General features: G+C 66.1%; 52 protein-coding genes (1 of these 52 running past the window's edge). 22 read left to right on the forward strand and 30 right to left on the reverse strand.

Annotated elements, in window-relative coordinates; genetic code table 11:
- The 9 genes from E9232_RS16555 to E9232_RS16595 all read right to left on the reverse strand — a co-directional run.
- Positions 1–646, reverse strand: the 5' portion of a protein-coding gene (locus E9232_RS16555) for an ABC transporter permease (protein ID WP_309795527.1). It extends 242 nt beyond the left edge of the window; the window shows 646 of its 888 coding nt (coding positions 1–646); it begins with the start codon at positions 644–646; the stop codon falls past the left edge of the window.
- Positions 639–1,592, reverse strand: a complete 954-nt coding sequence (locus tag E9232_RS16560; protein ID WP_309795529.1) for an ABC transporter permease — start codon at positions 1,590–1,592, stop codon at positions 639–641. Before E9232_RS16560 ends, E9232_RS16555 begins: the two co-directional genes overlap by 8 nt.
- Positions 1,593–1,623: 31 nt before the next feature.
- A complete protein-coding gene (locus E9232_RS16565; RefSeq protein WP_309795531.1) occupies positions 1,624–3,243 on the reverse strand; it encodes a peptide ABC transporter substrate-binding protein in 1,620 nt (539 codons plus the stop codon).
- Positions 3,244–3,695: 452 nt separating this feature from the next.
- Positions 3,696–5,264 (reverse strand): ABC transporter substrate-binding protein, encoded by a 1,569-nt coding sequence (locus tag E9232_RS16570; protein WP_309795533.1) that lies wholly within the window; start codon positions 5,262–5,264, stop codon positions 3,696–3,698.
- Between the two features lie 42 nt (positions 5,265–5,306).
- Positions 5,307–6,872 (reverse strand): ABC transporter substrate-binding protein, encoded by a 1,566-nt coding sequence (locus E9232_RS16575; protein ID WP_309795535.1) that lies wholly within the window; start codon positions 6,870–6,872, stop codon positions 5,307–5,309.
- Positions 6,873–6,928: 56 nt separating this feature from the next.
- Complete coding sequence (locus tag E9232_RS16580) at positions 6,929–7,774, reverse strand: ABC transporter permease (protein WP_309795537.1); 846 nt, start codon at positions 7,772–7,774, stop codon at positions 6,929–6,931.
- A 98-nt stretch (positions 7,775–7,872) separates the two neighbouring features.
- On the reverse strand, positions 7,873–8,799 hold the full coding sequence (locus E9232_RS16585) for an ABC transporter permease (protein WP_309795541.1): 927 nt from the start codon (positions 8,797–8,799) through the stop codon (positions 7,873–7,875).
- Between the two features lie 48 nt (positions 8,800–8,847).
- Positions 8,848–9,855 carry an ABC transporter ATP-binding protein gene (locus E9232_RS16590; RefSeq protein ID WP_309795543.1) on the reverse strand — a complete coding sequence of 336 codons (1,008 nt, stop codon included), beginning with the start codon at positions 9,853–9,855 and terminating at the stop codon, positions 8,848–8,850.
- On the reverse strand, positions 9,815–10,876 hold the full coding sequence (locus E9232_RS16595) for an ABC transporter ATP-binding protein (protein ID WP_309795544.1): 1,062 nt from the start codon (positions 10,874–10,876) through the stop codon (positions 9,815–9,817). The genes E9232_RS16590 and E9232_RS16595 overlap by 41 nt, the downstream gene beginning before the upstream one ends.
- 321 nt (positions 10,877–11,197) lie before the next feature.
- On the opposite strand from E9232_RS16595, the gene E9232_RS16600 reads away from it, so the two are divergent.
- The 3 genes from E9232_RS16600 (at position 11,198) to E9232_RS16610 (ending at position 14,025) form a co-directional block, all read left to right on the forward strand.
- The gene (locus E9232_RS16600; RefSeq protein ID WP_309795546.1) at positions 11,198–11,917 is read left to right on the forward strand and encodes a GntR family transcriptional regulator; all 720 of its coding nucleotides are present in this window, start codon (positions 11,198–11,200) and stop codon (positions 11,915–11,917) included.
- Positions 11,918–11,992: 75 nt separating this feature from the next.
- The gene (locus E9232_RS16605; RefSeq protein ID WP_309795548.1) at positions 11,993–13,057 is read left to right on the forward strand and encodes a D-2-hydroxyacid dehydrogenase; all 1,065 of its coding nucleotides are present in this window, start codon (positions 11,993–11,995) and stop codon (positions 13,055–13,057) included.
- A 50-nt stretch (positions 13,058–13,107) separates the two neighbouring features.
- The gene (locus E9232_RS16610) at positions 13,108–14,025 is read left to right on the forward strand and encodes a hypothetical protein (RefSeq protein WP_309795549.1); all 918 of its coding nucleotides are present in this window, start codon (positions 13,108–13,110) and stop codon (positions 14,023–14,025) included.
- 71 nt (positions 14,026–14,096) lie between these two features.
- On the opposite strand, the gene E9232_RS16615 is transcribed toward E9232_RS16610, so the two are convergent.
- From E9232_RS16615 to E9232_RS16705, 19 genes are all read right to left on the reverse strand, one after another.
- The gene (locus E9232_RS16615; RefSeq protein ID WP_309795551.1) at positions 14,097–15,095 is read right to left on the reverse strand and encodes a Gfo/Idh/MocA family protein; all 999 of its coding nucleotides are present in this window, start codon (positions 15,093–15,095) and stop codon (positions 14,097–14,099) included.
- Positions 15,092–15,976: a sugar phosphate isomerase/epimerase family protein gene (locus tag E9232_RS16620; RefSeq protein ID WP_309795553.1), complete on the reverse strand. Its 885-nt coding sequence runs from the start codon at positions 15,974–15,976 to the stop codon at positions 15,092–15,094. Before E9232_RS16620 ends, E9232_RS16615 begins: the two co-directional genes overlap by 4 nt.
- 26 nt (positions 15,977–16,002) lie before the next feature.
- Entirely contained in the window at positions 16,003–16,839 is an 837-nt protein-coding gene (locus E9232_RS16625; protein WP_309795555.1) for a carbohydrate ABC transporter permease, read from the reverse strand.
- A complete protein-coding gene (locus E9232_RS16630; RefSeq protein WP_309795557.1) occupies positions 16,839–17,750 on the reverse strand; it encodes a carbohydrate ABC transporter permease in 912 nt (303 codons plus the stop codon). The genes E9232_RS16625 and E9232_RS16630 overlap by 1 nt, the downstream gene beginning before the upstream one ends.
- 22 nt (positions 17,751–17,772) lie before the next feature.
- Entirely contained in the window at positions 17,773–18,987 is a 1,215-nt protein-coding gene (locus E9232_RS16635) for an ABC transporter substrate-binding protein (RefSeq protein ID WP_309795559.1), read from the reverse strand.
- Positions 18,988–19,004: 17 nt separating this feature from the next.
- Complete coding sequence (locus E9232_RS16640; protein ID WP_309795560.1) at positions 19,005–19,967, reverse strand: alpha/beta hydrolase fold domain-containing protein; 963 nt, start codon at positions 19,965–19,967, stop codon at positions 19,005–19,007.
- The gene (locus tag E9232_RS16645; protein WP_309795562.1) at positions 19,964–20,647 is read right to left on the reverse strand and encodes a GntR family transcriptional regulator; all 684 of its coding nucleotides are present in this window, start codon (positions 20,645–20,647) and stop codon (positions 19,964–19,966) included. The genes E9232_RS16640 and E9232_RS16645 overlap by 4 nt, the downstream gene beginning before the upstream one ends.
- Positions 20,648–21,089: 442 nt before the next feature.
- Positions 21,090–22,151, reverse strand: coding sequence for an SDR family oxidoreductase (locus tag E9232_RS16650; protein WP_309795564.1), 1,062 nt, complete (start codon positions 22,149–22,151; stop codon positions 21,090–21,092).
- A 132-nt stretch (positions 22,152–22,283) separates the two neighbouring features.
- A complete protein-coding gene (locus E9232_RS16655; RefSeq protein WP_309795566.1) occupies positions 22,284–23,270 on the reverse strand; it encodes a zinc-dependent alcohol dehydrogenase in 987 nt (328 codons plus the stop codon).
- Positions 23,271–23,301: 31 nt separating this feature from the next.
- Positions 23,302–24,315, reverse strand: coding sequence for a Gfo/Idh/MocA family protein (locus tag E9232_RS16660; protein WP_309795568.1), 1,014 nt, complete (start codon positions 24,313–24,315; stop codon positions 23,302–23,304).
- Positions 24,315–24,599 (reverse strand): YciI family protein, encoded by a 285-nt coding sequence (locus E9232_RS16665; RefSeq protein WP_309795570.1) that lies wholly within the window; start codon positions 24,597–24,599, stop codon positions 24,315–24,317. The genes E9232_RS16660 and E9232_RS16665 overlap by 1 nt, the downstream gene beginning before the upstream one ends.
- 26 nt (positions 24,600–24,625) lie before the next feature.
- A complete protein-coding gene (locus E9232_RS16670; protein ID WP_309795572.1) occupies positions 24,626–25,399 on the reverse strand; it encodes an SDR family NAD(P)-dependent oxidoreductase in 774 nt (257 codons plus the stop codon).
- Complete coding sequence (locus tag E9232_RS16675; protein ID WP_309795574.1) at positions 25,396–26,475, reverse strand: 2,3-butanediol dehydrogenase; 1,080 nt, start codon at positions 26,473–26,475, stop codon at positions 25,396–25,398. Before E9232_RS16675 ends, E9232_RS16670 begins: the two co-directional genes overlap by 4 nt.
- A gap of 33 nt (positions 26,476–26,508) precedes the next feature.
- Positions 26,509–27,276, reverse strand: a complete 768-nt coding sequence (locus tag E9232_RS16680) for an SDR family NAD(P)-dependent oxidoreductase (protein WP_309795576.1) — start codon at positions 27,274–27,276, stop codon at positions 26,509–26,511.
- An 11-nt stretch (positions 27,277–27,287) separates the two neighbouring features.
- A complete protein-coding gene (locus E9232_RS16685) occupies positions 27,288–28,091 on the reverse strand; it encodes a glucose 1-dehydrogenase (protein ID WP_309795577.1) in 804 nt (267 codons plus the stop codon).
- Positions 28,092–28,122: 31 nt separating this feature from the next.
- Positions 28,123–29,121, reverse strand: coding sequence for an ABC transporter permease (locus E9232_RS16690; RefSeq protein ID WP_309795578.1), 999 nt, complete (start codon positions 29,119–29,121; stop codon positions 28,123–28,125).
- Positions 29,118–30,086, reverse strand: a complete 969-nt coding sequence (locus E9232_RS16695; protein WP_309795579.1) for an ABC transporter permease — start codon at positions 30,084–30,086, stop codon at positions 29,118–29,120. The genes E9232_RS16690 and E9232_RS16695 overlap by 4 nt, the downstream gene beginning before the upstream one ends.
- A gap of 14 nt (positions 30,087–30,100) precedes the next feature.
- Positions 30,101–31,579, reverse strand: a complete 1,479-nt coding sequence (locus E9232_RS16700; protein WP_309795580.1) for a sugar ABC transporter ATP-binding protein — start codon at positions 31,577–31,579, stop codon at positions 30,101–30,103.
- A gap of 76 nt (positions 31,580–31,655) precedes the next feature.
- On the reverse strand, positions 31,656–32,792 hold the full coding sequence (locus E9232_RS16705) for an ABC transporter substrate-binding protein (RefSeq protein WP_309795581.1): 1,137 nt from the start codon (positions 32,790–32,792) through the stop codon (positions 31,656–31,658).
- Positions 32,793–33,090: 298 nt separating this feature from the next.
- Between E9232_RS16705 and E9232_RS16710 the strand changes: the two genes are divergently transcribed.
- The gene (locus E9232_RS16710; protein ID WP_309795583.1) at positions 33,091–33,999 is read left to right on the forward strand and encodes an NAD(P)-dependent oxidoreductase; all 909 of its coding nucleotides are present in this window, start codon (positions 33,091–33,093) and stop codon (positions 33,997–33,999) included.
- 91 nt (positions 34,000–34,090) lie between these two features.
- The gene (locus E9232_RS16715) at positions 34,091–35,797 is read left to right on the forward strand and encodes an extracellular solute-binding protein (protein WP_309795585.1); all 1,707 of its coding nucleotides are present in this window, start codon (positions 34,091–34,093) and stop codon (positions 35,795–35,797) included.
- A gap of 118 nt (positions 35,798–35,915) precedes the next feature.
- On the opposite strand, the gene E9232_RS35840 is transcribed toward E9232_RS16715, so the two are convergent.
- Positions 35,916–37,142: a (R)-mandelonitrile lyase gene (locus tag E9232_RS35840; RefSeq protein ID WP_374710626.1), complete on the reverse strand. Its 1,227-nt coding sequence runs from the start codon at positions 37,140–37,142 to the stop codon at positions 35,916–35,918.
- Positions 37,143–38,097: 955 nt separating this feature from the next.
- On the opposite strand from E9232_RS35840, the gene E9232_RS16735 reads away from it, so the two are divergent.
- On the forward strand, positions 38,098–39,468 hold the full coding sequence (locus E9232_RS16735; RefSeq protein WP_309795587.1) for a hypothetical protein: 1,371 nt from the start codon (positions 38,098–38,100) through the stop codon (positions 39,466–39,468).
- A gap of 59 nt (positions 39,469–39,527) precedes the next feature.
- Here E9232_RS16735 and E9232_RS16740 read toward each other — a convergent pair whose 3' ends face one another.
- The gene (locus E9232_RS16740) at positions 39,528–39,743 is read right to left on the reverse strand and encodes a ParB N-terminal domain-containing protein (protein ID WP_309795589.1); all 216 of its coding nucleotides are present in this window, start codon (positions 39,741–39,743) and stop codon (positions 39,528–39,530) included.
- Positions 39,744–40,316: 573 nt separating this feature from the next.
- On the opposite strand from E9232_RS16740, the gene E9232_RS16745 reads away from it, so the two are divergent.
- The 16 genes from E9232_RS16745 (at position 40,317) to E9232_RS35850 (ending at position 57,638) form a co-directional block, all read left to right on the forward strand.
- Entirely contained in the window at positions 40,317–40,535 is a 219-nt protein-coding gene (locus tag E9232_RS16745) for a hypothetical protein (protein WP_309795592.1), read from the forward strand.
- 40 nt (positions 40,536–40,575) lie between these two features.
- Positions 40,576–40,929, forward strand: coding sequence for a DUF6283 family protein (locus tag E9232_RS16750; protein ID WP_309795594.1), 354 nt, complete (start codon positions 40,576–40,578; stop codon positions 40,927–40,929).
- A 199-nt stretch (positions 40,930–41,128) separates the two neighbouring features.
- On the forward strand, positions 41,129–41,425 hold the full coding sequence (locus E9232_RS16755; RefSeq protein WP_309795596.1) for a hypothetical protein: 297 nt from the start codon (positions 41,129–41,131) through the stop codon (positions 41,423–41,425).
- 1 nt (position 41,426) lies between these two features.
- On the forward strand, positions 41,427–41,630 hold the full coding sequence (locus E9232_RS16760; protein WP_309795598.1) for a hypothetical protein: 204 nt from the start codon (positions 41,427–41,429) through the stop codon (positions 41,628–41,630).
- Positions 41,627–41,833 (forward strand): hypothetical protein, encoded by a 207-nt coding sequence (locus tag E9232_RS16765; RefSeq protein WP_309795601.1) that lies wholly within the window; start codon positions 41,627–41,629, stop codon positions 41,831–41,833. Before E9232_RS16760 ends, E9232_RS16765 begins: the two co-directional genes overlap by 4 nt.
- Before the next feature lie 101 nt (positions 41,834–41,934).
- The gene (locus E9232_RS16770; RefSeq protein WP_309795603.1) at positions 41,935–42,948 is read left to right on the forward strand and encodes a tyrosine-type recombinase/integrase; all 1,014 of its coding nucleotides are present in this window, start codon (positions 41,935–41,937) and stop codon (positions 42,946–42,948) included.
- A gap of 69 nt (positions 42,949–43,017) precedes the next feature.
- Positions 43,018–43,449 (forward strand): hypothetical protein, encoded by a 432-nt coding sequence (locus E9232_RS16775; protein ID WP_309795606.1) that lies wholly within the window; start codon positions 43,018–43,020, stop codon positions 43,447–43,449.
- 384 nt (positions 43,450–43,833) lie between these two features.
- The gene (locus E9232_RS16780) at positions 43,834–44,097 is read left to right on the forward strand and encodes a hypothetical protein (protein WP_309795608.1); all 264 of its coding nucleotides are present in this window, start codon (positions 43,834–43,836) and stop codon (positions 44,095–44,097) included.
- A gap of 521 nt (positions 44,098–44,618) precedes the next feature.
- Positions 44,619–44,894, forward strand: coding sequence for a site-specific integrase (locus E9232_RS16785; RefSeq protein ID WP_309795610.1), 276 nt, complete (start codon positions 44,619–44,621; stop codon positions 44,892–44,894).
- Positions 44,895–45,436: 542 nt separating this feature from the next.
- Positions 45,437–48,625 carry a beta strand repeat-containing protein gene (locus E9232_RS16790; protein WP_309795612.1) on the forward strand — a complete coding sequence of 1,063 codons (3,189 nt, stop codon included), beginning with the start codon at positions 45,437–45,439 and terminating at the stop codon, positions 48,623–48,625.
- A 62-nt stretch (positions 48,626–48,687) separates the two neighbouring features.
- Positions 48,688–54,945, forward strand: a complete 6,258-nt coding sequence (locus tag E9232_RS16795) for an FG-GAP-like repeat-containing protein (protein ID WP_309795614.1) — start codon at positions 48,688–48,690, stop codon at positions 54,943–54,945.
- An 87-nt stretch (positions 54,946–55,032) separates the two neighbouring features.
- Positions 55,033–55,584, forward strand: a complete 552-nt coding sequence (locus E9232_RS16800) for a hypothetical protein (RefSeq protein WP_309795616.1) — start codon at positions 55,033–55,035, stop codon at positions 55,582–55,584.
- A gap of 139 nt (positions 55,585–55,723) precedes the next feature.
- Positions 55,724–56,161 carry a prepilin-type N-terminal cleavage/methylation domain-containing protein gene (locus E9232_RS16805; protein ID WP_309795618.1) on the forward strand — a complete coding sequence of 146 codons (438 nt, stop codon included), beginning with the start codon at positions 55,724–55,726 and terminating at the stop codon, positions 56,159–56,161.
- On the forward strand, positions 56,158–56,595 hold the full coding sequence (locus E9232_RS16810; protein ID WP_309795619.1) for a type II secretion system protein: 438 nt from the start codon (positions 56,158–56,160) through the stop codon (positions 56,593–56,595). The genes E9232_RS16805 and E9232_RS16810 overlap by 4 nt, the downstream gene beginning before the upstream one ends.
- Positions 56,589–56,903, forward strand: coding sequence for a hypothetical protein (locus E9232_RS35845; RefSeq protein ID WP_374710627.1), 315 nt, complete (start codon positions 56,589–56,591; stop codon positions 56,901–56,903). The genes E9232_RS16810 and E9232_RS35845 overlap by 7 nt, the downstream gene beginning before the upstream one ends.
- A gap of 600 nt (positions 56,904–57,503) precedes the next feature.
- Positions 57,504–57,638, forward strand: a complete 135-nt coding sequence (locus E9232_RS35850; RefSeq protein ID WP_374710630.1) for a hypothetical protein — start codon at positions 57,504–57,506, stop codon at positions 57,636–57,638.
- Positions 57,639–57,671: the final 33 nt, after the last annotated feature.

A 57,671-nucleotide genomic window follows, 5' to 3' on the forward strand; every position in this document is an offset into this window, starting at 1 on the left:
TCGGGCCGATCGCGTTCGGCAGGATGTGGCGCAGCATCAGCCGCGGTCCCCGCGCGCCCAGGGCACGCGCGGCCTCGACGAACTCCCGCTCGCGCAGCGCCATGAACAGGCTGCGGACCAGCCGGGCCGTGCCCATCCAGATCAGCGCGCCGATGATGGCGACCAACAGCGGCACGGACGGGCGCAACAGGCCGGACAGCAGCAGGACCAAGGGGAGGGGCGGGATCGACAGCATAACGTCGGTGAAGCGCATCAGCAGGCTGTCGACGATGCCGCGGTAGAAGCCGGCCAGCGCGCCGACCAGGGTGCCGAGGCCGGTGGCGATGATCGCGGAAGCGAGGCCGACGGCGAGGGAGACCCGGCCGCCATAGGCCAGCCGGGTCAGCGCGTCGCGGCCGAGTTCGTCGGTGCCCAGCCAGTGCGCGGCGGTCATCTCGCCCGGCGCGCCGATCAGGTCGAAGTCCTGGTCGTCGTAGGCGTAGGGCAGCACCATCGGCCCGACCACCACGGCGGTGGCCAGCAACAGCAGGAACACCAGTCCGGCAACGGCCGGCCTGTGGCGCAGGAAGCGACGCGCCATCTGGCTCCAATAACCGCGATGGCCGGGCTCGGCCATGGTCGCGACCGGCCCCGCCGCGTCAGTCATAGCGGATCCTCGGGTCGAGCGTGGCGTAGGCCAGGTCGGCGGCGATGTTGGCGAGCACGATCGCGAGCGAGCCCAGCATCATCAGCCCCATCAGCACCGGATAGTCGCGGCCGTCCATGCTCTCGATGAACAGCCGGCCGATGCCGGGCCAGGCGAAGACGGTCTCGGTGATCACCGCGCCCGAGATGATCGAGGCGAGGTCGAGCGCGATGATCGTCACCGCGGGAATCAGCGCATTGCGCAGGGCGTGGTGCAGGATCACGCCCGGCTCGCGCAGCCCCTTGGCATAGGCGGTGCGGATGTAGTCCTGGTCCAGCACGTCGACCATGCCGGAGCGGATGTAGCGGCTCCAGCTCGCGATGGTGGCGAGGGAGAGCACGGCGGCCGGCATGGCGATATGGGCCAGCCGGTCGCCGAACGAGCCGCCGCCGATGGTCTGGTACCCGGCCGAGGGCAGCCATCCCAGCGCGATGCTGAACAGCAGCTGCAGCAGCAGCGCCAGCCAGAACACCGGCAGCGAGATACCGGCAAAGGACAGGAAGGTCAGGACGTGGTCCAGCAGTGAATGGCGCCTTGCCGCGCTGATGGTGCCGAGGGGCAGGGCGATGGCGAGCGAGACCAGCATGGCCAGCCCGCCCAGCTCCAGGGTCGGTCCCAGCCGCTCCGTCACCTCCTGCAGCACCGGCCGGCCGGTGCGGATGGAATAGCCCCAGTCGCCGAGGACCATCGACTTCAGCCACAGCACGTATTGCACCGGGATCGGCTGGTCGAGCCCGTAGGCCTTGCGGATCTGCTCGAGCGCGGCCGGGCTGACCGACGGGTTGTCGGCATAGACGTCGAGCGGCCCGCCCGGCGCCAGATGGATGACGGCGAACAGCAGCAGCGAGATCCCGAACAGCAGCGGGATGGCGCCGAGCAGGCGGCGGAGAACGTGTCCGGCGTTCATGCAGGCCGCGGCGCGGTCGACGGGACCCCGGTCACCCTTCGAGATGCCAGTGGCTGGTGTCGACGAAGTTGGTCATGTTGGTCGGGTTGGGCACGAAGTCCTTCAGCTTCGTCGTCTTGGCGATGACGGCCACGTTGGTGGTCAGCGGGATCGAGGGCAGGTCCTCGGCCAGGATCTTCTGCATCTCCGCCGCATGCGCCTTGCGCTCGGCCGGATCGAGTGTGTTCTCCAGCTTGGCGAAGACCTCGTCGAGCTTCGGGTTCGAGTAGCCCTGGCCGTTGTTGGCGCCTTTGGTGCCGTAGAAGACGCTGTAGACCGGGTCGGCCGAGGTGATCCACCGGCCGTAGATCAGGTCGTAGTCGCCCTTGTAGCGTGCCTCGCGATAGGCCACGCCCGTCTTGTTGTCCGGGTTGGCGGCGATGCCGATGGCTTTGAGCTGGGCGATGATCACCTGCTCGGCCAGCTCGTCGTCGGCGCGGCCCGCCTGCACCACGATGCGGTAGGACAGGGTCTCCCCGTCCTTGGCGCGGATGCCGTCGGAGCCCTTGGCGTAGCCGGCGTCGTCCAGCAGCTTGTTGGCCTGCGCGACGTCGAACGCATAGTCCGGTGTGTTCGGGTCATATAGGTCCTTGAACACCGGCACGACCGGCGACTTGACCGGCTCGGGGAAGCCGCCCTGGGCCCGCACCAGCGTCTGCCGGTTCATGGCATGGGCGATCGCCTTGCGCACCGCAAGGTCCTGCAGCGACTTCGGGCCCTTGAAGTTGAAGTCGAGATGCTGCCAGGACAGCAGCGGTCCCTTGATCGTCTCCAGCCCGGCCACGCCCTCGATCTGCTTGGCCTGGTTGTACGGCACCTGGACCACGAGGCCGAGCTCGCCTGACTTCAGCTGGGTCATCAGGGTGTTGGAATCCGGGATGATCTTGAACACCAGCTGGTCCAAATAGGGCAGGGCCTCGCCCTTGTCGTCCTTGCGCCAGTAGTTCGGGTTGCGCTCGGTCAGCACATACTGGCCGCGCTTGAACTCCTTCACCATGAACGGGCCGGTGCCCAGCGGTTTTTCGTTGTAGACGTCGGTGTTGAGATCCTTCCCCTCCAGCGCGTGCTTGGGCAGGATGCCGAAGGTGAACAGGGTCGACGCGAAATCCGACGCCACCGTGTTGTAGTGGCAGATCGCGGTCAGCTCGTCCGGCGTCTCGATCGACTCGATGTCCTCGGTGCCGTCCTTGGACTCGGCGATGAACTTCTCGTCCTTCACCGCCTCCCAGGTGAACTTCACGTCGGCGGAGGTGAAGGGCTGCCCGTCATGCCATTTGACCCCGGGGCGCAGCTTGTAGGTGACGGTCATCTTCTTGCCGCCGTCGGTCAGGACGATGCCGCCGTTCTGCAGCGTCGGCACCTCCGTCGCCAACACCGGCACGTACTCCGCCTGGCCGTTCGGCGCCAGCAGCCCCTCGACCACGGCGGCCTGGACGTCGCCGAGATAGCCGGTCGAATAGACATTCAGCGTGTCGATGTCATAGGTCAGGCCGGCGGTCAGAGTGCCGCCGCGGCCCTGGGCCCAACCCGGCACGGCCCGCAGCGTGGCCAGGGCGGCCGTGCCGATCAATGCGCCCTTGAGGGCCGTCCGGCGTGAGAATTCGGTCGTCATCGGCTCCATCTCCCCGTCTTTGCCTGCCCGTATGCGGATCGTTGGCCGATCCGGTCCCAGCCCCGGTCGTCGCCGGAGCCTTGATGCCCAAGTGCCTATTCGCCGCGTCCCCTGTCCCTGACGGTCGTCTTCGGAAGCGTGGGGTCGGCGTCGCGGAGCCACGCGCCCCGGGTCGCGCGAGACGGAGCCTGTCGAGCGTGGGGTCGGTCCTGAGGCCTCGCTTTCAGGGCCTCACGGCCGGACAGCCCCTCGCACGGCAGCCCGGCCTGCAGCTTCGCGTTGGCGCTCCCGGCGACGAAACACTGTCTCATGAAGCCAGCATGACGCCGCCCGACAAGCCGGGACAATCCTACAAAATCTCGCCTTCGGGCGCCGTTTTTCTCATGGCTCTGCCAAAGGGCTTGCGAAGGACGTCACCGTGGCGACCGGAGCGGGCGGCACCATGTGGCGGGCTAGTCCGTGGCGCCTTTCAGGACGAGATTAAGATAGACCCGGCCATCGGGCCGCGCCTGGTAGGTGAGGCGCTTCGATACGCCGTAGAGGGTCGGCTCGGTGAACAGCCAGATCACAGGGGCTTGCTCGGCGACATAGGCCTGAGCCTCGTTGCACATCTTCTCCCATTTCGATTGGTCGAATTCCTGGTTGAACGCCTTGAACATGGTTTCGAACTTGTCGTCGACCCAGCTCATGCGGTTGGATCCGGAATCCTTCTGCACCAGCAGCAGATCGCCCTGGCACGTATAGTCGGGCCCTGACGAGCTGTTCATCAGGTCCCGGTAGCCCGCGCCTTGCTTGGCGCGCATCTGGGCGTTGACCGAGCTGTCGATGACCCGCAGATCCTTGATCTCGATGCCGACCGCCTTCCAGTAATCGACCAGCACCTGCGCGATCTCCTTGTCCATGAGGTAGGAGCCGCCGGTGGTGTCGAAGTTGAGCGACAGACGCTCGCCGTCCTTGGTCCTGATGCCATCCGGGCCGGGGGCCCAGCCGGCTTGGTCGAGCAGTTGCTTGGCCCGGTCGGGATCGAAATTGTAGGGCTTCAGGTTCGGGTCCTGGTAGGGCGTGTTGATGAGATCGATCGAGCACTTGGCCATTCCGCCGAGGAGAGCGGTGGCGATCTCCTCGCAGTTGACAGCGTAGTTCATGGCCTGGCGGACCCGCACGTCTGCCAGGGCGGGATGGCGGCCCTGCTTGATGGCGATGAACAGGCGGCGGTAGCTCGGCGCCACGACCACATTGGCGCCCGAACTCTCCAGGTCGGCCTTCAGGTCGGCGGGGACGCCCACCATGAGGTCCGCGGTTCCGGCCTTCAGCTCGCTGATGCGTGTCGCGATCTCCGGCACCGCCTTGACGATGACCTCGTCGACCGGCGGCTTGCCGAGCCTGTATCGGTCGAACGCCTTCAGGATGAGGCCTTCGCCGGGCTTGTACGACACGAACTTGTATCCGCCCGCCCCGACCGGTGCGAAGGCCACCTTTTCCGGCGAATTCTCGGAGTAGTATTTCGGTGGCAGGATCGACAGCTCCGGATTGACCATATGCGAGGTGATGATCGGATCCGGCTCCGTCATCACCAGGCGGACGGTCAGGTCGTCGACCTTCTCCATATGGTCGTATTTGAGGGCTCCGAGCGCGAAGGTCAGGTCTCCCTGTCCTGCCGCGAACAGCTTCTTGGCCCGGTCGAACGTGAACACGACCGCATCGGCGTTGATCGGTTCGCCGTTGTGGAAGACCAGGTTCGGCCGGATCTTGATCTCCCAGTCCAGCGGGTCGAGCATCTTGATCGACTCCGCCACGGCGGGGACGATCTTGCCGTCATTGTCGAGGCGGAACAGGGTCTCGTGGATCGACAGGATGACGTTGGCGTCGGACTGCGAGAACATCGGGTCCAAGCTGACCGGTTCGGCATCGCTGAGGAATATGACCGGCTTGCTCTCCGCGAAGGCCGGGGCGCTCGCGACAGCGCTGAACGCCAGCCCGAGGATCAATATCGGGATTCGGATTGCACGTGTCGGCTTCATGGTCTCTGCCTCCTGTTCAGTTTTTTGTATCGGCCGGACGCTCTAATCCTGCTCCCCTTGCAGGACTGAGCCCAGATAGAGCCGGCCGTCGGCGCGGGGGTGAAAGGTCAGGCGCTTGGACACGCCATAGAGCGAGGGCGCGTTGAACAGCCACACCACGGGCGCCTGCTGGGCGACATAGGCTTGTGCGGTGCGGCACATCTCCGGCCATTTCGATGCGTCGAACTCCTGACGGAACGTCTTGAACATCTGCTCGAACGTGTCGTCCACCCAGCTCATGCGGTTCGAGCCGGACTCCTTGTGCACGAGCAGCAGGTCGCCCTGGCAGGTATAGTCGGGGCCTGAGCCGGAGTTCATGAGATCCCGGAAGCCGGCGCCCTGGTTGGCCCGCATCTGCGCGCTGACCGAGCTGTCGATCACTTTGAAATCCTTGATCTCGATGCCCACGGCCTTCCAGTCATCGGCCAGAACCTGGGCGGTCTCCTTGTCCATCAGGTAGAAGCCGCCCGTCGTGTCGAAATTGAGCGAGAGGCGGACGCCATCCTTGGCCCGGACACCGTCGGGTCCCGTCACCCAGCCCGCCTCGTCCAGCAGCGCCTTGGCCTTCTCCGGGTCATAGGGATAGGGCTTCAGGGCGGGATCGTCATTGGGCGGATTGACCAGGTCGATCCGGCATTTCACCAGCCCGCCCAGCAGCTCGGCGGCGATCTCGTCGCAATTGACGGCATAGTTCATCGCTTGCCGAACCCGCACATCGGCCAGCGCGGGATGGCGGCCCTGCTTGATGTTGATGAACTGGCGAAGATAGCTCGCCGCCGTCACGACCGTGACGCCGTCTCCCTCCAGATCCGCCTTCAGGTCGGCCGGCACCCCCGTCATGAGGTCGGCCGACCCGGCCTTCATCTCGCTGACGCGTGTCGCCACCTCGGGGACGGCCTTGACGATGACGTCGTCGACGGGCGGCTTGCCCTGCCAGTACTTGTCGAACGCCTTCAGCACCAGCCCGACGCCGGGTTCGTAGGAGACGAAGCGATAGCCGCCCAGCCCGACGGGCGCGAACGCCACCTTCTCGGGCGGGTTCTCCGAATAGTATTTCGGCGGCAGGATCGAGAATTCCGGGTTGACCAGGTGCGAGGTCACGATCGGATCCGGTTCTCTCATGACAAGCCGGACCGTCAGATCGTCGACCTTGTCCACATGGTCGTATTTCAGGGCACCCATGGCGAAGTTCAGGTCGCCCTGGCCCGCCGCGAACAGCCTCTTCGCCCGATCGAAGGTGAAGACGACCGCGTCGGCATTGGCCGGCTCGTCGTCCTGGAACACCAGCCCCGGGCGAAGCCTGATCTCCCAGGTGAGCGGATCGATCATCCGGATCGACTCCGCGACGGCGGGGATGATCTTGCCGTCATTGTCGAGCTTGAACAGCGTCTCGTTGATCGACAGCGTGATGTCGGCGCTCGATGTCGAGAACATCGGGTCGAGACCGACCGGCTCCGCCGGCAGCAGGACCACGACCGGCCGTTGATCCGCCATGGCGGACGTCGCGGCGGCCGCACCCGCCAGCAGGCCGAAAGCAAACAGGGCGTGCCTCAACAGATTCGGACCCATCACGGCTCAGCTCCTTGGACGTTTGCCCGGTACCGGCGTTGGTCTATGCGCGCTCCTCAGGCGATGTTCTTCAGCCGGGGATCGAGATAGTCCCGCAGCCAGTCGCCGAGGATGTTGATCGACAGGACGGTCAGCGAGATCGCGGCGCCGGCGGGAAGCGTCAGCCAGTCGGCGACGCCGACATACTGCCGGCCATCGGCCAGCATGGTGCCCCAGCTCGGGACGCTCGGCGGCACGCCGACGCCGAGAAAGCTGAGGGACGCTTCGGCCACGATGTTGCTGGCGACGGTGAAGCTCGCGATCACGATCACCGGGCTCCAGACATTCGGCAGGATGTGCTGGAACAGGATGCGCCACTGTCGCTCGCCCGTGGCATGCGCCGCGAGCACGAACTCGTCGGTCTTGATGGTCAGCACCTGGCTGCGGACGATGCGCCCGTACTGCACCCATCCGGTCAGGCCCAGCACCAGGATCAGCTTGTCGAGGCCGGAGCCCAGCACGGCCATGATGGTGAGGGCGAGCAGGATCGTCGGAAAGGACAGCTGGATGTCGCACAGACGCATGAACAGGTCGTCGACCCAGCCACCGAAATAGCCGGACAGCAACCCGACCAGCAGCCCGATGGTGCCGGAGATGAGCACGGCGGCAAGCCCGACCACGAGGGAGACGCGCGCGCCGTAGACCAGGCGGCTGAAGACGTCGCGGCCCAGCGAATCCGTGCCCAGCCAGAAGGTGATGCCGGTGCTGCTGGTGTAGCCGGGGGGCTTCAGGCGCTGGATCAGCTTGATGGCGAAGGGATCGTTCGGCGCCAGCCACGGTGCCGCGACGGCGGCAATCAGGACGAGCAGAAGGATGGCGACGCTGACGACAGCCGCTTTGCTGCGGAAGAGCCGCGCCAGCATCTGGTTTCGCCGCGGGCGTCCGACGGCGGCCTGCTCCGGCATTGCTGGTGCTCCGGGCGTGGCGCCGGCGTCGATTTCAGTCGGGCGGTCGATGAGGGTCATGAGCTGTGCCGGATGCGCGGGTCGATCCAGGAATAGGCGAGATCCACCAGCAGGTTCACGGCGGCGAAGATCAGCGCCAGCATGACCACGCCGGCCTGGACCACGTAGAAGTCCTTCGATCCGATCGCGGAGACGATTTCACGGCCGACGCCCGGCCAGCCGAAGATCGTCTCGATGATGACCGAGCCGCCCAGCAGGAAGCCGAGCTCGAGGCCGATCGCCGTCACGATCGGCAGCAGGGAGTTGCGCAGCACATGCGCATAGACGACGCGAGTTTCCGAGATCCCCTTGGCGCGCGCCGTGCGGACGAAATCGCGCCGCATGAAGTCGAGCATCGAAGAGCGCGTCAGCCGCATGTTGCGGGCGATGGGAAACGCCGCCAGGGATACTCCGGGCATGATGAGATGCTGCCAGGTGCCGCTGCCGGAGATCGGCAGCCATTTCAGGTGAACGCCGAACAGCAGGATCAGCAGGATGCCAAGCCAGAAACTGGGGATGGACTGGCCGATCAGGGCCAGCACCGTCGCGATGTGATCGATCGGCCGCCGCACCCAGATTGCGGACATCACCCCGAGCGGGATCGACACCAGCAGCGACAGGACGAACGCGAAGGACGCCAGCCTGATCGTCGCCGGCAGTTTGTCGGTGATCACCTCGTAGGCCGGCTGGTGGCGGATGAACGAGTAGCCGAAGTCTCCCTGGACGGCGTTGCCGACGAAGCTGAAGTACTGGACGTACCACGGCCGGTCGAAGCCCATTTTGACCCGGAACTCCTCGATCTGGGCGACGGTCATGTGGTCGGCCGCATCGCGCAGGATGACCTCGGTCGGATCGCCGGTCATGAACAGCATGCCGAACGCCACCACGCTGACGCCGAACACGACGATGAGGGACTGCAGGAGCCGCCGGATCACGTAGCGCATGGCCCCCTCACGCTTCCATCGCGGGGCAAGGACGCCATTCGGGCGCTGTCAGACAAGATGGCACGCAACCCAATGCCCCCCGGTGGCTTCGCGGAACTCCGGCTCGATGGCGCGGCACTGGTCCGTCGCCATCGGGCAGCGTGAACTGAAGCGGCAGCCGGCCGGTGGATCGGCCGGACTTGGCAGGTCGCCCTCGAGCAGCATGCGCTGCCGCTGTCGCTCCAGCGGAGGGTCGGGGATCGGGATCGCCGACAGCAGGGCCTTGGTGTAGGGATGAAGCGGGCGTTCGTAGAGCTCGTCGCTGGTCGTCAGCTCCATCATCTTGCCGAGATACATCACGCCCACGCGGGTGGAGATGTAGCGCACCATGCTGAGGTCATGCGCAATGAACAGGTAGGTCAGCCCCAACTCCTCGCGCAGGCGCTCCAGCAGGTTGACGATCTGGGCCTGGATCGAGACGTCGAGCGCCGAGATGGGTTCGTCGCAGACGATGAAGTCGGGCGAGGTGGCAAGCGCCCGGGCGATGCCGATCCTTTGCCGCTGCCCGCCGGAAAATTCGTGCGGATACCGGTCGCGAACGGAGGGGTGGAGCCCGACCTTCTGCATGAGCTCGGTGACGAGGGCCCTTTCCTCCCGCGCGTTCCTGGCGACGCCGTGGACGCGCAACGGCCGCGCGATGATCTCGCCGACCCGCATCTGGGGATTGAGCGAGGCATAGGGGTCCTGGAAGATCATCTGCATGTGCCGCCGGGCGCGCCGCACATCTTCCGGACCCCTCTTGGCAAGGTCGACCCCGCGGAACTCGACCTCTCCTGCGGTCGGCCGGTAGAGCTGAAGGATGGCGCGCCCGGCCGTCGTCTTGCCGCAGCCGCTTTCCCCGACCAGCCCGAGGGTCTCCCCTTTCGCGATATCGAAGGTGAGGCCATCGACCGCCTTCACGGCCCCGACGACGCGGCTGAAGACGCCCGACCGGATCGGGAAATGCATCTTCAGGTCTTTGACGCGAACCAGAATCTCACTGTTCATGGGGCGCGTCCCGATGGCCCAGCCGATCATGCCAGCACGCCACCGTGTGGCCTGGTGCAACCTCGGCGAGGGCCGGATTCTGTTCTCGGCAGCGATCGGTCGCGAAACGGCAGCGCGGCTCGAACGGGCAGCCACGCAGATCGCCAAGCAAGGTCGGGGGCAGTCCGCCGATCGCCTGCAGCTTCTTGTTGCCGCCGGCGTCCAGGCGCGGCAGCGATCCGAGCAGGCCGAGGGTGTAGGGGTGGGCCGGCCGGGCATACAGCTCGTCGACCGGTGCCTGCTCGACGATGTGCCCGGCATACATGACGGCGACCCTGTCGGCGAGACGGGCGACAACCCCGAGGTCGTGGGAAATCCAGATCACGGCGGTGCCGAGTTCGGCCTGGAGCTTCTTCACCAGCTCGACGATCTGCGCCTGGATGGTCACGTCCAGGGCCGTCGTCGGCTCGTCCGCGATGATCAGCTGCGGTGAGCACGACAACGCCATGGCGATCATCACGCGCTGGCGCATGCCGCCGGAGAATTGATGCGGGTAGTCGCCGAGCCGCTCCGCCGGCCTTGGGATCCCGACCATGCCCAGCAGATCCGCCGCCTTCGATCGGGCCTGACGGCGCGTCAGGCGCTCATGCGCCAACAGGCTTTCGGTGATCTGTGCCCCGACCCGCATAACCGGATTGAGCGACGTCATCGGGTCCTGGAAGATGATGGCGATGGATCCGCCGCGGATGTCCCGCAGCGCGCGATCATCGAGCGTCAGCAGGTCGGTCCCCTTGAAGAGGATGCTGCCGCTGGTGATCCGCCCCGGCGGTGAAGGGATCAGCCGGAGGATCGAGAGAACGCCGACGGACTTGCCGCTGCCGCTCTCCCCGACGATGGCAAGACACTCGCCCTTGTCGACGGAATAGGAGATGCCGTTCAAGGCGTTCACGACGCCGTCGACCGTATAGAATTTCGCCGCGAGATTGCGGACCTCGAGCAGCTTGTGGCGAGGCTCCGGCCCGGGCGGAGGCGCATCGCGGTCCAAGGCCGGGAGCGGTCGGTCCAGCATCATGCCTCGGCGATCTGGCGCAGGGCCGGCCTGCCGGAGTGCCGATGCCGGATGTCAGGCCTCCGCATTGCCGCGCCCCATGGCACTCTGCAGGCACCATGCGTGGCTGCGCGGAGCGCAAACCCGTGCGGGCCTCGCAGCATTCGGAGAACCGGCGCAAGCGTCCGTTCCATGTGTCGATGTCGCCAATTTGTTCGCTCGTCGGCGCCGCTCCCTTTCTTATTTTCAGGAGTGGTGCGGCTGCCTCGGATGCCTCCGCCGCGATTCATGTCGCAGACGTTCTCAATTGTCGACAATTAATTTTCCTGTTAGACGGATCGCATGATGGAGTTGAGACCGATCAAGAAGAAAAGCGTAGAGGTCGAGGCCGCCGAAGCGCTCCGCAATCATGTGGTCGGGGGAGGCGTTCCTCCCGGCGGGCGACTCACCGAGATGCGGCTGTCGGAAGCCCTCGGCCTGTCCCGGACCACCGTCCGGACGGCGCTCCATCAACTCGCCAACGAAGGGCTGGTCGTGCAATTGCCCTACACCGGCTGGTCGGTGACCAGCCTGAGCAGCACGGATGCCTGGGAGCTCTATACGCTGCGGGGCAGCCTCGAAGCGCTGGCCGCAAGGTTGCTTGCCGAGAATCTCGATTCCGACAAGAAGGGCCAGCTCCATCGCGCGTTCGATGCGCTGGTCGTGGCCTGTGGGAAGGGCGACGAGGTCGCGATCGTTGACCGGGACCTGGCCCTCCACAAGCTGATCGTCTCCCTGTCCGGTCATCGCCGTCTTGCGGAGCAGTATCGACTGATCGAGCAGCAGATCAGGCTCTACCTGATCTGGAGCGACCGGCTGATGCCCAGCGTCGAGGATATCATCGCCACGCATCGACCCATTGTAGAGGCGATCGTCGCCGGCGACGGCCGGTTCGCCGAAGGGATCTTGCGGGACCACAATGAAACCGCGGGGCGCGTGCTGTTCGACTTTCTCAAACAGCGTGAGGCCGCCGGTGTGGGCCGAGAGGCGCCGCCGCCGGCGCGTGCCCGCAACCGAGCCAACTAACCGAATTCCTCTTCCGTGCCGGCCGCTGTTGCGCGCCGGCGCTGCAAGGATGTGAACGACAGCGGGGGTGCAGCGATGGACCGTAACAGCGATCGGTTGAATGTGTTCATTGCCAGCCCGCTCGAGGAGGAGCACGTCGCCCGCATCCGCGCTGTCGCGCCCGACAGGGTGGATGTCGTCCACGAGCCCGATCTCCTTCCGCCGACTCGATATGTGGCGGACCACAATGGCCCGGCCGGATTCAAGCGCGACGATGAGCGGGAGGCGCGCTGGCGCCGGCATCTGGCGAAGGCCGATATCCTGTGGGACTTCCCTCCGGATGCAGCGGACGGATCGACGGGCCTCTCGCTGGCGCCCCGGGTGAAATGGATCCAGGCGACCAGTTCAGGGATCGGAAGCCGGGTCGCGCGCCTCGGGCTCAAGGATTCGACGATACTGCTGACGACTGCCCGCGGCGTGCATGCCGGCCCGCTGACCGAGTTCGTTTTCCACTCCCTCATCGGCCACTGGAAACAGCATCTGCGCGTCCAGGCGGACCAGAAACGCCATCATTGGGAGCGCCGCTGCGACGAGGAGCTGGCCGGCAAGACTCTCGCCGTCATCGGTGTGGGCGAGGTCGGCCGACGGATCATCCGGATCGGCAATGCGTTCGACATGCGGGTGGTGGCGCTGGCCCGGCCCGGATCGACGCGGACCGCCGAGGCGCTCGGGGTCGATGAGCTGTTCGGGAGTTCCGACCTGCACCGGATGCTGGGGATCGCCGATGCGCTGGTCCTCGTGGTTCCCCACACGGCGGAGACCGAGGGCATGATCGACCGCTCGGCGATCGCCGCCCTCAAGCCCGGCGCGGTGCTGGTGAACATCGCGCGCGGCCAGGTCATCGACGAGCAGGCGATGATCGACGCGCTGCGGACCGGCCATATCGCATTCGCCGCCCTCGATGTCTTCACGGTCGAACCCTTGCCGCCGACGAGCCCGTTGTGGGACATGCCGAACGTGCTGGTCAGCCCGCATTCGGCCAGCACCGCGGCCAGCGAGAACGGCAAGATCACGGACATCTTCTGCCGCAACCTGAAATGCTTCATCGAGGGCCGCGTGTCCGAGATGACGAACCTGTTCGACCGTTCGCTGACTCATTGATCCTGGAGCCTCCAGCTCCATTCGTGCCTCACGGAACCGCAAGGCCAGTCGTGACGATCCAGCACTTCATTGAAGCAGCCCAAAGGGACCATGCGGCGAATCCCGCCGCGGTCGCAGCTCGGTTGCCGGATGGTTTCGCCATGCTCCTCACGGCACCGGACCACGCGGAGGCCTTCGCTCGCCTGGTCGAACACGTCGTGCTGGGGCACATGGATGACGCGCGCGAACTCGATCGGTGGATCGCCCGGTTGGAACCGCTCGCAGCCGGGAACAGCCAGCTTGCGGCGGCGCTCGCCCGCGCCCGTCTGGCCAATGCGCTGGCCGGCGGTGCCGGGATGCCCGCGGAGTCCTCTCTGACGGCCGCAGACCAGGTCCGCGCCTACGGCAATGCCCTGCTGGCCTTGACCAGGCGCGCCGCCTGGGCCGAGGCTCGCGCACGCCTGTCCTCGGCCCAAGCGCTCGCCGATGCAGCTGGAGACGCCGCGTCGCTGCGCTCGCTGGCCGCCATCACCAACAACCTCGCGGGCGACCTCCGTTTCTACCTTGGGGACCGTCGGGACGACGGCGGTTATGTCGACCTGATGATCGACGCTGCGCGAATCTCCCATGCCAGCTGGTACAGGGCTGGCGGCTGGCTGGAGCGGGAGCGCGCGGACTATCAGGTCGCTCTCTGCCTGGCAGGCGCAGGGCGCGCCGAAGAGGCGCTGCGGGCTGCGGAGGCCTGCTGGCAGGGCTGTGTCGAGAACGATGCTGATAGCGTGGAGTGCTTCTATGCGCTCGAGGCTCTGGGCCACGCCCACTGCGCCGCCGGTCGGCTGGACGAGGCCCGTGCCGCTCGGGTGGGAATGGCCGAGCGCCTGCCGAGCCTGGACGAAGCGTCGCGCGGACCGGCCACCGAGCAGTTGGAAGCCCTCTCGGATGCGATCACGGCCCGGGAAGGTCGATCTGGAATGCCAGATCGGTCGTGAAGATCTGGATGGGGTCTGGCCAATCCAGGCCTGTCTCATGCGTGGCGGTCGTCCAGCCTGGGCCGCAGGCTCTATCCTCCGACCTGTCGGCGCAGCGTCTCCAGATGCCGCATGGCGGTGACGCCGTCGCGGATGGTGGGGGCGTCGGCGGCCTCGCCGCGGAAGGCCTTCAGCGTCACCTCCAGCAGGGCATGGTAACCCTTGAAATCCTCATTGGCGGCGGCGGTGAAGTTGGGTGACCAGGTCAACGCATCCTCGGTGCCGGCGAGGGTGGCGCCGAGGTTCTGGGTCTTGAAGGCCGGGTCGCGGTAATAGGTGACATCGATCACATTGCGCACCTCCAGCCGGCGGTGGTCGCCCATGATCTGGACGAACTCCATCGGCGTGCCGCGCGACTGCACCGTACCCATGACGATGGTGCCGATGGCGCCGCTGTCGAAGCCCAATGCGACGTGCATGAGGAGGCGCCCGGGCCCGTTCTCGACCTTGCGGGCCGAGATCTCGCGGATCGGCGAGGCCGCCAGGAAGGCCGGAAGGTCCATGTAGTGGACGCAGTGGTGCAGGAAGAATCCGGAATAGTCGACCGCGCCCTGGAAATAGGTCGGCGCCGTCATGTAGGAGCCGTAGAAGCCCAGCACCGGGCCGAACTCGCGGCTGCGGACGATGTTGCCGGCGATGCGGTTGCCGATCGACCAGCGCTTCATGAAGCCGAGCACCAGCGGCTTGCCGGCGCGCTCCGACGCCGCCAGCAGTTCCTCGGCCTGGGCGAGAGTGCTGCCGGGCGGCTTTTCCATGAACACCGGCAGGCCACGGGCCAGGGCGGCGAGGCCGATGGCGTGGTGCGCGGCGGGGCCGACCGCCATGCCGACCGCGTCCAGCCCGGGATGGGCCAGCAGGTCGCGATGGTCGGTGTAGGTGGCGCGCACGCCGAACTGGCGGGCGGCGCGGGCCAGGTTGGCGCCGTCGATATCGCACAGCGCCGCCAGCTCGACATCGTGCCGCGTCAGCTGCGTCAGCAGCATCTGGGTCGCGTGGGTGCCGCAGCCGATCCAGCCGATCTTCAGCGTCATCGCCGGTGCCCTCCCATCGCCAATGCGCCGCGCAGCAGGGCGAGGCTCTGGGTCAGCTTCTCCGTCTCGTCCTCATGCGGCGGCCGCCATTGCGCGATCGGCACGCCGAAGCGGTCGTCGTCGCGGCGGAACGGCTCGACCGAGATCGGGCCGGCATAGCCGACATCGGCCAGCGCCCGCGCCACCGCCACCCAGTCGGTCGCGCCGGTGCCGACGAAGCCGCGGTGGTTCTCGTTCGCCTGGAAATGGACGAAGCGGTTGCCCGCCAGGCGGATCGCCTCGGCGATGTCGGCCTCCTCCATATGCATGTGGAAGGTGTCGAGCATCAGCCGCACTTCCGGCCGGTCGACCAGGTCGATCAGGTCCAGCCCCTGGCGCGTGGTGCACAGGATGTCGGTCTCGAACCGGTTCAGCGGCTCGACCGCCAGAACCACCCCATGGTCGCGCGCCGCATCGGCCGCTCGCTGCAGCCCGTCGACGCACCAGTCGCGGCGACGCAAGCGCAGATCCTCGGCCACCGGCGCCGGCGGTCGGCCGGCGAAGACCAGCGGGTTGCCGTAGAGCGGACCGCCGACGATGCCGGCGCCGAGCCGTTCGGCGCAGTCGGCGGCATAGTACAGATACGCAACCCCGGCCTCACGCGCAGCGGCATCGTCGCCGGTCAGGTTGCGCTGCAGGTTGACCCGGGCGGCGAGGACGACGGACAGGCCGGCGCCGTCCAACGCCCGGCGGGTCTCGGGGAGGTCCAGCTCGCCCGGCTCGGGCACCAGGAGCTCGATGAAGTCGTAGCCCATGGCGCGGATCCGCTCGAACCAGCCGAAATGCTCGGTGGTGAAGGGGCGCGCGACCTGCATGGAGATGAGGCCGATCGGGTTCGGCATGGATGATTCTTTCGGTCGAGAGAGGGTCATCCCTTCACGGCGCCCTGGGTCAGGCCGCCGATCAGGCGTTTCTGGACGAGGAGGAACAGGAGGGTGGCGGGTAGGGCGCCGACCACGCCGCCGGCGGTCAGCAGGCCCCATTCGATCTGGTACTCGCCGATCAGGGTCTGGATCGCGACGGTCATGGTGCGGACGCTGCGGCCGCCCAGCGTCAGGGCGTAGAGGTATTCGTTCCAGGCGGTGATGAAGATGTAGATGCCGGTGGCGACGAGGCCGGGGACGCAGAGCGGCAGGATCACCCGCCACAGTGCGCCGAGGCGCGAGCAGCCATCGGTCATCGCCGCCTCGTCCAGGCTCTTCGGGATGGCGTCGATGTAGCTTGTCATCATCCAGATGGCGAAGGGGATGGCGACGGTGGCGTTGGCGATGATCAGCGCGATGTGGGTGTCGAGCAGGCCGAGCCGCCGCATCAGCACGAACAGCGGCAGGACCAGCAGGATGATCGGGAACATGTTGATGACCAGGAACTGGATCATCAGCAGCCGGCGCCCGGCGAAGCGGAAGCGCGAGAAGGCATAGGCTGCGGTGACGCTGAGGCTCAGCCCGACCGCGACCGTGCCCAGCGCCACGATCAGGCTGTGGCCCATGTTGATGAGGAAGCTGGTATGGCCGAACAGCCGCTCGTAGCTGGCGGTGGTCCAGGCCCACGGGTCGGTGGCGACGCCGCGGCCGACGATCTCGTCCGGCGGCGTCAGCGAGGTCAGCGCCATCCACAGATAGGGGCCCAGCGCGAAGACCGCGATCAGCAGCATCGGCAGGTGGACCAGGGCGACCCGGCGCCAGGGGGAATTGCGGGTGACCATCAGTCCATCGCCCTGGTGGTGCGCCTGAGATAGACCACGACGAAGCCGGCGAGCAGCAGGGTGAAGATCACCGCCAGCGCCGAGCCGTAGCCGAAATCGAGATTGGTCCGGGCCTTGATGAAGGCATAGAGTGGCAGGGTGTGGGTGGCGTAGCCCGGGCCGCCGCCGGTCATGACGAAGATCACGTCGATCGAGTTGGCGACCCAGATCACGCGCAGCAGCACCGCGGTCGCGATCACCCCGGCGATCGAGGGCAGGGTGATCCGCCGGAACTGCTGCCAGGGACCGGCGCCGTCGATCGCCGCGGCCTCATACAGGTCGTGCGGCACCGCCTGCAGCCCGGCCAGGATCATCACCGCGAAGAACGGGAAGCCCTGCCAGGTCAGGGTCAGGATGATGGCGTAGAGCGAGGTGCCGGGATCGGCCAGCCAGGGGAAGGCGCCCTGCAGCAGGCCCAGGCGGACCAGTGCGTCGTTCAACACGCCGGCATTCGGGTCGTAGATCCAGCGCCACATCAGCGCGATGACGACGCTGGGCAGCGCCCAGGGGATGATGACCACCGCCCGCGCCACCGGCCGCCACCAGAAGCGCTGGTTGAGCAGCAGCGCGGTGGCGAGACCGAGCAGCAGCTGGGCCGGGACCGTGATCCCGACCCAGATCGCGGTATGCTGCAGCGAGGTCCAGAACACCGGGTCGGCCAGCGCCTCGGCGAAGTTGCCGAGCCCGACGAAGGGCATCTGGTTCGGCCGGAACAGCACGAAGTCGTGCAGGCTCAGCACCACCGCCTGCAGCATCGGCAGGAACACGATCAAAAGCGTGACCAGCACCGCCGGACTCAGCAGCACGTAGGGCAGGATCCGGGTCCGCGGTCTACCGCGGACCGAGGCCCTCCGTGCGGTCGCCAGGGTCATCGACATAAGCCTCGTCCTTGCCTCACGGGGCGTAGAGCTGCTCGATTTCCTGCATCATCCGCGCCGGCGTGATCTCGCCGGTCAGGGCCCGCTGCATTGCCGCCGGCCACACGGTGTTGACGAAATCCGCGGTCTGGGAGACCGCCGGCAGGCTGTGGGCGAAGGGCAGGGACTGGACCGTCGCATCGACGAAGCGCTTCTCGTGCAGTGTCCAGTTCGCGGCTCCGCTCTTGGTCACCGGCAGCTGGCCGGTCGCCTTGTTGAACTCGACATTGGCGTCGCCGCTGGCCAGGAAGGCGATCCACTTCCAGGCCGCGTCCTTGTCCTCGGCCGAGGACAGCACGGCGAGGGATTCGTCGCCATAGGAGGTCCAGCGGCCGCCGTTGCACTCCGGCACCGGCACGGCGGAGACCTTGTCGCCCAGCGCCTTCACCATGCCGGCGGAGGAGCCGATGTGGTGGATCGTCATCGCCGTCCGGCCCTGCTGGAAGGCGGCGATGATCTCCTGGAATCCGTCATTCGGGGCCGAGGGCGGGAACAGCTTCTGGCCGCGGAAGAGATCGACCAGCCAGGTGTTGGCGGCGATCACCTGCGGCGTGGTCAGCCCGCCCTTCTCGAACTTCGCACCTGCCGACAGCACGAAGGGTCCCCAATGGTCGTAACCGCCCTTGCCGCCGCGGAAGCCGAAGCCCCAGACATCCGGCTGGCCGTCGCCATTGGTGTCGCGGGTCAGGGCCTTGGCCGCCTTGGCGAAGTCCTCGCAGGTCTTCGGTGGCTGCAACCCGGCCTGGGCGAACAGGTCGACGCGATAATAGAGGTAGGAGACGACGTACTGGACCGGCAGGTAGTACTGCTTGCCGTCCGGCCCGCCGTTGATCTTCAGCAGGTCGTCCTGCAGGTCGGCCTTGCCGTCCCAGCCGGCGATCCGGTCGTCCAGCGGCTCCAGCGCCCCCATCTCCACCAGCCGCGGCTGGGCGAACAGCTTCACCATCACCGCATCCGGCGCATTGCCGCCGGCAATGGCGGTGTAGAGGTTGTCGTAGTAGCTGTTCCAGGGGATGTTCTCGGCCTCGACCTTGACGCCTGGATTGGCCGCCTCGAACTTGGCGACCAGATCGGCCACCGGGTTGTCCGGATTGTCGAAATGGTACCAGAAGCGGACCGTGCTCTCGGCCTGGGCCGTCCCGGCGGCCAGCGCCAGCAACACGGCCAGGGCCGCGCCTCGCATCTTCCTCATGACGTTTCCTCCTCCGTTTATGCTTTTTGGTTGAACCGGCGGACCCAGCCGCCGGCTTCGGCGAAGGCCGTTCGGGCCTCCGCCAGCGCGCTCGTCATCTGCATGAAGCCGTGGATGACGCCGCGATGCACCCGCACCGGATCGGCCCGGCCGAGCGCCCGCAGCCGGTCCCCGAGCGCCAGCGTATCGCTGAGCAGCGGGTCGAGCCCGGCGGCGTTGAGGTAGAGCGGCGGCAGCGCCCCCAGCGCGGCATCCGGGGCGGCCAGGGGAGAGACCGCCGGCTGGGCCCAGGACGCCGGATCGGGCACATACCAGTCGCGGTACCGGATCATCTTGGCGGTGGTCAGCCCGTAGCCGCCGGGCCCGAAGCGCTGGTGGGAGTCGGTGTCGTGGTCGACGGCATAGACGCCGTAGAACAACAGCCCGAAGTCCGGTGACCTTTGGCCGGCGGCCTGTTCTTGCAGCATCACGGCCAGCGCCAGGTTGGCGCCGGCGGAATCGCCGGAAATGCCGATCGGACCGGAGAGCCCATGCTCTGCCAGAACCTCCGGCAGGGCCCGCCAGGCCACCACGGAATCGTCCAGCCCGGCGGGATAGGGATGCTCCGGCGCCAGGCGGTAGTCGATACCGATCACGGCCATGCCCGTCGCCTCGGCCAGGCAGCGCATCGACCGGTCATGGGTGTCGAGGCTGCAGAAGGCCCAGCCGCCGCCATGGATGTACAGGATCGCGCCGCGCGCCGAGGCCGGCCGGAACAGCCGGGCCGGGCGGGGGGCGATGCCGCCGGGCAGCGTCAGCTCCGCCGTTTCCATCGGCGGCAGGTCCCGGTTCCAGCGGTGGTTGCCCGCCTCGGCCTGGGCCCGGCCTTCGGCGGGCGGCAGGGTGGTCGGGTCCGGCAAATGCCCGTCCTCGGCTGCCAGCCGGGCCATGATCGCCGCCATCTCGGGGTTCGGCGCGTCGCTTGGGTCGAAGCCGGTCATGCCGTGCGCCCCTCCGCAGCCGCGCCGAAGATCGACGGGCCGACATCGACGATGGTTTCGATGTGATGGCCGATGGCGGCAACCGCCGCGGCCTCGTCGCGCGCCGCCAGCGCCTGGACGATGGTCCAATGCCGCCGGGCCGTGGCCGTCAGATCACGCCGTTCGCTGCTGCGGGTGATCTTGAAGCGGTGGTTGTGCAGGATGCAGCGGTGCAACAGCGGCTCCACCGCCGGCAGGCCGGCAGGCCGGAACAGCCGGCGGTGAAAGGCGCGGTCCAGCTCGGTCTGCCCGTATTCGTCGCCGGCCTGCGCCTTCGCCTCCATGCCCTCGATCAGGGCAGTCAGGTCCGGCAGCAGGGCAGGGTCTGGGCGACGCAGGGCGTGAACGATGCCGCGGGTCTCGATGCCGTGGCGCAGCCGGAACATCTCGACCGCCTCGTCCTCGGTGCACTCGGCGACGCGGGTGCCCTTGTGCGGCAGGCGATGGACCAGCCCCTCCTCCTGCAGCGCCAGCAGCGCCTCGCGCACCGTGCCCTGGCTGCACTGGAAGCGCTGCGCCAGCTCCAGCTCGAGCAGGGCGAGGCCGGGCGCGGCCTCGCCCAGCATGATCATGCGCTTGAGGCCGTCGAAGACCTCCGCGCTCTTGCCGGGCCGCATGCCGTCCTGCGCGATGGCAAGCATCTCGTTCTCGGACTAGATTATCGATATTGATAACGATATCGATAATTCGCCGACGCGCAAGCCCCATATTGGCTTTGGCGCATTGCCATGAACAAAGGCGCGGTTCGAGGCCGCGGTGCAGCATGGGCGCTGGAAGAGCGTGACGGTGGCGCGTATCTGCCGGCGGCACTCGAGCCTATGATTGGAAAGTTTCACTGAGGCCCTGCTCCGCGACGATTGGGCAGCCTGTCAACCGATGACCGGCTGCACCCGATGCAGACGTTCGCCGGATCTATCGGTTGCTCTGAACTGGACATCCATACTTCACGGACAACGCCTCCGCACGGCCCTGCAATTTTCAGTTTCGCAAACCGGGACGCCTTGCATGAGTTCCCCCGTTCGTCAGTTGTGGCGGCGGCGGATCAACCTGTCCCGGTCAATCCGCCGCCACCCGACCGGGCCGTCAGGGAATGAGGCGGCCGTCGCGCAGGGATTGGAACAGCGCGAAGAAGGCGTCGTCCGTGGCCTGGTATGCGGTGAAGCCGAGGCGCCGGCTCTTCGACATGTCGGTCACGACCTCGATCGGGCGGCCGAGATCCGCATCCGTGTGCCAGGGCGAGGCCAGGCGGTCCAGCTGCGCTTCCCGGAGGCCGTGGCGGCGGGCGATGTCCGCCCACACCCCGGCGTCGCCGGCCATCTGCGTCTCCAGCGGCAGGAGGTCGCCGTCGAACGGCGCGGCCTCGAGGCCGAACCAGCCGGCGATGCGGCCCCACATCCAGCTCCAGCGGAAGACGTCGCCATTCACCACGTTGAAGGCCTGGTTCGCCGCAGCGGGCGTCGTCGCCGCCCACAGCAGATGGCGGGCCAGCAGCCGCGCATCCGTCATGTCGGTCAGGCCGTTCCACTGCGCCGCCGACCCCGGGAAGCGGAACGGACGGCCGGTTTCCCGGCAGATGGTCGCATAGACCGCCAGGGTCGTGCCCATGTTCATCGCGTTGCCGACCGCCTCGCCGATGACGGTGTGCGGCCGATGCACGCTCCAGCTGAATCCGTCGCGCGCCGCGGCGGCGAACAGCTCGTCCTCCTGGGCGTAGTAGAAGTTCTCGATGTCCAGCCGTCCCTGGTCCTCGCGGAAGGGCGTCGCGGGCAGGCTGCCCTTGCCATAGGCCTCGAACGGCCCGAGATAGTGCTTGAGGCCGGTGACCAGCGCGACATGGCGCACCGTGCCGGCCGGCCGCAGCGCATCGAGCAGGTGGCGCACCATCGCGCTGTTGACCCGGATGTTCTCCGCCTCGGTCGCCTGCCGCGCCCACATGCTCATGAACACATGGCTCGGCCGGACCTGCTCCAGCGCGGCACCCAGCGACGCGCTATCCAAGAGGTCGGCCGCGACCGGGACCACGCCGTCCTGCGCCGTCGGCTTGCGCGCGAGCCCGGCCACGGTCCAGCCGCCCTCCACCAGCAGCCGGGCCGTGGCGCTGCCCACGATCCCGGTCGTGCCCACGACCAAAGCGGTGTTCGTCATCAATCCTCTCCTCGGAATGCCCGCCCGATATGGGTATGGGCGGACTCACGGCCCAGGCGGCACCGCATTCGACCAACAGCGACCAGATGCCGCCCAGGGCCCGACGGCCGCGGGTCAGGGCATCGCGCCCCCTCATCCCGCGCTCGTCAGGGTGACCTTGATGCAGCGCTGCGCATCCTTGCCGAGCTCAAAGGCCTCCACGGCGGCGGACAGCGGGAAATCATGGGTCTGGATCGGCGACAGGTCGAGGCCGGTGCGCTCCAGGAAGCGGATCGCCGCCGGCCAGACGCCGGGCGACCCGATGCAGCCCTTGACCGTCAGGTTCTTCATCTGGATCAGGCCGAGATCGACCGGGATCTTGCGGCCGATGCTGATGCCGACCATCGAGACCCGGCCCTCCTCCCGCGCGTAATCGAAGGCGGCAGCCAGCGACGCGTCATGGCCGGCGGCCTCGATCACCAGATCGGCGCCCCTGCCGCCCGTCAGGTCGCGGATCCGGTCCGCGGCCCCGCCGTCGGACGGATCGATCACCGTGTCGGCGCCCAGCTTCAGCGCGACGTCCCGGCGCGTCCGGATCGGGTCGACGACGATGACGCGCGCGCCCATCCCGATCGCCGCGGCGGCCGACACCAGCCCGATGGTTCCGCCGCCGGAGACCACCACGGTCTCGCTGGCGTTGGTGCCGCCGGATCGGGCCACGGCGTAGAAGCCGCAGGTGAACGGTTCGATCAGCGCACCGCGCTTGTCGTCGACGGCGTCGGGCAGCTTGTGCAGCCATTCCGGATTGACCGGGAAATACTCCCGGTCCGCCCCGTTCAGGGAGAAGCCGAAATGATGCAGGCGTTCCGGCGTCCGCACCACGCATTCGCCGACGACGCGATCGCCCGGCCGGAAGCCCTTGGCCGACCGACCGACCTCGACGATCTCGCCGCACCATTCATGGCCCGGCGTGACGGGGTAGGAGATCGGAATGATGTAGCGGCCGGCCAGCAGCTCGTAATCGGAATGGCAGATGCCGATGGTGCGGGTGCGCACCAGCACCTCGGTGTCCGCGATGACGGGCATCGGCATGTCGGCGATCACCGGCCGGTCCGGCGCTTCGAAGACCAGGCCCTTCATGGCGTTCCTCCCTGAGGGTTGCGGCCGGCGGTCAAGCGACGGCCTCGACCGCCCCGGTGGCGGCCGAACGCACGATCGCCTCCAGCAGCGCGATGTTGGCGATCATCTCGTCGCCGGTGATGGGGTAGGGCGCTTCGCCCCGGACGGCACGGGAGAAGGCGGCGAGGTTGTCGCGCACCGGCTCCGCCTTGCCGGTCTCGGCCACCCCGATCGGGGCGCCGGCATCGCCGCGCGTCACGACCCAGCCGTCGGGCGCCTCGACATGGGCCTTGTCGCGGACCTCGACCCATCCCTTGGTCCCGAAGACGGCGAAGCGGGAGATGAACGGTGTCGCCAGCGTGGCCGAGACATAAGCCGTGCCGCCGCCGGTGAAGCGGATATGGGCGCTCATCGTGTCGCCCTGCGGGAACGCCGAGGCCAGCTGCTCGCAGGACACGCGAACATCGCGCGCGGGGCCCATCAGCTTCACCGCCAGGTCGGTCAGGTGGATGCCGGTGGCGGTCATGCCGCCGGCCGGCGCCTGGTTCGCCTGGAGCCGCCAGTTGGCGGCATCGAGGGTCAGGAACTTGTCGTGGCTGAAATTCGCCTCGATCTGCAGCAGCCGCCCGAGCCGGCCGGCCGCAGCATCGGCCAGGATGGCAGCGATCGGCGGCTCGAACCGCCGCTCATGTCCCATGCCGAGCACGACGCCGGCGTCGCGGCACAGCCGCACCGCCGTCTCCGCCCCGGCCTTGGTCAGGGCCAGCGGCTTCTCGCAGAACACATGCTTGCCGGCTTTGACCGCGGCCGCGATCTGGGCCTCGTGCAGGGCATGCGGCGTGGCGAGCACCACCGCCTCGACCTCCGCCTCGGCCAAGGCCTCGTCAAGCGAGGCGGCGACCGGGATGCCGCGGGCGCCGGCGAACTCGGCGCCGCTCGGGTCCGGTTCGACGGCCAGGACGAACCGGAGGCCGGCGCCGCCGGCGGCGACCAGGTCGGTCATCTTCCGGCCCCACCACCCGAGGCCGACGATGGCGGTGCGGACCGGCTGCGACAGGGCGGACATCAGCGGTTGTCCATGCGCTTCAGGAACGGATGGATGCGGATCTCACGCCAGATCCCCGCCTGGTTGAACGGGTCGGCCGTATTGAAGGCCTCGACCTCCGCCTTGCTGGCCGCCTCGACCAGGAAGAGCGAGCCGATCATGGTCTCGCCGTCATCGGCCAGCAGGGGTCCGGAGATCACGATCCGGATCGGTGCCGCGCCGAGATAGGCCTTGTGCGCGTCGTAATGGGCGAGCCGCTCCTCGACCGCTGCGGGGTGGTCGAGGCAGTGCACGATGAAATGCATGGGAATGGTCCTTTGCAGAAGGGGGGTCAGGCGGCGGAATAGCCGCCGTCGACCATCAGAAGCTGGCCGGTGATGCCGCTGGCGGCGTCCGACAGCAGGAAGCCGACGGCGGCGGCGATTTCGTCGGGCCGCACCAGGCGGCCGATCGGCTGGTCGTCGAGCCAGCGGCGCATCACCTCGGGGCGGGTGCGGCCCACTTCGGCCAGCATCTCGGTGTCGGTGTAGCCGGGGCCGACGGCGTTGACCCGGACGCCCCGGCGCGCCCATTCGACGCCGAGGACGCGGCACATATGGGCGACGCCGGCCTTGGACACGTCGTAGCCGACATGCACCTCCGGCCGCACCGCTTTGACGCCGGCGATGGAGGAGGTCACGACGATCGATCCCGCGCCGCGATCGAGCATGCCGCGGGCGAAGGCCCGGACCGTCCAGAAGGCGCCGTCGAGATTGACCGCCATCACCCGCCGCCAGTCGTCGTCGGTGTGGTCGGCCGCCGGCTTCTCATAGGCGATGCCGGCATTGGTGAAGAGCGCATGGGTACCGCCATGCCGATCCGCGACCGTGCGGGCGGCCGCCTCCACCGACGTTGAGTCTGTGACATCGAAGGCGATCCAGTCGGCCCGGCCGCCGGCCGCGGCGATCTCGTCGGCCACCGCGGCGACGGCGTCATCCCGGTCGGCGGCGACCACGAGCGCGCCCAGCGCCGCCAGATGCCGGCAGGCGGCGCGACCGATGCCGCCCGCGGCGCCGGTCACGACCGCGGTCCGGCCCGCCAGCGTGTGGCCTGCGGGACCGGTCATGCCGAGGCCTTCATGTCGACCAGGATCTTCATGTGCCGGCCGGACGGGTCGAGCAGCGCCTCGAAGCCGTCGGCGACGACCCGCTCGGGCGCGATCTGCGCCGTCACGATCTTTTCGACCGGGAAGATGCCGGCGCCGATCATCGCGGCGATCCGCGGCCAGATCGTGGTGGGATAGCACCAGGTCGCCTCGACCGTGATGTCCTTCAGCGCCCATTGCATCGCGTCGATCTGTGCTGGGCGCATGTGCAGGCCGACCTGGACGACGGTGCCGCGCCGCCGTACCGCTGCCGCGCAGATGTTGAGCGAGGCCTCCGCGCCGACGCATTCCAGCGCGACGTCGACACCGACGCCCTCCTCGGTGCGGACGCGCAGGAAGGCCGGCACATCCTCCGCGCGGGGGTCGAGGACATGCGCCTCGGGCACCAGGGATTTCGCCAGGGCGCGGCGGTTGGGGTTGGGTTCGGAGACCACGATCAGGGCCGCGCCGGACGCCTTGGCCGCCAGCAGCACCAGCGCGCCGATCGGGCCGAGGCCGGAGACCAGCACGGTCGAGCCCGAGCGGATGCCGCCGCGGTCGACCGCATAGAGCGCCACCGCCGCCGGCTCGATCATCGCCGCCTGGATGTCGCTGACCGTGTCCGGCACCGGGATGGCGTTGTAGGCGTTGACCACCGCGCGCTCGCCCATGCCGCCCCAGGCCCAGGACAGGCCGACGCAGGCCATCTTCTCGCTGAGATGGTAGAGGCCACGGCGCCCATAGTAGTCGTCGCGGGGCGAGATCAGGGGCTGGATCGACACCCGGTCGCCGGCCTTGACGGTGGTGACCGCGCGCCCGACATCGAGCACCCGCGCCGACAGCTCATGCCCCAGGATCTGGGGCAGCACCGCCCCGCTATAGGCGTGCGGCTGGGCCGGCGTCACGATCGGCCCGGCGACATATTCGTGCAGGTCCGTGCCGCAAATGCCGCAGACCAGCGGTTCGATCAGCACCTGGTCGTCGGCCAGCCGGTCGGACGGGGCGGCCACATCCTCGACGCGGATATCCCGCTTGGTGTGGTAGCGGACAGCTTTCATTTTGTTTGGATCTCCTGGGTCGGAACCATCGACCTACTGGGCGGTGTAGCCGCCGTCGCAGACCAGGCTGGAGCCGGTGACGAAGCGGGCTTCATCGCTGGCCAGAAAGAGCACGCAATTCGCCACGTCGACCGGCTCGCCGAGGGTCAACGGGTGCTTCTCCTTCATCATCGCGATGTAGTGGTCGAGGCCGCCGGGATAGGTTTCGCCGGCCTTCATGAACAACGGCGTCTTGGTCGATCCGGGATGGACCGCGTTGACGCGGATGCCGTGGCGCGCATAGCAGACCGCATCGGTCTTGGTCATGGCCAGCACGGCGCCCTTGGTGGCGTGGTAGGGCGGCAGGTCGTCATTGCCGATCAGGCCGTAGATCGACGAGAAATTGACGATCGACCCGGCCCGGGCCGCCATCATGTGCGGCACCGCATGCTTGGTGCACAGGAACACGCCGCGGACATTGACCGCGAAGATCCGGTCCCATTCCTCGACGCTGACCTCATGCGCGAATTTGTTCACGCCGGTGATCGCGGCGTTGTTGACCAGCACGTCCAGCCGGCCGAAGCGTTCGACCACGGCCGCCACCCCGGCGGCGACGTCGCCTTCGTCGGCGACATCGACCCGGCGGAAGATCGCATCCCCGCCCTTCGCCCGGATCGCCTCCGCCGTCTCCCGGCCGTCGGCCTCGTTGACGTCGAACACCGCGACGCGCGCGCCCTCCTCGGCGAAGCGATGGCATGTCGCCTCGCCGATCCCGGTGCCGCCGCCGGTGACGATGCAGATCTTGTTCGCGAGCCGCGCCATGACCGTCCTCCTCAGATCAGAACCATGCCGCCGTCGATCATGACCGTCTGGCCGGTCATGTAGTCGGAGGCATCGGACGCCAGAAAGCTGGTGACGCCGGTGATGTCGTCGGGTGTCGAGGGTCGGCCGAGCAGGATCGACTTGGAGAATTCGTCGATGGCCTGTTCCGGCTTCTCGGTGATGCCGAGGCCCATGAATTCGCGGTCGAGCTGCTGCCAGAGTTCGGTGCGGACGACGCCCGGGCCGAAGCAGTTGACGGTGATCCGGTGCTCCGCCAGCGCCCGGGCGGCGGCCTGGGTCAGCGCGACCACGGCGAATTTCGAGGCGCAGTAATGTGCGAACAGCGGATAGCCCTGCTTGCCCGCGATCGAGGCGGTGTTGATGATCTTGCCGCCGCCCCGCTTGCCGCTGCCACCTTGGGCGATCATGGCGCGCGCCGCCTCCTGCGTGCCGATCAGGACGCCGAGGCCGTTGACCTTCATGATCCGTTCGAAATCGGCCTCGGTGACGTCGAGGAACGGGCAGGTCTGGCTGATGCCGGCATTGTTGAACATCACGTCGAGCCGGCCGAAGACCCCGACCGTCCGCTCGATCAGGGCGCGGACCGACGACCGATCGGTGACGTCGACCGCCAGGGCTTCGGCCCGGCCGCCCTGGCCGCGGATGGCGGCGGCGACGGTCTCGGCGCCGGCCGGGTCGAGATCGGCGACCACGACACCGGCCCCTTCGGCGGCCAGGCGCCGGGCGATGGCCGCCCCGATCCCGCGGGCGGCGCCGGTGACGATCACGGTTTTCTCAGCGACGGATCCGGACATCGGGCGGTGCTCCCCTTCCTGTGTGTCGGGCTCAGCGGCTGCGCCGGACATAGACGGCGGCCGCCAGGATGATGACGACGCCCTTGATGATGATCTGCAGCTCGATCGGCAGGCCGAGCATCAGGACGGCGTTGGAGATGACGACCAGGATCGCAGCACCGGTCAGGGCGCCGCCGATGCCGCCGCGGCCGCCGGTCAGCGCGACCCCGCCCATGACGGCGGCGACGATGGAATCGAGTTCGAAGCCGCGGCCGACGAAGTTGTCGACCACCCCGACGAAGCCGGACAGGACCAGCCCGGCGATGGCCGCGAGACCGCCGGAGATCACATAGGCGGCGATGGTGACGCGGTCGGCGGCGATGCCGACCAGGCGGGCGGTGACCGGGTTGCCGCCGGTGATGTAGACCCTGCGGCCGAAGGCGGCGCGGTGCAGCAGCACGCCGAAGACCAGCGCCACCGCGATCATGATGACCAGGTTGAAGGGCACGCCCGCCACGGTCCCCGACCCCACGGCCCGCAGCAGCGGCGGCACGTTTCCGGACGGGGCGCCCTGGGTCCAGAAGAAGCGGATGCCCTGCAGCACGATCATGGTGGCCAGCGTGGCCAGGAACGGCGACACCTTGCGCTTGGTGACCAGCAGGCCGTTGGCCAGGCCGGTGGCGATGCCGATCAGGATCGCGACCAGGATGATGAACGGCACATCGGCATCGGTGCCGGAGAAGGCGGTGGTCGCCACGGCGGAGGTCGCCATCACCGATGCCACCGAGAGGTCGAGGCCCCGCACCAGGATGACGAAGGCCTGGCCGATCACCACGATGCCGAGCGGGGCGAGCTGCATCAGCATGTTCGAGATGTTGGCGCCCGACAGGAAGGACGGGCTGATGGCGCCCGACGCCGCGACCAGCACCACCAGGAACAGGTGGATGCCGTAGCGCGACAGCAGGGCCGGCCCGCGCCCGGCGGCACGGTTGGCGGGGGCGAGTGCAGTCATGGCGGCCTTTCCCGGGAAGGCGTTCGCGGCGTCGGTCATGGGAACACCCGCTGCTTCTCGACGTAGATCGACACCGCGAGGATGACGACCAGGCCTTGGATCACGAGCTGGAGATGCGTCGAGACGTCCATGAAGTTGAGGACGTTGTTAAGCATCGACACGAGATAGACGCCGAACAGGGTGCCGATGACGCCGCCGCGCCCGCCGCTGAGCAGGGTGCCGCCGACCACCACCGGGGTGATGGAGGTCAGCGTGTAGTTGGCGCCCGAATAGGGCTGGCCGACGCCGAACCGGCTGACCAGGTAGACGCCGGTCAGCGCCGCGAAGAAGCCCGAGACCGCATAGACGGCGACGATGATGCGGCGCCGGGGCAGCCCCATCAGCGTGGCGGCCGTGGGGTCGTCGCCGACGGCATAGACCCTGCGGCCCATCCGCGACCGGTTGAGCAGGAACGACACCAGCAGGAACAGCAGCAGCGCGACGGTGGCGCCGATCGAGATGCCGCCCGGCAGCACGCCATAGGCGAAATTGTCGAAGCCGGCGGGGACGCGGCCGGCCGGCCCGCGGGTGTAGAGCAGCGTCACGCCCTGGATCACCGCGCCGGTGCCCAGCGTCACGATCAGCGGGTGCACGCCGGTGCCGACGATCAGCCCGCCATTGACGGCCCCGATTGCGGCGCCGAGGACCAGGACGCCGGCGACCACCGGCCAGACCAGGTCGGCATGGCCGTTGATCAGGCCGGAGGTCAGGACCGAGGTCAGGCTGACCAGCGACCCGACCGCCAGGTCGATCCCGCCGGTCAGGATCACGACGGTCTGGCCGAGGCTGACCAGGGCCAGGCCGGCCGATTGCTCGTAGATGTTGAGGATGTTGCCGATCGAGGCGAAGCGGTGGGACAGGGCGGCGCCGAACCCGAACATCAGCAGCAGCAGGGCGATCACGACGATCAGCCCGGCGCGGGTGCCGACCAGGAGGCGGGAGGCGGACAGGGTGAGGGCGGCCATGGGTGTCTCCTGGCTCAGGCCGCGCGGCGGCGGGTGGCGAGCTCCACCACCGCCTCCTCGGTGATCTCCCCGGCCTCGAGCTCGCCGGCCACCGTCCCTTCCCGCATCACCACGACGCGGTCGGACATGCCGACGATTTCGGAGAGCTCGGAGGAGATCATCAGGATCGCGATGCCGCGTTCGGCGAGGTCGTGCATGATCCGGTAGATCTCGAGCTTGGCGCCGACATCCACGCCGCGCGTCGGCTCGTCGAGGATCAGCACGCGCCGGCTGGTCCGCGCCCAGCGGGCCACGATCACCTTCTGCTGGTTGCCGCCGGACATGAAGGCCACGGGCGTTTCCGGGCCGCGGCAGACGATCCGGTAATTGGCGATCTCCGCCTTGGCGACGTCCCGTTCGCGCGCCCGGTCGATCAGGCCGAAGCGGGTGAATTCGGGCAGGGTGGAGGCGGTGATGTTGGCCTCGACATCGAGCAGCATGGCCAGGCCCTGGCCCTTCCGGTCCTCGGTGACCAGGCCGATCCCGAGATCGATCGCCCGAGCAGGGGTCAGGGACCGGTGCTCCACCCCGGCGATGGCGACGCTGCCGGTTCTGGGCAGCACGCCGAACATCGCAAGGGCGAGCTCCGACCGCCCCGAGCCGACCATGCCGGCGAGGCCGGTGATCTCGCCAGCCCGCAGCGTGATCGATGCGCCCCGGACCCGGCCGGCGACCGAGATGTCCCGCGCCTCCAGCACGACGGGCCGGTCGGTCTTGGGCGCGCGGCGCGGCGGAAACAGTTCGGACAGGCGCCGCCCGACCATCATCGCGATCAGCTGGTCGCGGGTCACCGCGGCGACCTCGCAGGTGCCGACCTTCTGCCCGTCCTTCAGCACCGTGACCCGGTCGCACAGGCTGAAGATCTCCTCCAGCCGGTGCGAGATGTAGACGATGGCGACGCCCGCGGCGCGGAGCGCCCGCAGCCGCGTGAACAGCAGGTCGACCTCGCGCCCCGAGATCACGGCGGTCGGTTCGTCGAGGATCAGCAGCTTGACGTCATGGACCAGGGCCTTGGCGATCTCCACCATCTGCTGGTCCGCGACCGAGAGGTCGCACACCCGCTTCGCCGGGTCGATGTCGATCGCCAGGCGGGCCAGCAGCGCCTTGGCATCCGCCCGGGTGCGCCGCCGGTCGACGAGGCCCAGCCGGTTGGTCCGCTCATGGCCGATGAACAGGTTTTCCGCCACCGTCAGGTGCGGGAACAGCACAAACTCCTGATAGATCACATGGACCCCGCGCCGCTTGGCGTCGCCTGGGCCGCTCCACACCACCCGGTCGCCGCGGAAGGTGATCTCGCCGTCATCCGGCTGGTGCACCCCGGCAATGATCCGGGTCAGGGTCGACTTGCCCGCGCCGTTCTCGCCGACCAGGGCATGGATCTCGCCGGCCCGGACCTCCAGGTCGACGTTCGAGAGCACCTGCACACCTGGAAACGCCTTGCTGATCCTGGTCACGGACAACATCCGATCACCTCCCCTGGACGTCCGAACGGCCTTGGTGCGGCCGGCACGGGGCCGGCCGGCATCCGGCTTATTGCGGGTAGTCGACCTTGTAGGTCTTCGGGTCGTAATCGGCGCCCATGCCGCCGGTGACCAGCATGTCGGGCGGGCCGTTCGGCACCACCATCTCGGAAATCGGCAGGTCCCGCTTGATCGACGCGGTCTCGTCGCCATCGGTGGTCGCGATCTGGGCGTTGATCTCATAGGTGCAGGGCACCTGGGCGCCGGCGAGCACCTTGAGCGCGACCTCGACCGCGGTGCCGCCCATCGCCGGCGGATATCCGACCTCGAGCATCGGCACGTGGTACTTCAGCGCCATCTGCATGCCGCCATTGACGTCGGAGTTGGTGTGCGGCGGGATCTCGCCGGGCTTGAAGCCGGCATCGAGGAAGGCCTCGATCGACCCGGGCGTCTGCAGGCCATGCGCCGACCAGACCGCGTTGATGCTGTGGCCGTATTTGGCGATGGCGGCCTGCATCACCTGCTTGCCCTTCACCGGGCTCCAGTCGGAATAGACGGTGTCGAGGATCTTGATGTCGGGATACTGGTTGAACACCTGCATCGCCGCGCGCGTCCGGATCTCGTTGGGGCTCGACCCCGCCTGGCCGCCCAGCATGATGATATTGCCCTTGCCGTTCAGCTTCTCGACGATCCACTGCGCGAACAGCCGGCCCATCATGGTGTCGGACGCGGTCACGAAGGTGACGAAGTTGTCGGAGGACACGCGCCGGTCGACCATCACCACCGGGATGCCGCGTTCCATGGCGCGGGTGACGGCGGGGTCGACCGCCTGCTCGGTGTTGGCGCTGACGATCAGAAGGTCGACCTGCCGGGACATCAGGTCCTGGATATCGGACACCTGCTTGGCGTCGTCATGGCCGGCATCGGTGATGATCAGTTGCTTGATCACGTCCTTGTGCGCGGCGGCGGCGGTTTCGAGCGAATGCAGCATCACCACCCGCCAGCTGTCGCCGAGACCGGCATTCGAGAAGCCGATCACATAGGGCGGATCCTTCTTGTAGGCGGCGGTGTCCTTGAAACAGACCTCGCTCGAAGGATTGAACAGGAAGGTGCGCGGCGCCCCGTGATAGGGCTCGGCGACCGACATCGACGATGTCGCCATCAGGCCGGCAGCGCCGAGCAGCAGCGCCAGCATCCCAGACTTCATTGAGCGTCCCTCCATGATCTCGATAAGGAGGAGGCAAATCTTTCCCTTGGCTGCGCCCAGAAACGACGGGACACATGATTGCGTAGGAAAAAGATCTTTTTTCTTCTGTTCCTCCCAAGGACCGCGGTGCGATCCGGGTTCAACGCTAAGTGCAGAATAGCGGTCGATCCAAACCCAATAATGTTCATTCTGGATATTTTTCGACATCGCTTCTCCCGGCGGCTCGGCCACCATTGGACAGGGCGCGGCGGGCAGGATCGCTCGACACGGCGCTCGGTGGTTCGGGAGGAACACGAGAGTGGGATCAGAGCTTCTCGTCGGCTGGGTCGGCATCGGCAAGATGGGCAATCCGATGAGCAGGCGTGTCCTGCGTTCGGGCTTTCCGGTCACCGTCCTGGAGCCGCTGGTCGAGAACCGAGCCACGGTGGTGGCCGAGGGCGCCGGCGTCGCCAACACCGCCGAGGAGCTGGTGGCGGCGGCCGACATCGTCATCAGCACCATCCCCAACGACGCCGTGCTGCGCGACCTGGTCCTCGGCCCCGACGGCCTCGCCCGGTTTCTGCGCGAGGACCAGATCTTCGTCGAGATGAGCACCGTCTCGCCAGCGATCTCGGCCGAGGTCGCGGCGGCGCTGGCGGACCGGGGCGTGGCCTACCTCCGCGCGCCGGTGTCGGGCAGCACGACGACGGCCGGCGCCGGCAAGCTCACCGTCCTGGCCTCCGGCCCCAAGGCGGCGTTCGATGCCTGCCTGCCGGTGTTCGAAAGCCTGTCGGCCCGGCAGTTCCACGTCGGCCCGGCGGAGGAGGCGCGCTACGCCAAGCTGGTGCTCAACGCCCTGGTCGGCGCGACCTCGGCCCTGCTGGGCGAGGCGCTGACGCTGGGGCAGAAGGGCCATCTCTCGATGGAGACCATGCTCGACGTCATCGCGGAGAGCGCGGTCGCGTCGCCGCTGATCGCCTACAAGCGCGACCTGCTGCTGTCGCGGGACTTCGATCCCGCCTTCTCGGTCAGCCAGATGATGAAGGATTTCGACCTGATCCTGGACGCCGCCCGGTCGGACCATGTGCCGATGCACCTCACGGCGCTGATCCGCCAGCAATACGAAGCCGCCTTCGCCGAGGGCCTGGCCGAGAAGGACTTCTTCGTGCTGGTCGAGCAGGCGGAGCGCCTGGCCGGCCTGCACGAAACCAAGACCGGCACGCAGTGAGACATCGCGGCACGCCGGGATAGCCGGCGCGGCCCTCGACGCGCCCTCGGGCCTCCCGCCATGATGATCCCGCGGGGAGGCGCGCGGCGACGTGAACGACTACGAAATGCTTCGGGTGATCGACTTCCTGGAACGGACGCGCGCGCCGTTGCGCCGGGCGCTGCCGGTGGCGGATGACGAGCCGGTCTGGAATGCCGTCACCTTCCTGATCAAGTCGCACATCAAGGGCCAGGTCGTCACCCAGTCGTCGCTGACGCAGGTGACTGGGCTGCCCTACGCGACCGGCCTGCGCCTGGTCGGCCGGTTGATCGAGGAAGGCCATGTCGTGCGCACGCCGCGCAGCCGGACCGGCAAGACCTTCGCGCTGCACCCGAGCGAAGCGCTGATCGGCACCTTTTCCACCTACGCCCGGCAGATGAAGGCGCTGCTCGCCGAGACCCTCGGCCTCCGCGTCTCGGAAGCCGAGGAAGGCGAGTATTATTTCGGCGGGACCCCGCTCGGCTCCACCATCATCCCGCCGCTGCGCCTGGCCCAGATGCGGGCGGAGGACAACTTCGAGCTGCGCTTTCTGCTCAACGAGGACAACTACTTCACCTCGATGCGGAACATGTGGGCGGATTTCCGCAACAACCTTGCCTTCCGCCGCAACTTCGACCTCGTGCCCTTGCCGGCGCTTCACGCCAAAGCCCTGGAAAACGGCCGCCGTGAGGTGTCGGGCTATGACGTGATCAGCCTGAACATGCCCTGGCTCGGCGAATTCGCGGAGAAGGGGCTGATCCGCCCGATCTCGGAGCTGGTCCGCCGCACCGGCGTCAACGCGCTCGATTTCCATCCCGTGATCTGGTCGACCGGCAACTGGAACGGCGCGGAATACGGGGTGCCGATCTACTGCACGATCGAGATCCTTGCCGCGCGCCGGGACCTCTTCGAAGCCGCCGACCTGGAGTTCCCCGGCACCTTCGCCGAGGTGATCAGAACGGCCCGCGCGTTCCATGACCCCAGGAAGGGCATGACCGGCATCGTCTGGGACGGTGCGCGCGGCATGCCGATCGCCTCCACCTTCATGTTCTTCCTGGGCGCCTGCGGGTCGCCGCCCCTATCGCTGCGGCAGACGCGCCAGGGCTTCACCCTGGACGGCGTCGAAGCCGAGGCGCTGGTGCCGCTGATCGATTCGGATGCCGGCCGCACCGTGCTCGACTACATGCACCAGCTGGTTGAGGTTTCGCCGCCTGATATCCTGGACATGGCCTGGGACCGGGCGCTGCACGTCTTCCTCACCGGCCGCTCGGCGATGGCCTATTGCTGGACCATGCGCGCCGCCCGCTTCGAATACGACATCCAGTCCGTGGTCAAGCGGCAGGTCGAATACCTGCCGCAGCCGGCCGGCCCGGGCGGCAGCCGCGTCTCCCCGATCGGCGGCTTCCTGCTTGCGATCCCGTCGAACCTGCCGGAGGAGAGGGTCGACATGGCGGCCGAGGCGATCGCCTGGATGACCTCGCGCGAGGCGATGAAGGCGCATGTGAAGAATGGCTTCCCGATCGCCCCGCGCTTCTCGGTCAGCGCCGACCCCGAGGCCGCCGCCAGCTCCCCGATCGTCCGGTTCGTCGACCGCCTGGCCAAGCGCAACCTGCTGCAGACCTGGCAGCGGCCCAACCTGCCGCAATACACCCGGATCGAACATGTCCTCGGCGAGGAGATCCACGACGCCATGACCCGGACGAAGAGCGATGCCCAGGCGCTTGCCGATGCATCGGGGCGCATCGAGAAGATCCTGAAATCCCGCCGCGCTGCGCATTGACCGTCGGACGCGGTCGACATTCGAAGGCTTCATCTCGACCGACGATCCATGAGATCCCAGCGGACATTCGGAGCGGCAGAGAGCCGGCTCCGAGACCTCCCCCGATCATCGCTCAGCCTCAATTTTGGATAGGAGACCCGCGTCCATACTGCTCATCGGACACATGCTCCATCCAATCGACGCTTCTGCCGTCGAGCGATTCCGCGATGGCGACATGAGTCATGGCCGAAGCCGCCGTGGCGCCGTGCCAGTGCTTCTCGCCCGGCGGAATCCAGACCACGTCGCCGGGCCGGATCTCCTCGATCGGGCCGCCCTCTCGCTGTACCAAGCCATGGCCGGAGGTGACGATCAGCGTCTGGCCCAGCGGATGCGTGTGCCACGCGGTGCGTGCCGCAGGCTCGAAGGTCACGATCGCGCCGCCGATACGCGCGGGCTCGCTTCGCTGGAACCGCGAGTCGATCCGGACCGAGCCTGTGAAATACTCTGCCGGACCCGTGCCGGAGGGCTGAGAGCCGTGTCGCAGGATTTCCAATGTCGTTTCCCCTTGCGTGTTTGAAGCGGGGGCCTCGTCCGGCGAGCCTGCGCGGGCCTCGAACACCGACCTGGCGACCGGTATTGCGGACATTGCCCGGGGCCAGCCGGCGTAGAAGGCGAGATGGGTGACGACTTCGGAAAGCTGGGGCTGGGTCAGACCATTGTCCATCCCCCGGTTCAAATGAAAGGGCAGCTGTTCGGCCTGGCCGCCAGCGATCAGGGCCGCGATGGTCACCAGGCTCCGGTCCCGCGGCGCAAGGTCGGCGCGCCGCCACAGATCGCCGAACAGGACGCTGTTGGTGTATCGGACGAGAGCCGGCGCAATGTCGCCGACCTGGGCCTCGACGGCGGCGGCGCGCCGCGCTTCGCTGGCCTCGTCGACAGGGAGAGGTTCGCTCGATCCCGGCGCGATCTGGTCGGGCCCGACCCCGCGTTGCGCAAAGACGTCCTTCGTGACGCCGACGGCCGACATGGCCTTCGGCCAGCCGGTGTAGAACGCCAGATGCGTGATGATTCCGGCAATCTCGCCGGGCTCGACGCCGTTGTCCAGCGCGCGGTTGACATGGCCCGTCATCTGGGCGGTGTTCCCGCCGGCGACGAGCGCGGCGATGGTGACGATGCTGCGGTCACGCGGCGCGAGCTCCGGGCGCTTCCAGACATCCCCGAAGAGAACGTGATCGGTGTACATCCCCAGCGCCGGCGTGGTTTCGTGCACGATGGCAGGGGCGACACGCTGGGGCTTCGGTCCCGGCTCCGCCTCGGCCGATGCGGCCACGGAAAACAAGGCGAGCGTGGCAACGGGCAGCTTCATCGCTGGTCTCTCCGATCTCAGGCGCAATGGCACGGGCATGAAGCCGATGGCGGATACCCGCTCGTGGCGGATCGGCCGCTGCGGCCGCGATCGCGCGGCCGGTGGTCGGCGGAAAGCGGTGCCTCCGATCGCCGTCCGACCTGGAGATAGGCTGGATGACGTCGGGCGATTAGGGGCCATTGTCCGCATGACGCTATCGACCCTGCTCATCAATCCGGCGCATCGTCAGCCCCGGTGGCGCAGCGCGTCGAGTAGCACGGAAAGGGCCGGCGGGCATTGCCGGCGGCTGGGATAGCGCAGATGACAGCCCGGGAACGGCGGTCACCGATGTGGCGGCGGCCGCTGCGCGAAATAGGAGGGCGCCCCGACGACCGCCATGGACATGTCCGGACCGATCCGCATCGCGATCATGTCCTTCGCGACCTGTTCGCCGAGGCGGACGCCGGCATCGTAGCGTTCCGCGATGATGCCGGTCAGGCCATAGTCGGCGATGAGGGTGCCTCGGACCCGTCTCCCATCGCGACGTTCACGGAACCAGCCGAGCTCGTGGCAGGGTGTGTCCGGTCATCGATGCGCGTGTCGCGCCCTCGGCGCCAAGTCGGCGACGGTGCCCGAGCTGCGCTCGCCGTTCACGCCGCGCCGATCTGGAAAAGAAAAAGGCCCAGCTGTTTGCGACTGAGCCTTTTCCGTCTTGGTGGAGCCAAGCGGGATCGAACCGCTGACCTCTACAATGCCATTGCGGCGCAAGGGCAAGAAAAACAACGACTTAGCGTAGCAAAACCTCGCAGAACGATGCAGTGATTCGCGGGAGTCTGCGAATGCTGCGTACTAGTTGCGTTCTAGCAAGCGATGCGGCGGAGGGCCAGCGCGCTCCGTCGTCCAAGGTCCTATTCGGTGGCGCGGGTAGCCTCCTGGTCCCCCAAAAATTCGGATATTGCTCCGAGTGGAGCGAGGCATGACCAGTGAGGCGTTCTTCCGCATCGTCGAGAGGCTGCGACTCGCTCTCCTGACGACGGTCGACCTCACCGACCGCGAGCGGCGACTCGCCCTTCTCATGGTCGAGCGGATCCATCGCAGATCGTACGAGGACGCGGGCACGCTCGTCAGCTGGCTCAGCGTTCCGACGATCGCTGCCCTCACAGGCATTGACGAGCGCTCGATCAAGCGCCTGCGCCAGAGCCTGCGCGCGAAGTCCGTCGTCTCTATCGAGCAGGAGGGCGGGCGGGGCCCGCGGAGCACGGCCGTCTATGCGTTCGACCGCAGATGGATCGAGCGCAATGCGCCCGTCATAGGAGCCAACGGTGGATGGACAACCGGCCGCCCGGAGCCTGAGCCAGATCTGGAGGCGTCTTTGCCGGCACCTTGCCCGGCAGCCGAATGGGTGGCTTCGACAGCCACCCTTCGGACTGACATGAGTGGTCACGGAGCCCACCCTAGGATGGCCTTGGAGACCCCCCTTAAGGGTGGCCTCGGCGACCACCCGACTCCCTTGAATACAAAACCAATGACTGAACCCCTTGAGGCGCGCGCGAGCGCGTCGGCGAGGGAAGGTCGAGATTTCGGAGCGAGCGTTCGGGCCGAACCCACCGTCGATCCAGCGTCGCTGGCCGACGCTGAGTTCGCGACCTGGCTCTCTTCGGCTCGAGCTGGAATGAGCGTTCCGCTCGCGCGCTTGGCGAAGTCGTCCGACATCGGTGAGGCAACTCTTGTCGCCATCGAAAGCCGTCAGGTCATCGCGACATTGATCGTCCGATCCCGAATCATTCGCGGGCTCAAGCACCTTGCGCCGGAGTCGGCCCGCCTGCAGGTTGCGGATGGGGAACCGCGCACTGAGCGCGCTGCATCCCAGGTTGGCATCATTGCCTCATCACATCGCTCGTCCACGGTGGCGTCGCGATGGGGAGCGCACATCGCGGCGTACAAGGTCGAAGGCACAGATGCGCGGCCTTTGCCACGCCAGAAAAGAGGCATCCGAGATGCGGCGACCGGATCCGGGTCCGCCACCTCGGCACAAGGCTGGCGTCCTGGCCCACCGACGTCGGCCGCCTCGAAAGATGTCGCCGATCAAGGCGTCCCGTCGGTCTTCGAACAGTTTCGGGAAGCATGGCAGCTTGAGCATGGCGGGGGCCGCAAGGCGGAGGCCGTATGGCTCGCGTGGTTCAGCCGGGCACAGTGCGAAGGCATCGAGGATGGTCGCCTTCAAATTGGTGTGCTGTCCCGAGCAGCCCGCGATTATCTCTGGTCGAACTATGACGATCTGACCGAGCGCGCGGCGCGGCGCCTTGGGCTTTCTGGTGCAGACATCGTGGTGCGGGCGCGATGCTGAGGCAACAGGCGGGGCCGCCAATTCCAACGGTCGATCTCGGTTTGTCGCGGGCGAGGTGGTCACGAATCCTGCTCTCCTTCGCCCAAGACCAGGCAGCGGACCGGAATGTCGGCTGGGACGAGGCCCGAGTGCTCCAGCTCCCGGAGGATCCGGAGGCAGCGCTTGCCCACCACAACGCCGTAGCTTCCGTCCGATCGCTCGCAGACCACCATCAGGCCGTGTTCGAGCTCTGCCTGGGTTGCCACCTGCAGCTTGTCCAACGGGATCTGTTTCATGTCCTTCATCCTGCTTCGGTTGCGCATGCGACCGAAGACGCCCCGTCGGCGAGGCGCGGGGGTGAAGGCGCAAGGGCAGGGCGGCGGGAGGGGGATCGCCCAGCCCGTCGCTTGCGAGGGGGCGAAGCGCAGCGGAGCGTTGCAGGCCGCGGATGCGGCCGAAACCTGGGGAGGCCCGGTGCCCTGGCGGCCGTGAGGCCGCGGACCCTTGCGCCGAGGGTGGCTGGCCCCCTCAATCGTCCCGCGTCTGCGGGATCATTTCTCCTCCGATCGCAAAGTAATGATCAGTTCATGCGGCATGGCTGCCGATAAATCGGAAGTGAAGTAAAATCAAATTTTCCATAAATCCAAAAATTCTTAGTATATAGGTCGGATATATGTGAATAATGCTTAATTGTGTCCGAAGTACACTCACAATCATCGTTTTATACTTCAATTTATCTTCCGTATAACGCCCGATAAGGGGGATTATCGGGCATTGGGGCTCTTCCAACCGTCACCGCGAGCCGGTAGAATCGTCGCCGGCGGGCCGGTAGGCTCGCCACGACACGGCGCCCCAGCCTGCGAGACACCATGACGAAGCCGTCCGACCTGACCGACCGCATCGTCGCCTATCTTGCCCGCCACCGGCGCGAGGGCGCGATCTGGACCGCCGACATCGCCTATGGCATCGGCGAGCGCACCACTCCCGTCCGCGCGGCCCTGGTGCGGCTGGAGCGGGCCCGGGCGGTACGCCGCGTGGTCACCGGCACCCCAACCTCTTGGGCGCTGTCGGCCGGGGAGGGAACATGACCCGCATCGATCACCCCCATCCGGTCGAGGCGAGACCAGAATGAAGGCATATCAGACCAGCCCCTGCGCCGAATGCCCGTGGCGGACGGACGTCGCACCCGGGCGCTTCCCGGCCGACCGCTTTCGGGACCTGGCCGTGACCGCCTATGACATGGCGGTGGACCAGTTTGCCTGCCACAAGAGCCCGGAGGGCCGCGAGTTCGGCTGCGCCGGCTTTGTCCTCCGCGCGGCGACGCACAATCTCGGCGCCCGCCTGGCGGCGAGGGCCGGGCGGCTCGACCTCCGGGACATCGCCAGTCCCTTCCCGCTGCACGAGAGCTACCGGGCGATGGCGATCGCCAACGGCGTCGATCCTGACGATCCGTCCCTTTCGCCCTGCAGAGAGCCCGACTGATGCTACCTGAAATCACAAAACCGATGCGGCCGAGACCAGCCTATGACAGTGGTTTGCACTACGCCCGGGCCGGGCTGACACCGAACTGGAGCGCCCTGTGGATCTCCGGTCGGTGCGATGAGTTTCTGCGTGGCTACGGCGCAGGCCACGGCGAGGAGCTTGAGGCCGAACGTACCAGGCATGGACCAGGACGGGGCGAATGACCGCCGTCGAGCCGGCTCACGAAGTCCTCTCGGCTGCCAACGCGGTCTGGGTCAATGACGCCACCGGTCACTGCATCGGCCGCTTCGGCCGGCTCGGCATCGACGTGCATCACCCAGTCGCCGTCCAGCTGGAGCACGGCGGCCAGTGCCTGGCCTGTACCCATGGCCGCACCACCGAGGCGGAATGGCAGCGCTTTCGCCAACTGATGTGGGATCATCACCAGGTCCGGGTGGCGGACTCGGCTCGGCCGGGTTTCCTGGCCACCAAAATGTCAGCTGGAGGAGGTCGATAGCATGACGAAGCCACTTCCAGCCCTGCTGCAGCTCGGCATCGGCCATCCGGATGCCCGCATCGACCGGGACGATGGGCGCACGGCCAAAGGCCGATTGCAGCGCCAGGCGATGAAGGACGGCCACTTGGCGCCCCGACCGCGGGTGCGGGACCAGTTCATTGTGACCCCGCTCGGCCGGGCGTTGCTGGCTGAGCCACGTCGATGATCGAGAAAACCATCATGCCGATGCAACGCCGAGGCCGTCCGGACCACTTCTTGCACGACCATCTCGACGACCGCCGATTGCGCTTGGCCCTGGCCGAGGGATCGCCAGTGGCCATGACTGCAGCGATCGCGACAGCTCCATCCGATCAGGCGGCGGACGTGGCGCAGCGGCGGACGTTGCTCTCGCGCCCCGGCCACAGATGATGCCGCCGAACACTCCGCCCGATCCCACCAGCGAGGTCGCGCCAGGCCTGAGCCGACCGATGGGAGAGCCAATCGCGGACGGGGGAGGGGAGGCGGCAGTGTTGCCTGCCGGCAGCCTGTCCGAGTTGCAGATTTCCGAGATCCGCCAGCTCGCCAAGCGGGCAGACGCGCTTGTTGATGCATCGCTCTCAGCAAACACGCGCCGCGCCTACGCCACCGCTTGGCGACTCTGGAGCGAATGGTGCCTCGGCTTCGGCCTTGATCCGGCCCAGGCCGACGCCTCCTGGTTGGTGCTGCACCTGACGGCCTTGACCGAAAACCGCTCGGTATCGACCATCGAGCTGCGCCGCTCCGCCGTGCTGACCATCCGAAGGCGCCTCGGCCGGCCGCTGCACCTCGACGATGCCAACCTCGGGGAGGCGAGCTTCGACGCCTTCCTCAAGGGCGTGCGCCGGACCCTGGGCGCCAGGCCGGTCCGCAAAGCCGCCCTGCTCGAGGAGAATCTGCGCGCCGCGATGTTTCTGCTGCCGGCCGATCCAGGGCAGGAGCGGCTGCGTCAGCTGCGCAATCGCGCCCTGCTGCTGATCGGCTTTGCCGGCGGCTTCCGGCGTTCCGAACTTTCCGGGTTCGACCTGCGCGATGCTGCCCTGTCGGCCGACGGCCTGGTGTTGTTCGTCGCCAGTTCGAAGAATGACCAGGAACGCCACGGCGCGGAGGTCGCCATCAGGGCCGTTCCGGGCGCGCCGCTCTGTGCTGTCACCGCGCTGCGCGCCTGGTTGCAGGCCCGCGGCGATACACCTGGTGCCTTGTTCAGCCGGGTCGACCGAGGAGGACATTTGACCCTAGGGTTGGATGGGCGTCTGCCGCCGATCGACCCCAAGACCTTGGCCAGGCTGGTCAAGCGGGTGGTTGGGCAGTCCGGGCTCGACATGGACGAGTTCTCTGCCCACAGCCTGCGGGCCGGCATGATGACGGCGGCCGATCGCAAGAAGGTGCCGCTGGAGCAGGCCATGCAGCATGGCCGCTGGAAGGATGCGGCGACGGCACGGGGCTACCGGCGCCATTCGAGCTTGTGGGCCGGAGACTTCACTGACGCGCTGCTGCGAGACGAATAGGGCAAGGGGCCAGATCGCTTTGACTGCGGTAGGCGACTGCAAACAATGCCATCAGAGAGGGTTTTTGGGATGATGCGCCAGCACGAGGTCGTGGTTGACGAGATCGCCGGGCTGAAACGTCGCCTGGAAGAATTCATTCTGACGGCCGAGCGATCCAATCAATGGATTCACCGGCACGACATCGTAACCGCACACGTCCACCTCTATCTCCGGACGGAAGCGCGTGGAGTCCCCGATTCTCAGAATATGGCGGCGCGCGCCTTCACTCTTGCTGATATCCAGATCACCGAGGCGTACCGCGGCCGAGGCATCCTGCACGTTACGCTGGCCTGGCTCGAACAGCGCCGGCCGCTCGACGGTATCTGCGTCGAGAACGTGGTCAATAAACGGCTCGCTGGCTTCCTGGAGCGCCGGGGCTACACCAAAATCCCCTGGAGGTTGGTGGACCCCGGCCACTATTCCTGGTGGCGTCGGAACACGCCCGGAGCCTCGCCTATCTGAGCGCCGCGCTCGGCGCGGTTCGGCCGGACACCCATCATTTTGAACCCATTGTTGCCGCTCTGAAGACCCGGCAGCGATGGCGGATTTCAGAGATGCTCTGAGATCCAGGCTGACCGAGGAGAGCCGGACACTGAGGGATTGAGCGATCGCCGGTGCCGACGCTCCGAAGCCGTGGCCGGAAATGGCGCGCCCACTCCGGACTGATTCCAAGGCGTCATGCGGCGCTTACTGAGACCTGCGCTATCACTAACTATATGAAATCACGGAAAGACATGGCGCTTATCGGTCGTTACGGGCGTGGCGCCCGGCCATCTGGCGCGGTAGCCTCATCGCCAGCGGCCGCCAATGCGGCCGCTGCATGCCCGGAAGGGCAGGGTAGGCAGCATGCCGGACATCCCGGCGATCGCAGGGGCGACTACGCCCGAGGCGCCCGCGGCGGAGCGTGTGGCGGAGCCTGTGGCTCTGACCGAGGCGCAGATCGCCGAGATCCGCGCGCTCGTCGCCAAGGCGGACGAGTTGGTGAGCGCCGCATCCTCGGCCAACACCAACCTCGCTGCGCCAAGGCCTGGCGCGCCTGGAGCGACTGGTGCCTGCGCTTCAGCCTCGGCCCTGTCGCCGCCGACAGCCGCTGGCTGGTTCTCCGCCTGACCGCCCTGGCCGAGACCCGGTCGCTGTCCACCATCGAGTTGCGGCGCTCCGCCGTGGTGACCATCCGCAAGCGCCTCGGCCATCCCCTGAATCTCGATGTCGCGGCTTCGAGGACTTCATCAAGGGCCTGCGCCGGACCAAGGGGGCCAGGGCGAATAGGAAGGCGGCGCTGCTCGAAAAGAATCTGTGCGCCGCCATGCTGCTGATCTCGGATCGCGCTGGACCCGCCCTGGCCCGGCGGTTGTGCACTCGCGCCCTGCTGCAGGTCGGCTTCGCCGTCGGTTTCCGCCGCTCCGAACTCGCCGGCTTCGACCTACGCCATGCCACCCTTTCGGCCGAGGGCCTAGTGCTGTTCGTGGCGGGGTCCAAGACCGACCAGGAGCGCGATGGCGCCGAGGTCGGTATCCGCGCCGTCCCCAGCTCGCCGCTCTGCGCCGTGACCGCATTGCGCAACTGGCTCGCCGCCCGCGGCGATGCGCCCCGGGGCGCTGTTCTGCCGGATCGATCGCTGCCGCAACCTGGTGACCGGGAGCGATTGGCGCCACCCGACCATCGCCGGACGCACCGCCGCCCTGCTGGCCAAGCGGATGATCCGCCAGGCCGGGCTCGGTGCGGGAGAGTTTTCTGGGCACAGCCTGCGCGCTGGGATGATGACCGCGGCCGATCGCAAGGACGTGCCCCTGGAGCGCGCCATGGAGCATGGCCGCTGGAAAAGCCTGGCGACGGCACGCGGCTACCGCCGGCATTCCAGCCTGTGGCAGGGCAACTTCATCGAGGCGTTGCTGCGCGACCAGTAGGGCCACGGGAGAGAGTTCGTTCCCCCTTCTTCTCGGGAGCATGAAACCAGCAGTTCCCCGACTAGGTTTGCGGCGCCGTCGGTCTGCGGATCATGGAAATCCTGCAACGCGAACGGCCATAAGGGCTTTGGAAGGCTGCTGGCGCCGATCTAGCCGCTCGACGTTGTCTTCTTCCTGCACCAGCGTCGAGGCGGGCAGGCACCCCCGACCGACCCGATCGTGCAACCGGATGTGCCCGGCCGGCGGTGTTTATCACCGCTGGGCGGTGTCCCACATCAATGCGGAAAAGAATCACAAATGCCCCACTTGCGGAAGCCGGGTGATTAGCATTAACTTTCGGTAACGTTCATTCCTGAGGCAAATTATTCAGCTAACCAAGTTGATTTGGGACGCTCGTTGCGTGAGCAGCGTTGGGTATTGCTGTGCCATGTCCCAAGGCAAGACTAAGCACAGATAGGTCAATCTAACTTGACGACGATAATCCCGCGACATCGACACAAACCGGTGCGAGTCGCCGAAAACAAAATTATAGGAGTTCAATCGTGATTTTTGAAGTTGCCGACGAGAGCACGGAAAATAACTCTGACGATTTGATTGAACAGGTTGCCGATTTCCTGGGCATGATTGCCAAGATCGATACGGAGCTGCCATTTGAATTGGCGGAGCCGTGGGTAGAGTTGCCGACTCTACCGGAGGAAACCGGCGCACGGGCAGTCGCCGTAATGGAGACGAGCGCCGCGACATCATACATTGGAACGCCCGGGGATGACGTCCTCGTCGGCGATGCCGCCGACAATTTTATCCGTGGACTGGCTGGCAACGACACGCTTTCGGGAAACGCCGGGAATGACAGCTTATATGGCGGGCTCGGCAGCGATGTCCTTGACGGCGGCATTGGAAGCGACGTCGCTAATTACAGCGACTCTGATACGGCAGTGAATGTCAATCTTGGCACTGGGGCTGCCTCCGGTGGGACCGCGGCCGGCGACACGCTGATCAGCATCGAGAACCTGGTTGGGAGTGATTTAAATGACCGTCTTCAAGCCCTTGCCGTCGGCGGCCAGCTTGAAGGAGGTGTAGGCGACGATCTCCTCATCGGCGGCAATGCGGGCGATGATGTGCTGCTCGGCCAAGACGGCGCTGATCAGTTGTTGGGCAGCGGTGGCAACGATACGCTGGTCGGTGGTGACGGAGCAGACCGGCTGGACGGCGGTGGAAATGAAGATTGGGCTTCGTATTCGACGTCGAGTGGATTCGTTGCAGTTTCGCTGGGAAACGGCAGCAACGGAACAGGTGCCTATGGCGACGCCGAGGGCGACACGCTCACCAACGTCGAAAACGTTCAAGGTTCGGCCTTCAACGACGTACTTGCCGGCAGCATCTACGACAATCGTCTGCAAGGCGACGCTGGAGATGACACGCTCAGCGGCGGCAGCGGCGATGACGTCTTAATCGGCGGTGTCGGAGCGGACGAGTTGAACGGCGGCGGCGACATCGACACCGCCAGCTATGCCGGGTCCAGTATTTTCGTAAAAGCGAGTCTCGTCGCTGGGGTCCTCGGCGTGTCCGGAGACGCTCAGGGCGATGCTCTCACTCTGATCGAGAACCTGGCCGGTTCTGACTACAATGACCAGCTCATCGGCAACACCGGCGATAATTATCTTTATGGTGGCGGCGGTCTCGACTCGCTCTTTGGCAGCTCCGGCAATGACCTCCTGGTTGGAGGCGCAAATGCTGACAACCTGGATGGCGGCGGCAATACCGATATGGCGTCATACGCGGGATCGGCCGTTTTCGTGAGAGCGAGTCTGGTCGCTGGAGTTCTTGGGGTGTCCGGAGACGCTCAGGGCGATGTCCTCACCTTGATCGAAAACCTCGGCGGTTCTGACCACAATGACCAGCTCATCGGCAACACCGGCGACAACTACCTCTATGGTGCTGTTGGTGCCGACCAACTTTACGGGAGCTCGGGCAGCGATGTCCTCGAAGGTGGAGCGGGTGCCGACGTGCTGGATGGCGGAGGCGATGACGATTGGGCCTCTTACGCCGGTTCGGCCAATGCCGTTTCAGTCGATTTGAACACTCACACCTACGACTATGGCGACGCCAAAGGGGATACGCTCACATCGATCGAAAATCTCGCCGGATCCAACCTTGCCGACGACCTGACCGGCGATGACGGCGACAACGCGCTGTCTGGTGGTGCGGGCGCTGATGCCATGCGAGGCGGTGGCGGCAATGACTACCTGACCGGTGGTGCCGGCGCGGACAATATGAGTGGCGGCGGCGGCATCGACACATTGTCCTATTGGGGCTCCGCCAATGCCGTGTCGGTGAACTTGGCAACCCATGTCGTCGCTTATGGGGATGCCGCGGGTGACATTTTCTCGAGTGTCGAAAATCTCTCCGGCTCCAGCTACGGCGATGACCTGACCGGCGATGCTGGAAACAACACGTTGTCCGGTGGCGGCGGTATGGATGTGTTGCAGGGTGATGCCGGCGATGACTACCTGGTCGGTGGTGCCGGCGTCGACAATATGAGCGGCGGCGGGGGCTCTGACTTTTTGGCGTATTGGGATTCGCCAAACGCCGTTTCGGTCAATTTGGCGACCCATGCGGCCCATTATGGCTATGCCGAGGACGACATTTTCTCGGGCATCGAAAACCTCGCTGGCTCCAGCTATGGCGATGACCTGACCGGCGATGGCGGAAATAACACGTTGTCCGGTGGCGGCGGTATGGATGTGTTGCAAGGTGATGCCGGCGATGACTACCTGGTCGGTGGTGCCGGCGTCGACAATATGAGCGGCGGCGGTGGCTCCGATTTCTTGGCCTATTGGGATTCGCCAAACGCTGTATCGGTCAATTTGGCGACCCACGCGGCCCATTATGGCTATGCCGAAGGCGACATTTTCTCGGGCATCGAACATCTTGCCGGTTCGAACCTCGGCGACGACTTGACCGGCGATGGCGGCGACAATGCACTGGATGGCGGTCAGGGGAATGATGTGCTGCAGGGCGATGCTGGCAATGACTATCTTGTCGGGAGGCTCGGGAACGACAGCCTGAGCGGCGGCGGTGGCATTGATTGGGCATCGTATGATGGCTCATTACAGGCCGTATCGGTCAATTTGACGACCCATCAGAATCACTACGGAGACGCAGAAGGCGACACTTTGACGGGTATAGAGAATCTTGGTGGATCCGGCTTAGGTGATGATCTGACGGGCGATGGCGGTGCCAACGTTCTCGATGGGCGTGAAGGAGACGATGGCCTTGTCGGCGGGGGCGCAAATGACTCGCTCTACGGCAGGGATGGAGCGGATAGACTTTATGGTCAGGATGGAGATGATTATCTGATCGGAGGCAGTGGCAACGACATCCTTCAGGGCGGTGCTGGGGCCGATACCCTGGACGGGGAAACCGGATCGGATATCTATGTGTTTGCGAGCGTCACCGACAGCCTCAACGGCGCCGCAGTCGACTTGATCTTGAATTATACTGAAGCCAATACGTCACCGGAGCATGATCGCATTGACCTCCGCTTGGCTGGTAATTTTCACTGGATCGGTGACCAAGCATTCACCGGACAGAGTGGACAATTGCGGCAAGCAACTCAGGGAACAGATACGATAGTCGTCGGCGATGTCGATGGAAATGGTGCCGCCGACCTGTTTATTGTCATTTACAATCGTGTCGTCGGAATGGATGCAGGTGATTTTATTCTTTAGCTTCGCTTTCGCCTGACCGTGCGCCAAGCGCGATCGTCATATTGAGCGTGGGGGATGTTTTGATGACGGGATTTGTCGGATTGCGGTTGGCTGCGGTGTCGTTGCTGTCGTTGACGATGGTGACGGCGGGATGGGGGGCGCGGGGCCAGGAGGCGGCGTCGGGTCCGGAGCCGTTGGTGCCGGAGGTGGTGGCGCCAGCGTCAGGCGATGGCGAGCAGCCGGCGGCCGCCGAGAGTGCCGACACCCCATCCGACAAGTCCGAGGCGCCGGCGGGTCCGTCCCAGGCGGAGCCGTCTGCGGCGATGGCGGCGGCGTCGGTGCCGGAGGATCCGGTGGAGAACCAGCTGTCGCTGCCGGCGCTGGAGGCGGCGCCGACGGATGCGTCGTCGAACGGCAGCTATTCGACGAGCGTGTCGATCGATGTGCCGGGGTTCCACGGGATCGAGCCGAAGTTGCGGCTGGTCTACGGCTCGAGCGGGGGCGCGGGGCCGGGAGACTTCTACGCGGGCTTCGTCGGCTTGAAGTGGGGATTGGGCGGGCTGCCGGTGGCCGACATGGCCACCCGGAACGGAGGGGTGCCGCGGTTCAGCTCGGGCACCGCGATGAACGTCTTCCGGCTGGACGGCCAGGAGTTGCTGGCATGCGCGGGCGTTGCCGCGGGCGCCAGCGCGAGCTGTGCTGCGGGAGGCACCTACACGACGCGATGGGAGAGCTACCGCAAGATCGAGACGGGCGGCGGCTGGATCGCGACGTCGACCGACGGCACGCGGTCGATCTTCACGAAGTTCGAGCCGGTGGGCTACCGTTGGCTGCTGACACGAGTGCTCGATGTCGACGGCAACGCGGTCGACTACGAGTACGATGCCGGCCCGGGGCTCCCGGCCGGGACGGCCTGCGGCCAGCTGCCGGACGGCACGGACACGCAGCGGAGCTGCTGGCCGTCGCGGATCAGCTACGGCAACGTCGAGATCAAGTTCGTCGCCGAGGGCGCCCAGACGGCGGTGAAGGCGACCGGGCGGGGCATGGCGCGCCTGGGCACGCTGCTGCGGCGCATCGAGGTCCGGGTGAACACCGGAACGACCGCCCAGCCGGCGTTGCAGCCGCTGCGGGCCTATGCGCTGAACTACGAGACCCGGATCGGGGCGCCGCGGCTGACGTCGGTGCAGCAGTTCGGGCGTGACTGGCAGGGCCTCGCCCTGCAGCCTTATGTCTTCAAGTACAACACCGACGCGAACCAGGCCTTTCTGAAGGTCGACCACGCCGGGCCGCTCGGTTCGTCATCGCTGAGCTACGGGGACTTCGACGGCGACGGCCGCGAGGACGTGCTCGAGGTGATACAGGACTACCTCGAGGGGACGTATAGTTGCCAGGCGGACATCTGGCTGTCACGGCGGGCGGCGAACGGGGATGACATACTGGTCGGCGCCGGCGTCACCTATCCCAACGGCACCACTGCGTTCAACTGCGCCACGACGGACACGCGGCTCGACAGCATCCGGGTCGGCGACTTCAACGGCGACGGCCGGTCGGATCTGGTGATGGTCACGCCGCGGAAGGCGCTGGTGTACCTGTCGAGATTCACCAACGGCACCGTGTCCTTCGGTGGGGTTCCCATCGACATCAGCCCCGCGGCGGACGTGGACGGCAAGGACGTGGTTCTCGGCGATATCGACGGCAACGGCCGGACCGCCCTGCTGGTGCTCAGCAGGGCGAAGGTGTTCCGCCTCGACCTCAACGGCACGACCGCATCGGACGAGCCGCTGGTCCTGGGAGACTTGGACCCCACCACCGACCAGGTGCTGGGCATGCTGGACGCCAATGGCGACGGCAAGCAGGAACTGCTGGCGGTGCATGTCACCGCAGGCACCGGGACGGACCAGTACAACTTGTACGGCTACTGGAACAAGACGCTCAACACGATGTCGACCAACCTGCTGGGGGAGTTCGGCAGCAGCTTCAAGACCTACGCGTTCGGGGACTTCAACGGCGACGGGGCGGTCGATGTCGCCCGGATGGACAGCGCCGGGACGATCCTGCCGTTCCTGTCGAACGGCACGCTGTTCGCAGGGCAGGGGAGCCTCCTGGTCCCGGGGGCGTGCAGCAATTGCCGTGTCGTGGCCGGCGATGTCGACGGCGATGGCCGCAGCGAGCTGATTGCGGCCAATGCGGGTGGGCAAAGCATCATCTACACCTTGCAGAACGGTGGCACCTGGACGTCGCAGACGATCGCGACGCCGGATGTGCGCCTGGCGGGCGATGTGAACGGGGACGGCATGGCCGACCTGATGTACGTCAAGACCGGCAACCTTGGGGTGCAGTACTCGACGGGGCATGTGCCGGATCTGCTGACCAACGTGACGAACCCGATCGGCGGCAGCACGGTGGTCGCCTATGAGCCGTCCACGAAGTGGCTGAACGGCAACCTGCCCTTCGTGGTGCAGACGGTGGTCAGCACGACGGCATCGGATGGCCGTACGGGCGGGGTGACGGCGACAACGAGCTTCGCCTACGAAGGTGGCGCCTGGGATGCGAGCGAACGCCAGTTCCTGGGGTTCCGGACGGCGACCGTGACGTTGCCGAAGCTGGCGAACGAGGCGCAGGGCCCGAGGCGGCGCTACACCTACAAGCAGAGCCTGGCGTCGGCCGGGCGGATCGAGCACGTCGAATACATCGATGGTCCGGTTGCAACGGAGCGGGTGCTGCGCGAGGGCCTCGAGGAATATCAGGAGCAGACGAGTCCGCCCTACCGGTCGCGCAGCGTCGCGAGCGAGAGCTGGGACCGGTACGGGACGACGGTGCTAAAGACGCGGACGGAGCGGAGCTTCGACGTGTACGGCAATGTGATCCAGGTCCGCGAGCTGGGGCGCCATGGCGACACGGTGTCGGACGGCGATGAGCGGACGACGACGCGGAACTACGTGCCGAACACGGATGCATACATCGTCGACAGGCCGCAGAACGAGGCTGTCACTGTCCCTGGCAACACCAATGCGTTGCGCTATGTCCGCTACCGCTACGACGGAGGGGTGACACCGACCAAGGGCCACCTGACCGAGCAGAACGTGGAGGTGCGGGCGGCACCTGGCGCGCCCCTGTTGGCGCTGCCGGCGAAGCGGTTCGAGTACTACCCGAACGGCAATCCGAAGGCCACGATCGACGAGCTCGGCAACCGGACGGAGATCACCTACGACACGGCCTTCCAACTGCTGCCGGTCGAGGTGAAGAACGCGCTGGGTCAGAAGACGAAGACCGATTGGGCGCCGTCGGGCGCGTGCCTGAAGCCGGGGACGACGACCGACGTCAACGACCAGGTGACGACGACGACCTATGACGCGCTGTGCCGTCCGGAGCGGGTGGATCGTCCCGACGGGAGCCACACGAAATGGGTCTACTACTTCTTCGGCGATCCGAACAAACAGCATGTGGACATCCGGACGGGGACGGATGCCGACGAACTATACACGCAGGCGCAGTTCGACGGGTTCGGACGCTCATGGAGGACCTACCGCGAGGGTCCGTTGGCGTCGACGAGGATCGTCACCACGCGGAGCTACGACGCCCGGGGCAATGTGTCGGCGGAGAGCCAGCCCTACTACGATAACGCCGCGGTCTATCAGACGACGCATCTGTACGACTCGCTGAACCGTGAGATCGAGACGCGGATTCCGGACACGCCGAACGACGCACTGATCCGGACGACCATCGCCAGCAGCGAGGTGTCGTTCGACAAGGTGACGGTGACGGATCCGTTCAACCGTCCGACGACGACGCATCGCGACGCCTATGGGCGGACGGTGCGGGTGGACCGGTATACCGGGCCAGCGCCGACGCCGCTGGCGACGACGAAGTACAGTTGGGATCCCCTGGGCCAGCTGGTCGGGCTGACGGACCCGATCAATGCCGCCTGGATCTATGTCTACGACACGGCAGGCCGCCGGACGCAGCAGAAGGATCCGGACCTCGGGACCTGGAACTTCACCTATTACGACGACGGCTCGCCGAAGACCCAGACGGATGCGCTGCAGACGGTCACGGCGCTGGAGTACGATGCGCTGCGCCGGGTGACGAAGAAGACGGTGACGCTGGACCAGGCCAGCAGCGGCGACGTGACGTCCTTCTACTATGACGAGGGGTTCACCGAGGGGAGCGCGAGCTTCTACCAGAAGGGGCGCCTGACCCGTCAGGTCAACGCGACCGGCCGGCAGTGCTTCGGTTACGACCTGGCCGGGCGGCTGGTGGTGCAGAAGTGGACGCTGTGGCCGGGCAGCCCGCTTGCCGACAATTGCAGCACCGACACGGTTGCGGGGTTCCGCCTGGTCACGCGCTATGACGGGCTCGGCAGGGTCTCAGGGAAGGCGTATCCTGATGGTGATACGGTCGGCACCTCGGGGTCGCCGTGGCAGTACGACGCCGCGGGCCGGCTGTCCTCGATCCCTGGAGCGGTGACCGAGATGTCCTATGACGCGGCCGGTCGTCCCACGGCGGCGCGCTATGCCAACGACGTGCAGAGCGCCTGGACTTGGTCGCAGACCCGCGGCTGGCTGGACAGCATGACGATCAGTGCGGGATCGACGGTGCGGTTCAAGGCCGTGTACACGCGGGACCTGGTTGGGCGGATGAAGACGTCGACGATCGCCGAGGATGGCACGGACAAGGAAAGCTGGACCTACGGCTACAGCTTCATGGACCAACTGGCGGCAGCGGCCAACAGCAAGGATGCGAGCCGCAACCAGACCTTCGCCTACAACCCGGGCGACAACATCACCGCGGGCCCGGCCGGAAACTACGTGTATCCGACGGCGGCCAACGCACCGCAGCCGCATGCGCCGACGAGCGTCAATGGCCAGGCCCTGCAGTGGGACGCGAACGGCAACCTGAAGAGCGGGCGTGGCCGCTGGTTCAGCTGGGACGGCGAGAACCGGCCGACGGAGATCCGGCTCGGGGCGCTGCCGACGGCGCCGAAGGTGGTGTTCGCCTATGGCCCGGACGGATCGCGGTGGAAGAAGACGGCGCCGACGCCGGGAGCCACCGGCTGCAGCGCTCAGCCACCGGCGGCGGTGACCTACAGCTTCGGGTCGGAGCTGGAGCTGCAGTACCGTTCGACATGCGTCAGCGGCAACTGGAGCACCACGTCGAGCTGGATCAAATACGTCAGCGGGGGCGTGAAGCGCGTCACCACCGGCGGCACGACCACGACCCTGTTCCTGCATGGTGACAACCAGGGGTCGACGCGGCTGGTGACGAAGGCGGGCGGTGCGGTGGAGGAGCGCTCGACCTACGCGCCCTACGGCGCGCAGAGGCAGACGCCGGCGGTCACGGCCACGACGACGGAGAGCCAGGGCTACATCGGGCAGCGGGACGACCCGGAGACGGGCGTCGACCCGACCACCGGCGCGGCGGACCCGGAGGCGGGGCTGCTGTACCTGAATGCACGGTACTACGACCCGGTGATCGGGCGGTTCATCTCGCCGGACTGGTGGGACCCGACCGACCCAGGCGTCGGCACCAACCGCTACGCCTATGCCGGCAATGATCCCATCAACGGATCCGATCCAACCGGGCACTGCAAGGGCGGCGAATGCAACGATACTGACGGATCTGACTCTGGGTGGGGATCTGGTGGCGGTCTTAAAGACGGAAATTATGCAAACGGTGAATATACAGGAGCGTCCGAAACATTGCAGGACGCTTACGATGCGATGCGCGGACGGATCAATGTACGACTTGGCGGAGGGGCACTACCGATCAAGGTCGCCGTTTCGCCTGACCTTGCAATAGGGCTCTTCCGGCACTTCACTACAAAAGAAATGGCTCTTTGGCACGCAATATTTGGCGATGCGTTAAACACTTCTGGGATACGGGTTGGGTGGACCGATAAGCTTCCGGATGATGTGGCCATGCAATACAGCGTTGACCCGATGCTGGGAGCTCAAATACAGACTACAGGAGCTTACTACAGCAATGACTATGCATCTTTTGCAAGTAAGGATAACAAGAGAATGCGCGATTCTGATATCGCGAGAACGCGAAGCATGGTTCATGAACTGACCCACGCGTACCAGGATCAAAACGGAAGTCTTTCGGATGGAAATGCAGCGCAATTCCTTCATTTTGACTGTTATCGAGATTGCTCGGCAGCGGTCAAAAAACAGATGTATAGCTACTCTTTCGATATGTCGTGGAATGATATGTATCCCGAGCAGAAAGCCGAGTTTGTTGCTGACTCATTTATGGCGATCACGGGGAATGTTCAATTTCCTTCAATTGCTACCTTCGAGTCTTACCGAGTGAATTTGCCAGCAGGATTTTATCGAGACTGATTGCCTGCGGCGGCGCTCGGTGCATGACTAATGTATGCACTCTATCTTGCATCCAAATCGTAAATCTCGGACTCAGAGGAGGCGACGATGATGGAGCTGATTGGGTTGGAGTTAAGCGTGATGTGGCAGCGATTGAGAGTTAGAATGGTGAAAAGAGTAAGGCCTCCTTTGTTGTCGGCAGGTATTTTCATATCTATTATTCTAATCCAGTCAGGATGCAGTTATGCTGATACCCAAGGCGGCCCCGGCGTCATTCCAGAGAGTTGGGCATCCGCGCGGCAATGGATTTGCCGACCAAACTACTCTGCAAATGTATCATATGACGGAATTGCCGCTTCAATTCGAACCAGACAAGTCATAAATGATTTTCAACCTATAATCGTCGATCTACGTTCAAGAACAATGCAATATCAAATTATTGGAGATGTGAAACTTGATATAGTAAAAAGGATAAATGATATAAAATTTAACCAGGAAAAAAATGATTCTTTAATCGAAAGTACTGTATCTCTGCAAATTGTTTATAATAATAGAGTAGACTTCATGTTCGTGAGCCCATCAACTGGCCGCTTCGTATGGCGAACCGGAGGAGTGTCTCCCGCATCGATGATTTTCGGACAATGTGAACCTATCATGTGACAAAGCTCCTCATAATTCAAACTGACAAGAGTGATCAGAGCCGAATATCGGTAACAATTAGCCAGACCATCGAGCGCCGAGATGGTTTCCGACCGATTCAGGTGCGGTATGATTTCGTTACGAAGGGGCCATTTGTACATTGAATGACGGATTCACCTTGATCGAAATGCTGATCGTCCTGGTGATCCTGGGTCTGACGATGGCCGTGGTCGGGCTGGCCGTGCCGGAGTGGCGCACCCGTTCAGCCCTGCGTGAGACGGCCGCCGGGCTGGAGCGCCTCCTGACACAGGCCCATGACGTCGCGCTGCGCCAGCAGGCTCCGATGCTGGTGCGCTTCGACCCCGAGGCCCGTCGCATCGGCATTCCGGCACTCGGCCGTTGGCAGGCGGTGCCCGATGGGTTCGACCTGACCCTGACCGGTGCCGCCATCGGTTGCAACGGCGACGTCCCGGCCCTGCTGTTCCTTGGCGATGGGTCGAGCAGCGGCGGTATCCTGCCCCTCGGCCGTGGCGATCGCCGCCTGTCGTTGCGGATCGCTTGGCTGACCGGGACCGTCAGCCAGGAGAGCCCGCCATGAGCCAGGCGCGCCGGGAGAACGGCTTCACCCTGGTCGAGGTGCTGGTGGCGTTGGCCGTGCTCGGCGGCATCGCTGCTACGGCGCTCGTGCTGCTGGTGTCCGGTCGGGATCGCGACGCACGCGCGACGGCGCAGCTGCGCGCCGGGCTGGCCGCCGAGGCCATCCTCGAGCGGGTCGGGCTCGACCTGCCGCTCGCGCCGCGCAGCGTGTCGGGCCGCCTGGGCGACGGCAGCGCCTGGTCGCTCTCTATCGCCCCGTATCGCGAGGACGGATTGCCTGACGTCGCCGGCCAGCCGAGCCTGTTTTCCGTGATAGTTCGCGTCATGTCACGCCGTGGACCGCCCGTCCAACTCGCAACCTTGCGCGCCGCCGGGCTACCGCCGTCACGACCCGACCAAGCCCGGATGCCGGTTTCACCCTCCTTGAGGTGCTGATCGCGCTGGTGCTGACCGGGCTGGTCGGCCAACTCCTACCAAATGGAGCTGTCGCTCTCACGGTCCCGAATGGTTATGTCGGGACGCTTGCGTTTAATGGAGATGGTATAGTGTTTCGAGCGCCAGGCACGATCACGAATCATAATACGATTAGAATTGCAAATGCAAACGAGACGGCGCCCTACACTTATATGCAGGTTTACAATGGAGCGATACCAGATGGTCAGACAATTAGTGTATTTACTGGCAAAATTCTCTCAAATAGAGACTCTCATTACGCATTTGGTGGATTAATGTTCAGTAATTAGTTATCTATCGGAGAAGAAAGCGCCATGGTAGAATTTCCGCAACATGAATATTTCAAATCATTTGTTGGCACGCGAGTATCGAGCGTCATTTTTCAACCCTTTTCTATCGATGTAACATTTGACGATTTTCCCATAATGGTTATCGAACACGAATTGGAATTCGTTGACGACACTGGAAAATAAGGAACATATATTTATTCAGAATGGTTATGGAGCAACAGCGATTCATAAAATAGTCAATAAAAAAATAGTAAAGATAGCGCGTCTTCCTTTTATACTGGAATTTTACTTAGAGGATAACTTGATCCTCAAAGTTCGCTCAATTCCTGGAGCTCTAGAGTCCGGCCATTTTTTACGTCACGGTGAACTTGCAATATTCTGACTGTCGGGATGTCTCCAGGGCGGCAACCTGGTATAGAAAAGTGAGGCGGGACTCGGGATTCATTTCGCGACGACACAGCCTACTACGATCAAGAGATCATTCGGCATAATGCCGGCTTGACCGATCAAGTGAGATCGTGGACGGGACCCTTCCCCTTCCTCAGGAGGCGTACCGTGACGAGACCGGCCGGCCTCTTACCCGGTTTCACCTGGATCGAAATGCTGATCGTGCTGGTGATCCTGGGGCTGACGCCGCCGAGGCCATCCTGGAGCGGGTCGGGCTCGACCTGCCGCTCGCGTCGCGCGGTGTGTCGGGTTGTCTGGGCGATGGCAGCGCCTGGTCGCTTGCCATAGTCTCGTATCGCGAGGACGGATTGCCCGAAGTCG

Origin of the sequence: Inquilinus ginsengisoli (genome assembly GCF_031453975.1) — a bacterium.
Classification (GTDB): domain Bacteria; phylum Pseudomonadota; class Alphaproteobacteria; order DSM-16000; family Inquilinaceae; genus Inquilinus; species Inquilinus ginsengisoli_A.

Bases quoted from the DNA above. Each gene is read 5' to 3' on its own strand.
- E9232_RS16575 (WP_309795535.1), bottom strand. From the start codon at position 6,872: ATGGGTCCGAATCTGTTGAGGCACGCCCTGTTTGCTTTCGGCCTGCTG.
- E9232_RS16675 (WP_309795574.1), bottom strand. From the start codon at position 26,475: ATGAAAGCTGTCCGCTACCACACCAAGCGGGATATCCGCGTCGAGGAT.
- E9232_RS16625 (WP_309795555.1), bottom strand. From the start codon at position 16,839: ATGGTCACCCGCAATTCCCCCTGGCGCCGGGTCGCCCTGGTCCACCTG.
- E9232_RS16750 (WP_309795594.1), top strand. From the start codon at position 40,576: ATGAAGGCATATCAGACCAGCCCCTGCGCCGAATGCCCGTGGCGGACG.
- E9232_RS16660 (WP_309795568.1), bottom strand. From the start codon at position 24,315: ATGTCCGCCCTGTCGCAGCCGGTCCGCACCGCCATCGTCGGCCTCGGG.
- E9232_RS16810 (WP_309795619.1), top strand. From the start codon at position 56,158: ATGAGCCAGGCGCGCCGGGAGAACGGCTTCACCCTGGTCGAGGTGCTG.
- E9232_RS16560 (WP_309795529.1), bottom strand. From the start codon at position 1,592: ATGAACGCCGGACACGTTCTCCGCCGCCTGCTCGGCGCCATCCCGCTG.
- E9232_RS16690 (WP_309795578.1), bottom strand. From the start codon at position 29,121: ATGACCGACGCCGCGAACGCCTTCCCGGGAAAGGCCGCCATGACTGCA.
- E9232_RS16580 (WP_309795537.1), bottom strand. From the start codon at position 7,774: ATGCTGGCGCGGCTCTTCCGCAGCAAAGCGGCTGTCGTCAGCGTCGCC.
- E9232_RS16745 (WP_309795592.1), top strand. From the start codon at position 40,317: ATGACGAAGCCGTCCGACCTGACCGACCGCATCGTCGCCTATCTTGCC.
- E9232_RS16620 (WP_309795553.1), bottom strand. From the start codon at position 15,976: ATGCCGAACCCGATCGGCCTCATCTCCATGCAGGTCGCGCGCCCCTTC.
- E9232_RS16685 (WP_309795577.1), bottom strand. From the start codon at position 28,091: ATGTCCGGATCCGTCGCTGAGAAAACCGTGATCGTCACCGGCGCCGCC.
- E9232_RS16585 (WP_309795541.1), bottom strand. From the start codon at position 8,799: ATGCGCTACGTGATCCGGCGGCTCCTGCAGTCCCTCATCGTCGTGTTC.
- E9232_RS16590 (WP_309795543.1), bottom strand. From the start codon at position 9,855: ATGATCGGCTGGGCCATCGGGACGCGCCCCATGAACAGTGAGATTCTG.
- E9232_RS16605 (WP_309795548.1), top strand. From the start codon at position 11,993: ATGGACCGTAACAGCGATCGGTTGAATGTGTTCATTGCCAGCCCGCTC.
- E9232_RS16680 (WP_309795576.1), bottom strand. From the start codon at position 27,276: ATGGCGCGGCTCGCGAACAAGATCTGCATCGTCACCGGCGGCGGCACC.
- E9232_RS16640 (WP_309795560.1), bottom strand. From the start codon at position 19,967: ATGACCGGCTTCGACCCAAGCGACGCGCCGAACCCCGAGATGGCGGCG.
- E9232_RS16760 (WP_309795598.1), top strand. From the start codon at position 41,427: ATGACGAAGCCACTTCCAGCCCTGCTGCAGCTCGGCATCGGCCATCCG.
- E9232_RS16665 (WP_309795570.1), bottom strand. From the start codon at position 24,599: ATGCATTTCATCGTGCACTGCCTCGACCACCCCGCAGCGGTCGAGGAG.
- E9232_RS16595 (WP_309795544.1), bottom strand. From the start codon at position 10,876: ATGATGCTGGACCGACCGCTCCCGGCCTTGGACCGCGATGCGCCTCCG.
- E9232_RS16765 (WP_309795601.1), top strand. From the start codon at position 41,627: ATGATCGAGAAAACCATCATGCCGATGCAACGCCGAGGCCGTCCGGAC.
- E9232_RS16650 (WP_309795564.1), bottom strand. From the start codon at position 22,151: ATGACGAACACCGCTTTGGTCGTGGGCACGACCGGGATCGTGGGCAGC.
- E9232_RS16755 (WP_309795596.1), top strand. From the start codon at position 41,129: ATGACCGCCGTCGAGCCGGCTCACGAAGTCCTCTCGGCTGCCAACGCG.
- E9232_RS16635 (WP_309795559.1), bottom strand. From the start codon at position 18,987: ATGAGGAAGATGCGAGGCGCGGCCCTGGCCGTGTTGCTGGCGCTGGCC.
- E9232_RS16735 (WP_309795587.1), top strand. From the start codon at position 38,098: ATGACCAGTGAGGCGTTCTTCCGCATCGTCGAGAGGCTGCGACTCGCT.
- E9232_RS16655 (WP_309795566.1), bottom strand. From the start codon at position 23,270: ATGAAGGGCCTGGTCTTCGAAGCGCCGGACCGGCCGGTGATCGCCGAC.
- E9232_RS16705 (WP_309795581.1), bottom strand. From the start codon at position 32,792: ATGAAGTCTGGGATGCTGGCGCTGCTGCTCGGCGCTGCCGGCCTGATG.
- E9232_RS16775 (WP_309795606.1), top strand. From the start codon at position 43,018: ATGATGCGCCAGCACGAGGTCGTGGTTGACGAGATCGCCGGGCTGAAA.
- E9232_RS16570 (WP_309795533.1), bottom strand. From the start codon at position 5,264: ATGAAGCCGACACGTGCAATCCGAATCCCGATATTGATCCTCGGGCTG.
- E9232_RS16565 (WP_309795531.1), bottom strand. From the start codon at position 3,243: ATGACGACCGAATTCTCACGCCGGACGGCCCTCAAGGGCGCATTGATC.
- E9232_RS16780 (WP_309795608.1), top strand. From the start codon at position 43,834: ATGCCGGACATCCCGGCGATCGCAGGGGCGACTACGCCCGAGGCGCCC.
- E9232_RS35850 (WP_374710630.1), top strand. From the start codon at position 57,504: ATGCTGATCGTGCTGGTGATCCTGGGGCTGACGCCGCCGAGGCCATCC.
- E9232_RS16795 (WP_309795614.1), top strand. From the start codon at position 48,688: ATGACGGGATTTGTCGGATTGCGGTTGGCTGCGGTGTCGTTGCTGTCG.
- E9232_RS16800 (WP_309795616.1), top strand. From the start codon at position 55,033: ATGATGGAGCTGATTGGGTTGGAGTTAAGCGTGATGTGGCAGCGATTG.
- E9232_RS16645 (WP_309795562.1), bottom strand. From the start codon at position 20,647: ATGCTTGCCATCGCGCAGGACGGCATGCGGCCCGGCAAGAGCGCGGAG.
- E9232_RS16630 (WP_309795557.1), bottom strand. From the start codon at position 17,750: ATGACCCTGGCGACCGCACGGAGGGCCTCGGTCCGCGGTAGACCGCGG.
- E9232_RS16615 (WP_309795551.1), bottom strand. From the start codon at position 15,095: ATGACGCTGAAGATCGGCTGGATCGGCTGCGGCACCCACGCGACCCAG.
- E9232_RS16600 (WP_309795546.1), top strand. From the start codon at position 11,198: ATGGAGTTGAGACCGATCAAGAAGAAAAGCGTAGAGGTCGAGGCCGCC.
- E9232_RS16695 (WP_309795579.1), bottom strand. From the start codon at position 30,086: ATGGCCGCCCTCACCCTGTCCGCCTCCCGCCTCCTGGTCGGCACCCGC.
- E9232_RS16740 (WP_309795589.1), bottom strand. From the start codon at position 39,743: ATGAAACAGATCCCGTTGGACAAGCTGCAGGTGGCAACCCAGGCAGAG.
- E9232_RS16670 (WP_309795572.1), bottom strand. From the start codon at position 25,399: ATGACCGGTCCCGCAGGCCACACGCTGGCGGGCCGGACCGCGGTCGTG.
- E9232_RS35840 (WP_374710626.1), bottom strand. From the start codon at position 37,142: ATGAAGCTGCCCGTTGCCACGCTCGCCTTGTTTTCCGTGGCCGCATCG.